Source organism: Lysobacter sp. Soil_C_59, from assembly GCF_057656415.1.
Window position 1 is genome coordinate 1 of sequence record NZ_JBDGKK010000004.1, and the last position, 57,671, is coordinate 57,671.

46 protein-coding genes and 1 pseudogene (1 of these 47 running past the window's edge) are annotated in these 57,671 nt (G+C 67.2%); 30 read left to right on the forward strand and 17 right to left on the reverse strand.

The annotated features are described in order from the left end of the window. Positions 1-220: 220 nt before the first annotated feature. From AC3A3Q_RS09280 to AC3A3Q_RS09295, 4 genes are all read right to left on the reverse strand, one after another. The gene (locus AC3A3Q_RS09280; protein ID WP_487585983.1) at positions 221-955 is read right to left on the reverse strand and encodes a 2OG-Fe dioxygenase family protein; all 735 of its coding nucleotides are present in this window, start codon (positions 953-955) and stop codon (positions 221-223) included. A gap of 54 nt (positions 956-1,009) precedes the next feature. Next, positions 1,010-1,408 carry an MAPEG family protein gene (locus tag AC3A3Q_RS09285; RefSeq protein WP_487585984.1) on the reverse strand — a complete coding sequence of 133 codons (399 nt, stop codon included), beginning with the start codon at positions 1,406-1,408 and terminating at the stop codon, positions 1,010-1,012. A gap of 96 nt (positions 1,409-1,504) precedes the next feature. Beyond that, positions 1,505-3,241: a M28 family metallopeptidase gene (locus AC3A3Q_RS09290; RefSeq protein WP_487585985.1), complete on the reverse strand. Its 1,737-nt coding sequence runs from the start codon at positions 3,239-3,241 to the stop codon at positions 1,505-1,507. A gap of 214 nt (positions 3,242-3,455) precedes the next feature. Further along, positions 3,456-4,118: a DUF4097 family beta strand repeat-containing protein gene (locus tag AC3A3Q_RS09295; RefSeq protein WP_487585986.1), complete on the reverse strand. Its 663-nt coding sequence runs from the start codon at positions 4,116-4,118 to the stop codon at positions 3,456-3,458. A gap of 164 nt (positions 4,119-4,282) precedes the next feature. Here AC3A3Q_RS09295 and gpmI point away from each other — a divergent pair, with 164 nt between their 5' ends. From gpmI to AC3A3Q_RS09310, 3 genes and pseudogenes are all read left to right on the forward strand, one after another. Continuing rightward, on the forward strand, positions 4,283-5,821 hold the full coding sequence (gene gpmI / locus AC3A3Q_RS09300) for a 2,3-bisphosphoglycerate-independent phosphoglycerate mutase (protein WP_487585987.1): 1,539 nt from the start codon (positions 4,283-4,285) through the stop codon (positions 5,819-5,821). Positions 5,822-5,829: 8 nt separating this feature from the next. Continuing rightward, positions 5,830-7,071, forward strand: coding sequence for a murein hydrolase activator EnvC family protein (locus AC3A3Q_RS09305; RefSeq protein ID WP_487585988.1), 1,242 nt, complete (start codon positions 5,830-5,832; stop codon positions 7,069-7,071). 171 nt (positions 7,072-7,242) lie between these two features. Beyond that, positions 7,243-8,583, forward strand: a pseudogene (locus tag AC3A3Q_RS09310) (S41 family peptidase); the annotation flags it as partial. A 98-nt stretch (positions 8,584-8,681) separates the two neighbouring features. Here the strand turns inward: AC3A3Q_RS09310 and AC3A3Q_RS09315 are convergent. Both AC3A3Q_RS09315 and AC3A3Q_RS09320 read right to left on the reverse strand, forming a co-directional pair. Next, positions 8,682-9,002: a DUF1820 family protein gene (locus AC3A3Q_RS09315; RefSeq protein ID WP_158732537.1), complete on the reverse strand. Its 321-nt coding sequence runs from the start codon at positions 9,000-9,002 to the stop codon at positions 8,682-8,684. Between the two features lie 118 nt (positions 9,003-9,120). Beyond that, positions 9,121-9,813 (reverse strand): rhomboid family intramembrane serine protease, encoded by a 693-nt coding sequence (locus AC3A3Q_RS09320; RefSeq protein WP_487585989.1) that lies wholly within the window; start codon positions 9,811-9,813, stop codon positions 9,121-9,123. 230 nt (positions 9,814-10,043) lie between these two features. Between AC3A3Q_RS09320 and AC3A3Q_RS09325 the strand changes: the two genes are divergently transcribed. The 8 genes from AC3A3Q_RS09325 (at position 10,044) to AC3A3Q_RS09360 (ending at position 22,484) form a co-directional block, all read left to right on the forward strand. After that, the gene (locus AC3A3Q_RS09325) at positions 10,044-11,390 is read left to right on the forward strand and encodes an OmpP1/FadL family transporter (RefSeq protein ID WP_487585990.1); all 1,347 of its coding nucleotides are present in this window, start codon (positions 10,044-10,046) and stop codon (positions 11,388-11,390) included. Positions 11,391-11,702: 312 nt separating this feature from the next. Further along, complete coding sequence (locus AC3A3Q_RS09330; protein WP_487585991.1) at positions 11,703-14,696, forward strand: YadA-like family protein; 2,994 nt, start codon at positions 11,703-11,705, stop codon at positions 14,694-14,696. Between the two features lie 69 nt (positions 14,697-14,765). Beyond that, entirely contained in the window at positions 14,766-16,559 is a 1,794-nt protein-coding gene (locus AC3A3Q_RS09335; protein ID WP_487585992.1) for a S8 family peptidase, read from the forward strand. 105 nt (positions 16,560-16,664) lie between these two features. Beyond that, complete coding sequence (locus tag AC3A3Q_RS09340) at positions 16,665-17,072, forward strand: protease inhibitor I42 family protein (RefSeq protein ID WP_487585993.1); 408 nt, start codon at positions 16,665-16,667, stop codon at positions 17,070-17,072. Positions 17,073-17,163: 91 nt separating this feature from the next. Beyond that, positions 17,164-19,497, forward strand: a complete 2,334-nt coding sequence (locus AC3A3Q_RS09345; RefSeq protein ID WP_487585994.1) for a winged helix-turn-helix domain-containing protein — start codon at positions 17,164-17,166, stop codon at positions 19,495-19,497. A 177-nt stretch (positions 19,498-19,674) separates the two neighbouring features. Beyond that, entirely contained in the window at positions 19,675-21,276 is a 1,602-nt protein-coding gene (locus tag AC3A3Q_RS09350; protein ID WP_487585995.1) for an arylsulfatase, read from the forward strand. Positions 21,277-21,359: 83 nt separating this feature from the next. Further along, positions 21,360-21,845, forward strand: a complete 486-nt coding sequence (locus AC3A3Q_RS09355; protein WP_386701661.1) for a DUF202 domain-containing protein — start codon at positions 21,360-21,362, stop codon at positions 21,843-21,845. A 9-nt stretch (positions 21,846-21,854) separates the two neighbouring features. After that, a complete protein-coding gene (locus AC3A3Q_RS09360; protein WP_487585996.1) occupies positions 21,855-22,484 on the forward strand; it encodes a MarC family protein in 630 nt (209 codons plus the stop codon). 144 nt (positions 22,485-22,628) lie between these two features. On the opposite strand, the gene putA is transcribed toward AC3A3Q_RS09360, so the two are convergent. Then, positions 22,629-25,850 carry a bifunctional proline dehydrogenase/L-glutamate gamma-semialdehyde dehydrogenase PutA gene (gene putA / locus AC3A3Q_RS09365; RefSeq protein WP_487585997.1) on the reverse strand — a complete coding sequence of 1,074 codons (3,222 nt, stop codon included), beginning with the start codon at positions 25,848-25,850 and terminating at the stop codon, positions 22,629-22,631. Positions 25,851-26,473: 623 nt separating this feature from the next. Between putA and coxB the strand changes: the two genes are divergently transcribed. The 5 genes from coxB to AC3A3Q_RS09390 are packed head-to-tail and all read left to right on the forward strand — an operon-like array spanning position 26,474 to position 30,697. After that, positions 26,474-27,379: a cytochrome c oxidase subunit II gene (gene coxB, locus AC3A3Q_RS09370; protein WP_487586333.1), complete on the forward strand. Its 906-nt coding sequence runs from the start codon at positions 26,474-26,476 to the stop codon at positions 27,377-27,379. A 41-nt stretch (positions 27,380-27,420) separates the two neighbouring features. Further along, positions 27,421-29,034: a cytochrome c oxidase subunit I gene (gene ctaD / locus AC3A3Q_RS09375; RefSeq protein WP_487585998.1), complete on the forward strand. Its 1,614-nt coding sequence runs from the start codon at positions 27,421-27,423 to the stop codon at positions 29,032-29,034. Positions 29,035-29,047: 13 nt separating this feature from the next. Beyond that, on the forward strand, positions 29,048-29,179 hold the full coding sequence (locus AC3A3Q_RS09380; RefSeq protein WP_280633569.1) for a hypothetical protein: 132 nt from the start codon (positions 29,048-29,050) through the stop codon (positions 29,177-29,179). Then, a complete protein-coding gene (locus AC3A3Q_RS09385) occupies positions 29,176-29,769 on the forward strand; it encodes a cytochrome c oxidase assembly protein (RefSeq protein ID WP_487585999.1) in 594 nt (197 codons plus the stop codon). The genes AC3A3Q_RS09380 and AC3A3Q_RS09385 overlap by 4 nt, the downstream gene beginning before the upstream one ends. 46 nt (positions 29,770-29,815) lie before the next feature. Next, positions 29,816-30,697, forward strand: a complete 882-nt coding sequence (locus tag AC3A3Q_RS09390; protein WP_487586000.1) for a cytochrome c oxidase subunit 3 — start codon at positions 29,816-29,818, stop codon at positions 30,695-30,697. Positions 30,698-30,856: 159 nt separating this feature from the next. Here the strand turns inward: AC3A3Q_RS09390 and AC3A3Q_RS09395 are convergent, their stop codons facing one another. Beyond that, a complete protein-coding gene (locus AC3A3Q_RS09395; RefSeq protein ID WP_158732522.1) occupies positions 30,857-31,072 on the reverse strand; it encodes a twin transmembrane helix small protein in 216 nt (71 codons plus the stop codon). 66 nt (positions 31,073-31,138) lie between these two features. Between AC3A3Q_RS09395 and AC3A3Q_RS09400 the strand changes: the two genes are divergently transcribed. From AC3A3Q_RS09400 to AC3A3Q_RS09420, 5 genes are read left to right on the forward strand one after another with little or no spacing between them, the layout of a single operon-like run. Continuing rightward, a complete protein-coding gene (locus AC3A3Q_RS09400; protein ID WP_487586001.1) occupies positions 31,139-31,861 on the forward strand; it encodes an SURF1 family protein in 723 nt (240 codons plus the stop codon). A gap of 10 nt (positions 31,862-31,871) precedes the next feature. Beyond that, positions 31,872-32,489 (forward strand): hypothetical protein, encoded by a 618-nt coding sequence (locus AC3A3Q_RS09405; RefSeq protein ID WP_487586002.1) that lies wholly within the window; start codon positions 31,872-31,874, stop codon positions 32,487-32,489. Between the two features lie 19 nt (positions 32,490-32,508). Next, a complete protein-coding gene (locus tag AC3A3Q_RS09410) occupies positions 32,509-33,702 on the forward strand; it encodes a COX15/CtaA family protein (protein ID WP_487586003.1) in 1,194 nt (397 codons plus the stop codon). Between the two features lie 26 nt (positions 33,703-33,728). Then, entirely contained in the window at positions 33,729-34,652 is a 924-nt protein-coding gene (gene cyoE, locus AC3A3Q_RS09415) for a heme o synthase (protein WP_487586004.1), read from the forward strand. Between the two features lie 43 nt (positions 34,653-34,695). Next, positions 34,696-36,030, forward strand: coding sequence for a Xaa-Pro dipeptidase (locus tag AC3A3Q_RS09420; RefSeq protein WP_487586005.1), 1,335 nt, complete (start codon positions 34,696-34,698; stop codon positions 36,028-36,030). A gap of 97 nt (positions 36,031-36,127) precedes the next feature. Here AC3A3Q_RS09420 and AC3A3Q_RS09425 read toward each other — a convergent pair whose 3' ends face one another. From AC3A3Q_RS09425 to rpsU, 5 genes are all read right to left on the reverse strand, one after another. Further along, the gene (locus AC3A3Q_RS09425; protein WP_487586006.1) at positions 36,128-36,607 is read right to left on the reverse strand and encodes a hypothetical protein; all 480 of its coding nucleotides are present in this window, start codon (positions 36,605-36,607) and stop codon (positions 36,128-36,130) included. Positions 36,608-36,777: 170 nt separating this feature from the next. Beyond that, positions 36,778-38,763, reverse strand: coding sequence for a S9 family peptidase (locus AC3A3Q_RS09430; protein ID WP_487586007.1), 1,986 nt, complete (start codon positions 38,761-38,763; stop codon positions 36,778-36,780). A gap of 46 nt (positions 38,764-38,809) precedes the next feature. Next, on the reverse strand, positions 38,810-40,591 hold the full coding sequence (dnaG, locus tag AC3A3Q_RS09435; protein WP_487586008.1) for a DNA primase: 1,782 nt from the start codon (positions 40,589-40,591) through the stop codon (positions 38,810-38,812). 25 nt (positions 40,592-40,616) lie between these two features. Then, the gene (locus AC3A3Q_RS09440; RefSeq protein WP_487586009.1) at positions 40,617-41,063 is read right to left on the reverse strand and encodes a GatB/YqeY domain-containing protein; all 447 of its coding nucleotides are present in this window, start codon (positions 41,061-41,063) and stop codon (positions 40,617-40,619) included. A gap of 144 nt (positions 41,064-41,207) precedes the next feature. Then, entirely contained in the window at positions 41,208-41,423 is a 216-nt protein-coding gene (gene rpsU, locus AC3A3Q_RS09445; RefSeq protein ID WP_031371286.1) for a 30S ribosomal protein S21, read from the reverse strand. A gap of 190 nt (positions 41,424-41,613) precedes the next feature. Here rpsU and tsaD point away from each other — a divergent pair, with 190 nt between their 5' ends. The 4 genes from tsaD to AC3A3Q_RS09465 all read left to right on the forward strand — a co-directional run bounded on the left by tsaD (position 41,614) and on the right by AC3A3Q_RS09465 (position 44,677). Continuing rightward, a complete protein-coding gene (tsaD, locus tag AC3A3Q_RS09450) occupies positions 41,614-42,648 on the forward strand; it encodes a tRNA (adenosine(37)-N6)-threonylcarbamoyltransferase complex transferase subunit TsaD (RefSeq protein ID WP_487586010.1) in 1,035 nt (344 codons plus the stop codon). Positions 42,649-42,688: 40 nt separating this feature from the next. Next, a complete protein-coding gene (folB, locus tag AC3A3Q_RS09455; protein ID WP_487586011.1) occupies positions 42,689-43,042 on the forward strand; it encodes a dihydroneopterin aldolase in 354 nt (117 codons plus the stop codon). Between the two features lie 9 nt (positions 43,043-43,051). Further along, complete coding sequence (folK, locus tag AC3A3Q_RS09460) at positions 43,052-43,534, forward strand: 2-amino-4-hydroxy-6-hydroxymethyldihydropteridine diphosphokinase (RefSeq protein ID WP_487586012.1); 483 nt, start codon at positions 43,052-43,054, stop codon at positions 43,532-43,534. 288 nt (positions 43,535-43,822) lie between these two features. Beyond that, complete coding sequence (locus AC3A3Q_RS09465; protein ID WP_487586013.1) at positions 43,823-44,677, forward strand: DUF6159 family protein; 855 nt, start codon at positions 43,823-43,825, stop codon at positions 44,675-44,677. Positions 44,678-44,812: 135 nt separating this feature from the next. On the opposite strand, the gene AC3A3Q_RS09470 is transcribed toward AC3A3Q_RS09465, so the two are convergent. After that, complete coding sequence (locus AC3A3Q_RS09470) at positions 44,813-45,553, reverse strand: pteridine reductase (RefSeq protein ID WP_487586014.1); 741 nt, start codon at positions 45,551-45,553, stop codon at positions 44,813-44,815. A gap of 59 nt (positions 45,554-45,612) precedes the next feature. Here AC3A3Q_RS09470 and AC3A3Q_RS09475 point away from each other — a divergent pair, with 59 nt between their 5' ends. The 3 genes from AC3A3Q_RS09475 (at position 45,613) to AC3A3Q_RS09485 (ending at position 49,863) form a co-directional block, all read left to right on the forward strand. Then, complete coding sequence (locus AC3A3Q_RS09475; protein ID WP_487586015.1) at positions 45,613-46,791, forward strand: class I SAM-dependent methyltransferase; 1,179 nt, start codon at positions 45,613-45,615, stop codon at positions 46,789-46,791. Between the two features lie 11 nt (positions 46,792-46,802). Next, positions 46,803-47,192 carry a VanZ family protein gene (locus AC3A3Q_RS09480; RefSeq protein ID WP_487586016.1) on the forward strand — a complete coding sequence of 130 codons (390 nt, stop codon included), beginning with the start codon at positions 46,803-46,805 and terminating at the stop codon, positions 47,190-47,192. 148 nt (positions 47,193-47,340) lie between these two features. After that, a complete protein-coding gene (locus tag AC3A3Q_RS09485; protein ID WP_487586017.1) occupies positions 47,341-49,863 on the forward strand; it encodes a TonB-dependent receptor plug domain-containing protein in 2,523 nt (840 codons plus the stop codon). 115 nt (positions 49,864-49,978) lie between these two features. On the opposite strand, the gene AC3A3Q_RS09490 is transcribed toward AC3A3Q_RS09485, so the two are convergent. From AC3A3Q_RS09490 to AC3A3Q_RS09500, 3 genes are all read right to left on the reverse strand, one after another. Next, positions 49,979-51,202 (reverse strand): multifunctional CCA addition/repair protein, encoded by a 1,224-nt coding sequence (locus AC3A3Q_RS09490; RefSeq protein WP_487586018.1) that lies wholly within the window; start codon positions 51,200-51,202, stop codon positions 49,979-49,981. 158 nt (positions 51,203-51,360) lie between these two features. Beyond that, positions 51,361-52,260 (reverse strand): complex I NDUFA9 subunit family protein, encoded by a 900-nt coding sequence (locus tag AC3A3Q_RS09495; protein ID WP_487586019.1) that lies wholly within the window; start codon positions 52,258-52,260, stop codon positions 51,361-51,363. 26 nt (positions 52,261-52,286) lie between these two features. After that, on the reverse strand, positions 52,287-54,329 hold the full coding sequence (locus AC3A3Q_RS09500) for a lytic transglycosylase domain-containing protein (RefSeq protein WP_487586334.1): 2,043 nt from the start codon (positions 54,327-54,329) through the stop codon (positions 52,287-52,289). Positions 54,330-54,449: 120 nt separating this feature from the next. Between AC3A3Q_RS09500 and AC3A3Q_RS09505 the strand changes: the two genes are divergently transcribed. Both AC3A3Q_RS09505 and AC3A3Q_RS09510 read left to right on the forward strand, forming a co-directional pair. After that, positions 54,450-55,250 carry a sulfite exporter TauE/SafE family protein gene (locus tag AC3A3Q_RS09505; protein WP_487586020.1) on the forward strand — a complete coding sequence of 267 codons (801 nt, stop codon included), beginning with the start codon at positions 54,450-54,452 and terminating at the stop codon, positions 55,248-55,250. A 295-nt stretch (positions 55,251-55,545) separates the two neighbouring features. Next, positions 55,546-57,671 carry the 5' portion of a TonB-dependent receptor gene (locus AC3A3Q_RS09510; protein WP_487586021.1) on the forward strand. 778 nt of this gene lie beyond the right edge of the window, so the window shows 2,126 of its 2,904 coding nt (coding positions 1-2,126); the start codon lies at positions 55,546-55,548; the stop codon falls past the right edge of the window.

A 57,671-nucleotide genomic window follows, 5' to 3' on the forward strand; every position in this document is an offset into this window, starting at 1 on the left:
CCATGCAAGAGTAGGTCATCGCCAGGGGCTTTACCCCGAAACCCCCAGCCAACAGGCTGGGGGTTTCTTTTTGCGCGATGGAAACCGGTGCGCAGGTGCGCGCTTGCCCGCGATCGGGCGGTTCCGGGATCACAGACGCAAGGTCGCGAGCAAGCTCGCTCCTACAAGGCTCGTTCCGGAAAGTTAATGCTGGCGTTGCCGCGGATTATCTCCGGGGTAATCAGGCCACAGCGCGCAGCGTCACCACCAGCACGTCGCGATGCGACGGTTGCGTGGGATCGTGGGCTTCCACGGCGGTCACGCCATGGAATACCCGCGAATCATCGACCAGTGCCGCGTCCATCGCGTGGGTCAGCGTGAAGCTGCCCAGCTCGCGGCCGTCGGCCGCGTGGATGGTGGTGGTTCCGCTGACGATGTTGTGCCGGTCGATCAGCAACACCAGGACGTAATTGACGCCATCGCGGTGCACCCCTTCCGGGGTCGGCTGGCCGGGCTCGCCGGGGCGGGCCTCGATGCGGAACTGATGGACTTCGATGTGCCAGGCCGCAACGTCCGGCGACAGCTCGCCATAGAAGTCACGGCAGAACTCCAGGACCGTGCGGAGGCTGTAGCTTCCAGCGACCTCCGGCAGCACCGGTTCGAACCACCGCTCGATGCCGCCCTGAAGGTTGTTGTAGTCGCGACTCTGGTAATGCGGCTGATGCGGCTGGCGGACGATCGCGCCGCTGGTGTCCGCAGCAAATACGGCGTAACGACGACTGCGGTGGTGACCGACGCTGGCCAGGTAGGCATCGGGTGCCAGGTGGTCCCAGCTGGCGGCGAAACGCGCCCAGTCGTCGAGCGCGTGGCGCCGCTCGAACAACTGCTGCATCACCTTGCCGGCGACAAAGCTGAAGCCGTCACGCCTGAGCGTTTCGTGCAAGGCGGACAAAGTGGTTTCGGCGCGGGTTTGCATGTGGGGGACGACAGGCAGGGCGCGGCGGAACCGCCGCGCGCGGTTACAGGGATGTCAGGGAGTGATGTGCAGCGCCGCCTGCACCAGCAGCCAGAGCACGCAGATGTAGCCGGCGAACCAGGCGGCGCTTCGCAGCAGGTGGTGGCCGCTGATATAGAGCAGGCCATGCAGCACGCGCAAGACGACGAACGCGATGGCGAGTGTGCCGATCTGCGCATGCGGCACGCCCGCCAGCTGGGCCATGATCACGCCCGCTGCGAATGGCGCGAACGCTTCGTAACTGTTGAGCTGCGCGGCACTGGCCCGGAGCGAGCGCTGGCTCTGCTGGCGCTCCTGCCAGCGGCGCGGGTCGCGGTTGTCGTAGCGCTCGCCGCTCGCTTTGGCGATGGCAACCCACAGGTACGGCAGCACGGCGGCGATCAGGACACAGACGTAGGCAGTGGCAAGCGTCATGGCATTCCCCGGCTGAATGAGGCGCCAGCGTATCCGAAATGACAACGGCGCCCCACTGCCGGGGCGCCGTTGTAGTTGTTGCAGCCGCGCCGGCGTTTACTTCGCCGCGGGCTTCATCAGCTTGTCGTGGGCGGCGCGGAAGGCATTGCCCTCGTACCAGTTGGGCCACTGTTCGCTGCCCGCCAGGGTCTTGCCGACGCCATAAAGCGCATCCAGGTCCTGGATCACGCCCTCGAGCTTCCACGACGGATCGTACTGATCACCCGGCTTGTGGTAGCGGTTGTCGCGATAGTCGACCTGGGCCTTCTGCCCTGCCTCCATGCCACCGTCTATCAGGTCATCGCCGCCCTTGGCATACAGCGCCGGCACGCCGGCCTTGGCGAAGTTGAAGTGATCGGAACGGAAGTAGAAGCCATCCTCCGGCGTCGCTTCGGCATGCAGCACGCGCTGCTGGCCATCGGCGACGGTCTTGAGGATGTCCTCGAGCTCGGAGCTGCCGTAACCGACCACGGTCATGTCACGCGCCTTGCCGATCACCGGCATCGCATCGAGATTGATCACGGCTACCGTCTTGTCGAGCGGGACGGTCGGATGGGCGACGTAGTACTTGGAGCCCAGCAGGCCCGACTCTTCGAGGGTCACAGCCAGGAACAGCAGAGAGCGATCCGGTGGCGGCTGCTGCTTGCTGAAGGCCTCAGCGATCTCGAGGATGCCGGCCACGCCGGTCGCGTTGTCGACGGCGCCGTTGTAGATGGTGTCGCTGCCGGACGGAGCCGCTTCGCCGTGACCTTCGTGGCCGTGGTTACCGAGATGATCCCAGTGCGCCATGTAGACGACGGTCTCGTCCGGGCGCTTGGCACCGGGCAGGCGGGCGACCACGTTGCGCGAGGACTTCTCGCTGATCGTGCTCTTCAGGTCGACCGACAGCTTCGCCTGCAGCGGGATGGCCTTGAATCCGGGCTTGCCGGCCGCCTTGTAGAGCTCGTCGAGGTTCTGCCCGAGCGACGACAACAAGGTGCGGGCGACATCGCCGGTGATCCAGCCCTGCACCGGCAGGCGCGGTTCCGGATCGTCCTTGGCCGGCAGGTCGAACTGCGCGCCCGACCAGGAATTCTTGACCACGTCCCAGCCGTAGGAGGCACCGTCGCTGTCGTGGATGATCAGCGCCGCGGCCGCGCCCTGGCGCGCGGCCTCTTCAAACTTGTAGGTCCAGCGGCCGTAGTAGGTCATCCGCTTGCCTTCGAACAGCTTCGGATCCTGGCCGTGGAAACCGGGGTCGTTGACGAACATCACCACGGTCTTGCCCTTGACGTCGACGCCGGCGTAATCGTTCCACTTCTGCTCGGGCGCGTTGACGCCGTAGCCGACGAACACCAGTTCGCTGCCGTCGACCTTGACCTCGTTCTTGCCGGTGCGCGTGCCGATCACCATGTCGCTGCCGAACTTCAGCTCGCGCGGCTGGCCCTTCACGTCGAGCTTGACCACGGTGCCTTCGTTGGCGACGGTCTCCACCATCGGCACGGTCTGCACGTAGCTGTCGCCGTTGCCGGGCTGCAGGCCGATGCGCTTGAACTGCGCTTCCAGGTAGGCGACGGTCTTGTCCTCGCCGGCGCTGCCGGGGGCGCGGCCTTCGAACTCGTCCGACGCCAGCGTCTTCACGTGCTCGGCGAAATCGGCGGCGTTGATCGTGTCGCCGAAGGGATGACTACTGCCGGGGTCGGCAGGCGCAGGGGCGGGCGTGGCGGCCGTCGGCGCATCGGCCTCGGGTTTGGAGCAGGCGGCCAGCGCCAGCGTGCCGACGATGGCGGCGGTGAGCAGGGACGTGCGGGACATGAGACCTCCGGAATGGACCAACCGCACCAGGCCGTGAGACGGCAGCTGCGGATTTCCATTCTAGGCCCCAATTCCGGGGCGGCGACGTGCCGGGTCCGACAGTTTGTCGCGCCATTCCAGCCCGGCCGCCGTCCCGAACGAAACGAGGGACCCGCTTCAGCGCGGCTTGCGCAGAAGACAGGTCCCTCGCCGTGACCGGACAACCGCAGCCGGTTTATTCCGGCGGCAGGGCGCCGTCGTAGCGGATCGCGGTGGCACCGGTGATCGCGCCGGTCTTGGCGGTGTTGTGCACGTACAGCGTGACCTTGCGCTCGAACACCAGCGGGCCATCGACGACGGCGTTGGGTCCGATGATGACCTTCGGATCGCGCTTGTTCATCGAGAACCAGCTCTGACTCGGCTTGGTGTAGTGGATGCGACCCTTCACGTGCGAGTCGACGCCGACGGTGAGGTCGCCGTTGACGGTGGTGATGTCGCCGCCGACATCGGTGTCGACCAGGCCGATCGCGCCGTTGACGGTCTCGATGCTGCCGCGGACTTCGCCGCTGCGATCGACGAAGACGCCACCGTTGACGGTTTCCAGCTTGCCGTCCAGGCGAGACTTCTCGCCGACGCGGATGCTGCCGTTGACCGTTTCCAGGCCGCCGGCCTGGATGTTGTCGCCGGCGCGGATGCTGCCGTTGACGGTTTCGGCGTCACCGGTGCGGGCACCGGTGCCGATGTTGATACTGCCGTTGACGGTCTCGAGGTTGCCGGCCTGTTGGCCGTCATCAACGGTGATGCTGCCGTTCACTTTCTCGATGTCCTGGGCGGCAAAGGCCGCAGGGACCGACAGGGCGAGGGCGAGGGGGAGTACAAGAACCGGGCGGATGCGCATCGTTCGGGATTCCGTATTGGGACAGTCTTCAATTCAGGAGATGCGGTGAGGGCGGATTCGGTTTACGCCGCTTCGTTACAATCGCAGCCAGCGCCGGGCCAGGCCCGTGCCCGAAGTCACCTTTCGTAGAGTCCCACCCTTTTACAGACCAGGGAATTCCCGACGTGTCAGCCTCCCCCGTGCGCCCCAAACCCGTTGTCCTGCTCATCCTCGACGGCTGGGGCCACCGTGAAGACCCGACCGACAACGCCCTGGCCCAGGCCACCCTGCCCAACTGGCACGCCCTGCTGGCCAGTGCCCCGCACACCCTGATCCACACCGAGGGCCGCCATGTCGGCCTGCCGGACGGGCAGATGGGCAATTCCGAGGTCGGCCACATGAACCTCGGAGCCGGCCGGATCGTCTACCAGGACCTGACCCGGGTCGACGCCGCCATCGAGGACGGCAGCTTCTTCGGCAACCAGGAGCTGCGCGCGGCCTGCGCGGCGGCCCAGAACAATGGCGGCACGCTGCACGTGATGGGCCTGCTCTCGCCCGGCGGCGTCCACAGCCACGAGAACCACATCTTCGCCATGCTCGAGCTGGCCCGCCAGGCCGGCGTCGCCAAGGTCGCCGTGCACGCCTTCCTCGACGGTCGCGACATGCCGCCGCGGTCGGCCGAGCCCAGCCTCAAGCGCCTGCTCGATGTCTGCCAGAAGCTGGGCAACGCCCGCGTCGCCAGCGTCAGCGGTCGCTATTACGCAATGGACCGCGACCAGCGCTGGGACCGCGTGCGCCGCGCCTGGGATGCGATGGTCGAAGCGCGCAGCGAGCACGTCACCACCGGTGCCGTGGAAGCATTGCTGCAGGCCTACGAGCGTGGCGAGAACGACGAGTTCGTGGCGCCGACCGTGATCGAGGGCAGCGTCCCGATGGCCGACGGCGACGCGATCGTGTTCATGAATTTCCGCGCCGATCGCGCGCGCCAGCTGACCGCGGCGTTCGTCTCGCCGACGTTCGACGGCTTCGCTGCGCGTCGTCCGGCGCTGTCGCGCTTCGTCTGCCTGACCGAGTACGACGCGCGCCTGCCGGCGCCGGTCGCGTTCGGCCCGGACGATCTGCGCAACACCCTGGGCGAAGTGCTGGCCGCCAACGGCCTCAAGCAGCTGCGCATCGCCGAGACCGAGAAGTACGCGCACGTCACTTTCTTCTTCAGTGGCGGTCGCGAGGATCCCTACGAGGGCGAGACCCGCATCCTGGTGCCGAGTCCCAAGGTCGCCACCTATGACCTGCAGCCGGAAATGAGTTGCCCGGAAGTCACCGCCAGGTTGACCGCGGCGATCCGTTCCGGTGAGATCGATGTCGCCATCTGCAACATCGCCAACCCCGACATGGTCGGCCATACCGGCGACATTGCGGCGGCGATCAAGGCCGCCGAGGCGGTCGACATCGCCATCGGCGCGATCGCCCAGGCCGTGCGCGACACCGGCGGCGCGCTGCTGGTCACCGCCGACCATGGCAACCTGGAAATGATGCGCGACGCCAGCACCGGACAGCCGCACACGGCGCACACGGTCGGTCCGGTGCCCTTCGTGTACCTGGGCCCGCGCAAGTCCACGCTGCGCGACGGCGGTGCCCTGCGCGACGTCGCCCCGACCATCCTCGACCTGCTCGGACTGCCGAAACCGGCGGAGATGAGCGGCACGAGCCTGCTGGCGGGCTGACCGCGCCGATGCCGACTTTCTCGACGATGCGACTGCTGCGTGCATTCGCCATCGTTGCCTTTTGCCTCGCCGCGGCGCTGGCGACGCCGGTCGTCGCACAGAGCAGCCGCGAGGCCGAGCGCAAGCTGGAGAAGATCCAGCGCGAGTTGAAGGCGGTGGCCGACGAGCGACGCGAGATCGAGGGCCAGCGCGGTGATGCCTCGCGCAAGCTGCGCGATGCCGACGAAAAAGTCGGGCAATCCAATCGTCGCCTGCGCGAGATTGAGGCGCGGCTGGCACGCGAGCAGTCCTCGTTGCAGCAACTGCAGCAGGAGCGCGAATCGCTGCAGGCGCGCATGGCGGCCCAGCGCCAGGAACTGGCGCAGTTGCTGCGCGGCGCCTACCTGCAGGGACAGGACGCACCCTTGAAGTTGCTGCTGGCGCAGGACAGCGTCGCCGAAGGCAGCCGCACGCTGGCCTATTACGGCTACCTGCAGCGCGACCGCACCCGTCGTATCGCTGAACTGAACTCGCAGCTCAAGGAACTCGACACGCTGCAGGCGCAGATCGCGCAGCGCAGCAGCGAACTCGACAGCACGCGCCAGCAGCAGCGCAGCCAGTTGGGCGAGTTGCAGTCAGATCGCAAGCAGCGCGCCGCGCTGGTCGCCTCGCTCGACCAGCGATACAAGGATCGCAGCACGCGCGAGCGCGCACTCGGCCGCGATGCCAAGGGCCTGGAGCAACTGCTGAAGAAGTTGCGCGTGGCCGCCGCCCGCGCCGAAGCGCAGCGCCGCGCCGCCGCCGAACGCGCCGCCCGCGAGGAAGCGCGCCGGGCCAATGGCGAGACGCCGCCGCGCAAGCCGGTGGTGGTGGCCAGCGCGCCGGCGCCGCAGGTGGGCGGACTGGGTTGGCCGGTGTCGGGCTCGCTGCTGGCAGGGTTTGGCGCGACCATGCCCGACGGCCGCGGCAGCGACGGTCTGCTTATTGCGGCCAGTGCCGGCACGCCGGTCAAGGCGGTGGCCGATGGCAGCGTGGTCTACGCCGAATGGATGACCGGCTACGGCCTGCTGTTGATCGTCGACCACGGCAACGGCTACATGAGCCTGTACGCGCACAACGACGCGCTGCTCAAGGACGTCGGCGCCAGTGTAAAGCGCGGCGATACCCTGGCCACCGTCGGCAATTCCGGCGGCCAGGGCCGGCCTGCGCTGTACTTCGAACTGCGCCGGAACGGCGCGCCGGTGAACCCGGGTGCGTGGCTGCGGCGCTGACGCTGAATGCATGACGCTGAATGCATGTAGCCGCCGGTCCGACGGATTAACGAAAGGCTTCCATTGCCCGCCGCCAACGTGCCCATAATCGACGTCAGCGCGACCGGCCCGGATGGTCGACGCCGCCGAACAAAGAAGTCCTGTCAGACGTACGACCGTGGAGTTTCGTGCATGTCCCTGCGCCAACTGGTTCTGGTTCCGCTCGCCCTGGCCATTGCGGTCGCGTTGCCGGCTGCGGCACAGGAAACTCCGCCCGAAGCCGGTCCGCCCACATCGACGGACGCGCCGATCGAATCGCCCGATGCCGAAACCACCGAGTCCAAGGTCCCGCTCGAGGAGATCCGCCGCTACGTCTCGGTCTACAACGCGGTCAAGCAGGCCTATGTCGAACCGGTAGGCGACGACAAGCTGATGCATTCGGCAATCCGTGGCCTGCTGTTCGACCTGGACCCGCACAGCGTCTACCTCGACAAGGACGACGCGGCGAGTTTCGAAGAGCAATCACGCGGTGCCTACGACGGCGTCGGGGTCGAGCTGATGCGCCAGCCCGACGGCAGCCTGCGCGTGATTGCCCCCATCGACGACACGCCCGCTGCGCGTGCCGGGATCAAGGCCGGCGACGTGATCACCGCGATCGACGGCAAGCCCTTCAAGCCCGACGAAGGCGACAACTCCGGCCCGCTGCGAGGCAGCGCCGGCAGCAAGGTCACCTTGACCATCGTTCGCGAAGGCAAGGACAAGCCGTTCGACGTGACCATCCAGCGCGAGACCATCCGCATCGCCAGCGTGCGCAGCAAGATGCTCGAACCTGGCTATGGCTACATCCGCATCAGCGCATTCCAGGCCGACACCGCGGCCGATTTCGAAACCAGGATCGAAGCCCTCAAGGCGCAGGGCGGCGGCAAGTTGCGCGGCCTGGTCATCGACCTGCGCAGCAACCCGGGTGGCCTGCTGACCTCGGCGGTGCAGATCGCCGACGACCTGCTCGACAGCGGCAAGATCGTCAGCACCCGTGGGCGCATCGCCATCAGCGACGCCGAATTCTCCGCCACGCCGGGCGACCGCCTGGATGGCGCACCGCTGGTGGTGCTGGTCGACGCCGGTTCGGCCAGCGCGGCCGAGGTGCTGGCCGGCGCGCTGCGCGACAACGGTCGCGCGCGCATCGTCGGCAGTCGCACCTTCGGCAAGGGCTCGGTGCAGACCGTGCTGCCGCTGGACAATGGCGACTCGGTCAAGCTGACCACCGCGCGTTATTACACGCCCAGTGGCAAGTCGATCCAGGCGCTGGGCATCACCCCCGACGTGGTGCTGCATCCGCCCAAGGAAGACGACAAGAGCGTGCGCAACCTCAGCGAGGCGAGCCTGCCGGGCCACCTGCGTGGCGATGAGGAAGGCGACGGCCAGCCAGGCGACAACGCTGGTGACGTGCTCGACGGCGATGCGCCGATCACTGCGGCGCTGGTCGAGCTGAAGAAGCCGGTGGCGAGCAACGCCAGGCCGGCGGCCAAGCAATAACCCATTGCCGTAGGAGCGAGCTTGCTCGCGATCAGGCTTGCCGAACGTGGAACGGCCTGATCGCGAGCAAGCTCGCTCCCACAGGATCGGTGGCCTCAGCGCGGCTTTGCCGGCAGCGGGAATGGCGTGACCACTTTTTCGCCAGTGGTCGCGTCACGGATCGCCGACTGGCCTTTGCGCTCGACTTCCTCGACGCGGACGATGCTGTGCATCGGCAGGTGCAGCACGCGGGTATTGCCGAACTCGTCGCGCAGGCGCTCCTCGGTCGGATCGATCACCACGCCTTCGTGCACATCGAACACCAGCTCACCGACCTCGGTGAAACCCCACAGCGCACCGGAACCGACGTGGCGGGCATACAGCTCGTACACCTTGCCGGCGTTGAGGAAGGTCACTTTGTAGAGCGGCTTGGCCATGGTGCAGTGGGTTCCAACGTGGGGATCCGCCTGCGCTGAGCGCGGCGGTTGCCCAGACAATGGGGCGGGAGCTGCGTCTTCTCAAATTCGTGCAGCTCGCCGGATGTGGCGGTGTTTCCTACAGGCCGCGTTTTCGACGAAGCCGGCGGGCAATGCCCGCACGCGCAATCAGCGCAAACGCCCCGCCGAAGGCGAAACCCGCCAGGTGCGCCGACCAGGCCACTGCACCAAAGGCCGGTCCAATGAAGGTGAATAGCAACTGCAGCAGTGCCCACACCCCGATCAGCAGCGGCGCCGGCATCTTCACGAACTGCAGGAACAGGCCCAGCGGCACCACCACGCCGAGTTTGGCGTTCGGGAACAGCGCCAGGTAGGCGCCGATCAGCGCCGATACCGCGCCGCTGGCGCCGATGATCAGCCGGTCGGGCGTTCCGATCGCGATCACCGCGGCGAGGTTGGCGACCGCGCCACCCAGCAGGAACAGCATCAACAGTCGCCACGGTCCCATGGCCCGCTCGGCCGGCAGGCCGAAGATCAGCAGGAACACCAGGTTGCCGAGCAGGTGCGCCCAGTCGGCGTGCAGAAACAACGCCGTGAACAGGCGCAGCAGCACGCCGCTGCGCAGTGACGACCACCACTCATCGGGCGAAGTCAGTCCGCCCGACAGGGCGCCCCATTCCAGCAACAGGCGCCGCTGATCGGAGTCCGGCAGCAGCTCGACGCCGATAAAACAGATCCACAGGACGCTGAACAGGGCTGGCGTGGCCCAGCGCAGCGGACTGCGCTCGCGCGTCGGGATCGAGACAAACATTGCTCAGGTCCCTCGGCCCGGGAGGCGAAGGACAGACGGCGTTTCGGGCTGCGTGCAAGTGCGGACGGGCATGCCGGCTATTGTTAGCTTCGGGTTAACTGCCGCGCTATAGTGCATACGGCGTCGTACGTCGGGAGGGGTTTCCGGCGCGCATCTGGCGCCCGAATCGGCCGGGTGCCAAGGCAATGACGGCCGCGGAAGACATAAATACTCCAATGGAGACTACACGCATGCAACACGTTCACCGCTTCACCCGCCTGTCGGCGCTGGCTCTGGGCATCACCGGCGCACTGGCAATCGGTCAGGTCCACGCTTCTGCGTTCCAGATCAAGGAAAACAGCGTCAAGGCACAGGGCCGCTCGTTCGCCGGTTCGGCCATCGCCCCGGGCGATGTCTCGGTTGTCGCCAACAACCCCGCCGCCATGGCGCAGTTCGAAGGCACCTCTTTCCAGGCTGACGTCACCGTGATCGACCTCGGGTTCGAGTTCACCGGTAACGGTCAGGACGCGCTGGGCCGTCCGATCACCGGCGGTGACGGCGGCGACGCCGGCGACGTGATCCCGGTCCCGTCGATGGCCTTCATCCACAAGTTCGACAACGGCCTCGCCGTTGGCGCCCAGGTCGATGCACCGTTCGGCCTGAAGACCGAATACGAAGCAGGTTGGGTCGGCCGCTACTACGCCGACAAGTCCGACCTCAAGACCGTCGACCTGACCCTGTCGGCCGCGCTGGACATCATCCCGGACAAGTTCTCGGTCGGCCTCGGCCTGATCTATGAGCGCGCCGACGTGACGCTGTCGAAGTCCGTCGATTTCGGCAGCCTGCTGTTCGCCAACCCGGCGACGCGTCCGCTGCCGTTCGCACGCCCGCAGGCCGCTGACGGCCACGCCGAGATCGAAGGCGACTCCAACAGCATGGGCTGGCTGGTTGGCGCCACGCTGCGCCCGACCGAGAAGCTCGGCATCGGCGTGTCGTACCGCTCGGAAATCGACCACGAGATCGAAGGCACCGCTGACTGGACCGTTCCGGGCAACGTGCAGGCCGTGCTCGGCGCCAGCCCGACCACCCGCCCGCTGTTCCAGGACGGTGGCGCGCGCGCTGACCTGACCACCCCGTCGGTCCTGACCGTCTCGGTGTCGTACCAGTTCACCGACCGCTTCACACTGCTGGCCGATTACTCGGAGACCGGCTGGAAGTCGCTGCAGCAGATCAACATCGACTTCACCAATCCGGACCCGAACTCGGTCGAGCACTTCAACTGGGATGACACCCGCTTCTATTCGCTGGGTGGCGAGTACAAGTTCAACGACGCATGGACCTTCCGTGCTGGTTGGGCCTACGACGAGACCCCGACCACGTTCGCCACGCGCACCCCGCGCCTGCCGGACGAGGACCGCACCTGGTACTCGGTCGGCGCCAGCTGGCAGGCGACCCAGAACCTCGAGGTCAACTTCGCCTACACCTACCTCGACGTGAGCAACCCGCAGATCGGCCTGATCGAGGGTGGTCACACGCTGTTCGGCGAGTACGACGCAACGATCAACCTGTACGGCGTTTCGGCCAAGTACAACTTCTGATCGAGCGTTGGCGTCACACGCGGGAGTCGAGACGGCTCCCACGTGTCGCCACTGCATTGAAGGACGGCCCGTCATTCGACGGGCCGTTTCTTTTTGGGCGACCGACACCGTCGCCGTGCGGGTTTTCGAAAAAAACCAGCAAAGTCATTTGCTTGTCATCGCGCTGTTATCGATCTGTGATGCGGCGTCGCCGCATTTTGATGGCCGGTTGAAGTCATCCGGGCCAGGGCGGAGCAGGTTTGGATCAGGGAGTTTCGGCAGGGGAGAGGTCTGCGCCGGGGCCGTCCCAGTCCATTCCTTTCGAGAACCGTCATGACCGCGAAACTGCCGCACCTGCATCGCCTGCAACGCCATGCCCTGACTGCCGCCCTCCTTTCGGCCCTTTCGTTGCCGGCTTTGGCCGGCAGCAACTGCCAGCTGGTCGATGACGCCGGCGCACCCATCGCAGTCGACAGCGCCGCCCCGGGTGCCGAGGCCGTCGCCTGCGGTCCGGACGCAAAGGCCATCGGCGCCGGCGCGACCGCGGTCGGTGACGAGAGCACCGCCACTGGCCAGAACACGACCGCAGTCGGGTCCTGGATCGACCTCGACGGTGACGGCCTGGTCGATGCGAACGAGATCACCTGGGCCAGCGGCGACAACGCCACCGCCGTCGGTGCGGCCGCCCAGGCGCTGGGCAAGGCGACCGTCGCGCTGGGTGTGCGATCGGTGGCCAACCTCGACAACAGCGTAGCGATCGGCAACCAGGCTCAGACCCAAGCGGTGGGCACGAGCACGGTGACCACCCGTGAAGGCGCCGCGCGCATCGGTGCCGGCACCGTGGTGACGACCAATCCGCCCACCGCACTCACCGCCTCGGGTAGCAACAGCATCGCGATGGGCTCGCAGGCCCGAGTCAACGGCAACAACAGCATCGTGATCGGCCCCAACGCCAGCGCCGAAAAGATCAGCAACTCCTTCTCGGTGGCAGCGGCGCCGACGGGCAGCAAGGAAACCCAGACCACCACGGTCGGCCCGGTGAACAATACGGTGGTCATCGGCAACGCCTCGCGCGCCAATGGCGACGGCATTACGGTCATTGGCGCCGGCGCCCAGGCCGAGGCCTCTACCCGGGTGGCCCTGAATGGATTCGGTGGTTCGTATGTGGTCACCAACGTCGTGGCGCCGGCCACAAACTCCACGGTCGTCGGCAGTGGTGCCGTCTCCAGGGGCATCAACAGCGTGGTGATCGGTAACGGTGCCTCGACCCAGGGCGACGGCCTTGATGCCACCGGCACGATCCTGCTCAAGGACCAGAACAACACGGTCGTTGGCACCGGGGCGGGAACGGTGCGTGGCTGGGGTACTGCGATGGGCTATCGCGCGTACGCATACGGCTACGGGACTACCGCAATCGGTACCGGCACCTACGCTGTCGGTTCCGGCTCGACCGCGGTCGGCGGGTGGTTCGACGTCAATGCGGCCTTCGGCGCTACGCCCCTCAATACAGTTCCCGGCGGCTTCTCTTTCGGTACCAATACGCCGGGCCTGGCATCGCAGGCGTTCGGCGCCAACGCGCGCACCTGGGGCAATTACGACACGGCACTGGGCCCGGCAGCCAGGACCAGCGATTTCAACAGCGCTTCGGACAACCTGACGCGCTACCAGTCCAATGACCAGAAGGTCATCAACGGCTCGATCGCGGTCGGCTTCGTGGCTTATGCGCAGGGCCAGACCAGCATCGCGATCGGCCAGCAGAGCATGGCCCATGACTCCTACGCCACGGCCATCGGCAGCGGCAGCGTGGCCTGGGGCATCAACAGTCTTGCACTGGGCAATGCCGCCATCGCCACCTGGCACGATGACATCGCCATCGGCAACGGCGCTGAAGTGTGGGGCGGCTTCGGCACAGGCAACACCGCGCTGGGCAACGGCGCGCATGTCGGCGAAAGCGGTGGTCCGGACATCAACAACGCGATGGCTTTCGGTGGAAACGCCGAAGCAATGGCCGATGGCGCGTCGTCGTTCGGCGACTCCAGCCAGGCGCTGGCGCTGAACTCGTCGGCCCTTGGCGCGTACTCGCACGCCGGCGGTGACAACGCCACCGCGATTGGCGCCAGCACCATCGCACTCGGAATCAACAGCTCCGCGTTCGGCTACAGCAGCGCCGCATGGGAGGACGACAGTGTAGCCATCGGTGCATTCTCGCTGGCCGACCGCGCCAACACCGTCTCCGTCGGCTCGATGGGTTACGAACGCCAGGTCACCAACGTCGCTGCCGGCACGGAAGACACCGACGCGGTCAACGTGAGCCAGCTTCACAACGCGCTGGTCGCGGTCGGTGCAAGCAATGTCGCGCAGCTCGACACGGTCGCCGCCGCCCTCGGCGGTGGTGCGACGATCGGCGTGGATGGCACGTTGACGATGCCCGGTTACTCGTTCGACGGAACCACCTACGGCAACGTCGGCGCCGCGTTCGATGCCATCGGCAGCGCATTCGGCACGCTGACCACCCGACTCGGACAGCTCGAGCAGACGCCGGGCGTGGGCATGCCGGCCGGCAGCGGCGCCGGCCTGGCCATCGGTGATGGCAGCCATGCGCAGGACGCCAGCGACAGCGCGTACGGCAATGGCGCCACCGTCGCCGCCGACGGCAGCACGGCAGTGGGCAGCAACGCGACGATCAGCGTCGAGGCAACCAATGCCGTCGCTGTCGGTGCCGACAGCAGCGTGACCGCTGCGTCCGGTACGGCCCTGGGCCAGGGCGCGTCGGTCAGTGCCGACAACGCGGTTGCGCTCGGCCGCGGTTCGGTAGCCAGCCAGGCCAATACCGTGTCGATGGGCAGCGCGGGCAGCGAACGTCGCGTGACCAACGTCGCCGCCGGCGCCGCCGCGACGGACGCCGTGAACGTGCAGCAGATGCAGGACGGTGACGCGGCAGCGGTGGCTTCGGCCAACGCCTACACCGACACCACCGCGACGCAGACGTTGACCCGCGCCAACAGCTACACCGACAGCAGGCTGCAGGCGCTGGACGACAACTTCAGCAATCTCAGCAACGAGATCGGCCTGCGCCTTGGCAAGCAGGACGAGCGCATCGACCGCCAGGGTGCGATGAGCTCGGCCATGATGAACATGGCGATCAATGCCGCCAACGCGCGCACCCCGCGCGGTCGCGTGGCAGTCGGTGCCGGCTGGCAGAACGGCGAAAGCGCACTGTCGGTGGGCTACTCCAAGGCAGTCGGCGAGCGCGCCTCGTTCTCGATCGGCGGTGCCTTCAGCAGCGACGACAGCTCCGCCGGCGTCGGCTTCGGCATCGACCTTTAATCATCACGCATCGATCGCGGTGCCCCTTGCGGGCACCGCGACACCTCTGACTACCCCGGGAATCCGATCATGATCCTTCGCCGTACCGTCCTGAGCCTTCTCCTCGCCAGTGCCTGCGTGCCGGCGTTCGCCGCCGATGCACAGATCGATTTCGCGTCCATCAACGACGCAACCATCTCGCCGCGCTTCATCGTCAAGTACCGCAACGGCAGCGCCGAGCGCGTCCAGCCCGCGGCGCGCCAGCGCGCGCTCGACAATGCGACCGACCGTGCGCGTCCGCAGATGGGCGCGAAGTTCGCCGCGCAACGCGGCAGCGCGATGCTGCGCATGCAGGCGCTGCGCGCGACCACGGGCGGCAAGCATGTCGTCAAGGCATCGCAGCGCCTGACGCGCAGCGAAGCCGAAGCATTGATGCGCTCGATCGCCGCCGACCCGAACGTCGAGTACGTCGGCGTCGACAGGATCATGCGTCCGACCGCCACGCCCAACGATCCGCTCTTCCTGACGCACCAGATGTGGCACTACGGCACCGGTGCCGGTGGTGCACGCGTGACCGCAGCCTGGGACGCCGGCGCGACGGGCGCGGGCGTGGTGGTGGCGGTGCTCGACACTGGCGTCACCCACCACGAGGATCTCGAGCCGAACCTGTTGCCGGGCTACGACTTCATCACCGACGGCGCGATGTCGCGCCGCGGCACCGACGAGCGCGCGCCGGGCGGCTGGGACCTGGGCGACTACACCGAGGCCGGCGATTGCGGCCAAGGCAGCCCTGCAAGCAACAGTTCCTGGCATGGCTCGCACGTCTCCGGCACCATCGCCGAAGTGACCAACAATGCCATCGGCGGCGCCGGCGTGGCACCCAATGCCAAGGTCCTGCCGGTGCGCGTACTGGGACGTTGCGGCGGCTACACGTCCGACATCAATGACGCCATCGTCTGGGCCGCGGGCGGTCATGTCGACGGCGTGCCGGACAACGCCAATCCGGCGGAAGTGATCAACATGAGCCTGGGTGGCGACCATGCCTGCGACGTCGACACGCAGGCCGCGATCAACCTGGCGGTGTCGCTGGGCACCACCGTGGTGGTCGCCGCCGGCAACGACGACTCCGACGTGGCGACCCACGCACCTGCCAGCTGCGCGAACGTCATCACCGTTGGTGCGACCGGTGCCAGCGGCCAGCGTGCGAGCTACTCCAACTACGGTGCGGGCGTCGACGTGTCGGCCCCGGGCGGTGCCGGCGTCGAGGGCGTTCCGCAGGGCTACATCTGGTCGACCGTGAACTTCAGCAAGCAGGCACCGGATGACACGGCGACGGGTGACCGCTACGGCGGCATGACCGGCACGTCGATGGCCTCGCCGCACGTGGCCGGCATCGTCGCCCTGATGCAGAGCGTTGCACCGTCGCCGTTGGTGCCGTCGGCCATCGAGGGACTGCTGAAGGCATCGGCGCGGCCGTTCGGCGTCTCGCCAGGAAGCAAGCCGATCGGTGCCGGCATCGTCGACGCCGCCGCGGCCGCCGATCGCGCGCGCTCCTTCGGGCAACCGCTGGCCGGCACGCCGCTCGCGCTCAACGTCGCCCAGGCCGTGCCCACGCTGGCCCTGGGTCAGTCGGTGCAGTACGTCGTGCAAGTGCCCGAAGGTGCGGGCCGCCTGGAGATCACGACCGCTGGTGGTCGCGGCGCGGTCGTCGTCTACGCCGCCTACGAGGCCGAGCCCAACGCCGTCAACAATGCAGGCGCCTCCACGCGGCCGGGCACCAGCCAGATCATCAACATCAACTCGCCCGCGGTCGGTCGCTACTTCATCAAGGTTTCGGCGACTGCGGCCAGCAATGGCGTGATGCTGCGCGTCCGGGCGCTCTGATCCAAGCGGCAGAAGTCGACCGGAGCGGACGCGTGTCCGCTCCGGTCAGCACCACAATGGAGACGTGTCATCGCAATCTGGTCGTTTCGCGGGGCGGGTGTGGGGATGCTGTTGATGCTCTCCGCATGCCAGCCCTCCCAGGAACATGCGCCGGATCCTTCGCCCATGCAGGCACGGCAGGCAGCGCCGACGCTCGACATCGGCATGGCCAACGCAGGCGATCCGATCCGGCTGGAGGTCGGCCAGGTCCTGCGGATCCACCTTCCGGCCAGTCCGGCCACCGGCTATGGCTGGGAGCTGCAGCAAGGACCGCCCTCTTTCCTGAGCATCGAGGCCGATCCTGGCGGCGACCCGTTGACCTTCGCTCCCCCCAGGGCGAGCGAAGGGATCATGTCCTGGCGTTTTCGCGCACGGGCAGCCGGCACGGACCTGCTCCAGTTCCGCTACACCCGGCCCTGGGAAACGGCAGCGCCCGACGCGAGGATCGAGACCTTCCGCGTCGAGATTCGCTGACCGCGCACGCGGCATCGCCGCGACACATCGCTTAGCATCGGGAGGTGCTGCCTGACCCTCTGTCGGGTAACGACAGGAACAGACCGGCCTCATGCGCCTCCCCAAGTACCGATTCGGCATGTTCGAGCTCGACGCGGCATCGCGTGAGCTCTTCCGCAACGGCGAACTCGTCGCCTTGCCGCCGAAATCCTTCGAATGCCTGGCCTATCTGATCGCCAATCGCGATCGCGCGGTCGGGCGTGACGAACTGATTGCCGCGGTGTGGGGGCGGGTCGAAGTCAGCGATGCGGTGGTGGCACAGACGCTGCTGCGCGCCCGCAAGGCGCTCGACGATACGGGAGGCAAGCAATCGTCGATCCGCACGGTGCCCAGATTCGGCTATCAGTGGGTCGCGCCGGTGCAGGAAGGCAGGGAGACGGTGGATGTCGCACCTGCAAGTGAAGCGGGGCCCGTCGCAGTTGAAGTGCCTTTCGACAGTGCTGATGCGCCACAGCTCGTTGCGTCGCGCGAATCGGAACCACGCCGAGTGCTCTGGCCCTGGCTGCTGGGAATGTCGCTGCTGGTTGCTGCGGCAGTCGTGGCCATTCGCTTCTGGCCTTCGCCGACTCCCGTCGCGCCGCAAACAGCGAGTCGCAATGTCGTCCTGGTGCTTCCGGTCGCGATAGCCCCGGTCGAAGGCGACGATGCCTGGGTCCGCCTGGGTGCCATGGACTACATCGCCAGTCGCCTGCGCAGCAGTGGCCTGACGGTACTGCCCAGCGACCAGGCCATGCATCTGTCGAAGCGGATCGGTGATCGCGATCCCTCGCTCGACAGCGCGAGCCTGCGCGAGGTCGCACAGGTCAGCGGCGCGGGCGTGATCGTATGGCCGCAGGCAACGCGTGACGGCAGTGGCTGGCGCGTGCGCTTGAACCTGCACGACGCCAATGGCGCGCGAGCCATCGACGCGCATGGCAATACCCCGCTTGCCGCAGCTGCGGCGGCATCCGATTCCTGGTTGCGCCGGCTCGGCCGCGTGCAGAAGGACGGCAACACCGGCCCCAGTGCGCTGACCGAGCGCGTGCAGCAGATCGATGCCGAGCTCATCACCGGCCAGCTCGACACGCTGCGGCGGTTGATCGATTCGGCACCGGCGAGCGAGCGCGACGATCCTGCACTGCGAGTTCGCGAAGGCCAGCTGGAGTACCGCGCCGGGCGCATGGACAAGGCTGCCGGGATCTTCCAGCAGTTGCTCGATCGCAAGCCGGAAGTGCCGGGCGACATTCGTGCGCGGGCACTGATGGGCAAGGGCGCCATTGCCATCCGCCGGGGCGATCCGGTCGCGGCGGAAAACGACTATGCGCAAGCGCTCGCGGTGCTCGAGAACGGTGCCGGGCAGGAGCGTGATCCGGCCTTGATCGGCAATGCCTACAACGGGCGCGGTGTGGCCCGCATCCAGCAGAAGAAAGTCGAAGGCGCCGTCAGCGACCTGGGCATGGCACGCATCGCCATGCAACGGGCGGGGAGCACCGTCGAGGCCGCCGCGGTCGGCACCAACCTGGCGCTGCTGGAATTCCAGCGCGGCCACCATGCGCAGGCGTTGCAGGAATTTGATCGCGCCATCGCCGTGTTCGAGCGATTCGAAGTCCGCGACTACCTGGCGGCGGCGTTGATGAGCAAGGCCAATGCACAGCTCAGGCTGGCGCAGGCGGCCAATGCCGCCACCACGATCGAACGCGCCTATACCTTGAGCCAGTCGCTGGAGGACAAGGAGCTGGCGACCCGCTGCGCGCTGGTTCGAATCGAGGCCATGCTGGCGCTGGGACGGCTCGTCGAGGTCCAGCGCGGAATCGACGCGTTGCGCGCACAGGACGCGACCGGGAACGAGCAGGCGTTGCAGAGCGCGACGATCCGACTCCGGCTGGCGCAAGGCGATGGTGCGCGGGCGCGCGCGCTGTCGCTGCAGCTGCCGAAGGCCGCGACCGGCGTCCCGGATTCCCTGGTGCTGGCGGCCGTGCAGGGCGCCTTGAGTGGCCGGGACCTGGCGACGGCAAAGCGTTGGCTCGCACAACCCGGCGTAGCGACCGATGACTCGGCCACGCTGCAGTTGGCCCGGGCCATGGTCGCACGTGCCGGGAACCAGTCCGACACGGCGATCAACCTGGCCCGCGAGGCCAACCGCAAGTCGGTCAATGGCGGTATTCCCGACAGCAGGATCCAGGCCGGCGTAGTGCTGGCGCGACTGCTGCTGGAACAGGGCCAGACCGACCAGGCCTCGGCGGTGCTGGGCGACCTGGATGCATTCGCCGCTACCGACTATCGCGTGGCGTGGACGACGTTGGCCCTGTATCGCGCGCTGGGCGACAGCGCCATGGAGGCGACCGCGCAGGGCCAGATGCAGGCGTTGCGCGGTGAGCGTGATGCGGCGACCGAGCCGGTGCTGTAGCGGCGCCCGATCCGTCTCGCTACTCGTCGCGCAAGCGCCGCACGAGCACAGTCACGCACCACGATGCCCTGATTAAGGTTTGTGATCCGCATGTTTGCGCGCTCTGCCGCGACACCGGCTTAACCGGCGAAGGACAACAATCCGCCGCCGCCGCCCGCGGCGATCCTGGAGACTGCAATGGCCGCGAAGCCCGCCGCAAGCAAGTCGGATAAAGCAGCGGAGGCAGGCTCCGCGCGTCCCAATATCCTGGTGATCTGGGGCGACGACATCGGCACATGGAACGTCGGCGCCTACACCCACGGCATGATGGGGCGCACGCCGAACATCGACAGCATCGCCCGCGACGGGATGCTGTTCACCGACCACTATGGACAGCCGAGCTGCACCGCGGGACGTGCGGCTTTCATCATGGGTCAGCTGCCGATTCGCACCGGCATGACCACCATCGGCATCCCGGGATCGACCCGCGGCATCCAGAAGAGCGATCCGACCCTTGCCGAGGTGCTCAAGTCGGCCGGATACGCCACTGCCCAGTTCGGCAAGAACCACCTGGGAGATCGCAACGAGTTCCTGCCGACGGTGCACGGGTTCGACGAGTGGTTCGGAAATCTGTACCACCTCAACGCCGAGGAAGAGCCCGAAGAGCTCGACTATCCGGGCCAGAAGAATCCCGAGTACAAGAAGAAGTTCGGGCCGCGCGGCGTGCTGCACGCCTGGGCCAGCGACAAGGACGATGCCAGCACCGACGAGAAGTTTGGTCGCGTAGGCAAGCAGAAGATCGAGGACACAGGCCCGCTGACGCGCAAGCGTATGGAAACCTTCGACAAGGAAGTGCTCGACAAGACACTGGAATGGCTCGACCGCGCGGGCAAGGGCGACAAGCCGTTCTTCTGCTGGTTCAACACCACGGCCATCCACATTCACTCGCATTGCACGAAGAAATACATCCAGATGGCCGTGGATGAAGGTCGCGCGGAAGAGGACGTGGTGCGCGCCAAGATGCTCGAGCATGACGAACACGTCGGTGCGCTGCTGGACAAGCTGCGCGAGCTGGGCATCGAGGACAACACGATCGTCGTCTACAGCACCGACAACGGCAACGAGTTGATGCTGTGGCCGGACGGAGGCTATGCACCGTTCCGCGGCGAGAAGGGCACGACCTGGGAAGGCGGCGTGCGCGTTCCGCACCTGGTCAAGTGGCCGGCGAAGATCAAGGCCGGCAGTGTTTCGAATCAGATCCAGAACCACGAGGACGTTTACGTCACGCTGGCCGCCGCCGCCGGCCTGACGGACATCAAGGAAAAGCTGCTCAAGGGCCACGAGATGAACGGCACCAAGTACAAGGTGCACCTGGACGGCTACAACCAGTTGGACTACTGGACCGGCAAGAGCGAAAAGAGCGCGCGCCGGGAGATCTTCTACTACGACGAAACCGACCTCATGGCGATCCGCGTCGACGCATGGAAGATGCACATCGGCGTCAAGCGGGAAGGCAGCTGGTGGGACGCGAAGTACTATCCGAGCGTCCCGTACATCATCAACCTGCTGATGGATCCGATGGAGAAGATGGACCCGCAGTCGCACGAATGGGGCTATATCGGCCGCAAGTTCTTTGCTTCCAAGCTGTGGGCGCCGACGGCGGCAGGCCCGATCATCGCCGCGCACTTGAAGAGCCTCATGGACTTCCCGCCGTCGCAGGGAGCCGACACGCTGAGCATGAAGAAGGCACTGGAAGAAGCGCAGCGGAAGATGGAAACCCCGCACGGCAGCAGCAACTGAACTTGGCGCGCGCAGATGGTGAGGGTGGCCACGGCCGCCCCTCCTGACGCGGCGGGTATTCCGCAGCAAAAACAGGAGCTGTCATGGACGTTCCCGCCCCGCCACAGCTACCGGCCGAGATCGCCTCGGAGATCGATGGCAAGCCGGATGTTGCAAGTTCTTCGACGCGGCTGTCGATCTACCGCACGCGCCTGTCGGTGTACCGCACGCAGGTGTCGAACCTGCGCTCGCACCTGGCCAATGAACGCACCCATCTGAGCTACCTGCGCACGACCGTGTCGCTGGTTGGGTTCGGCATCACCCTCAACCGCTTCAGCATGTACCTGGTGCAGCAGAAGGAACTGGCCGAGCAGCATTCCCGGCATTTCCTGCGCGATGCCGGCAACGCCGGCCTGGGGATGGTCGTGCTCGGATTGCTGCTGCTCCTCTGGTCGATCTACCGCTACTGGGCGGTCGGCCGGGATATCGAGCGCGGCCAGTACGTCTCCCACCAGAAGGGCACGATCGCCGCCAGTATCGGCCTGCTGTTACTGGGCGGACTGACGGCCGTATGGCTCTTCGTGAGATGAGGTGACGTGATGCTCCAGCAGGCGCCGCAGGACACCGTCTACATCCTGACAACCGCCAACGCGATGTTGTTGTTCTTCATCATGCTGGGACCGGTGAAGATCCTGGCGCCTTTCTATCGCGCGACCGCGGCGCTGGAGCCAAGGGCAGTGCGAAGGATGGCAATCAAGGTCGCGCTGATCAGTGCGGCCACGCTGCTGATCGCCGGCCTGCTGGGCAGCGCGATGATGCAGAAGTGGCGCATCAGCGTGCCGGTGATGGAGCTGACTGGTGGCATCGTCTTCCTGCTGGTCGCGTTGAAGCAGGTGCTGGAGCAATACGGCGATCCCGCGCCGCCGGCGGGCGCTTCCGAGCCGCGGCTGATGCACCTGGTCTTTCCGATCGTCGTGACGCCCTACGGCATCGCCGCTTTGATTGCGTTGATGGCGCTGAGCAGCGATACGGCGCGCTCGACGACGCTGCTGGCCGGCGTGATGGCGGTGATGGCGATCAACCTGCTGGCGATGATGTTCGTTCGCCAGGTGATGCGCGGCGTCGGGCCGCTGCTGCTGCAGATATTCGGCGCGGTGCTGGCGGTGCAGCAGGTGGCGCTGGCGTTGCAGTTGGTGGTGGTGGCGTTGAAGGGGATGGGGGTCGGATAGGCGCTCCCCCTCTCCCTGGTCGCCTTTGGCGACCTGTCCCTCTCCCACAAGGGGAGAGGGAGGTTTGCAGCAGCCCTGGCAGCATCCGCGTTGCCCTCTCCCCTCGTGGGAGAGGGACAGGCGCGCAGCGCCAGGGAGAGGGAGTCAGTCGCCCAGCGTCAGCAGCGACGCATTGCCACCCGCCGCCGTCGTGTTGACGGTGATCGTCTTCTCGGTGGTGAAGCGCGGCAGGTAGTGCGGGCCGCCGGCCTTGGGGCCGGTGCCGGACAGGTTCTGGCCGCCGAAGGGCTGCACGCCGACGACCGCGCCGATCTGGTTGCGGTTGACGTAGCAGTTGCCCACCTTCACCCGCGCGCTGATCTTCTCGATGGTCTCGTCGATGCGCGAGTGGATGCCCAAGGTCAGGCCGTAACCGGTCGCGTTGATCGCGTCGATCACGGCGTCGAGCTGATCGGCCTTCCAGCGGATCACGTGCAGCACCGGGCCGAAGACTTCCTTGTGCAGCTGGTCCAGCGACTTCAGCGCGTACGCGCGAGGCGCGAAGAAGCTGCCGTGCGCGGCGTCGGCGTCGACCGCCACTTCGCCGATCTTCGTCGCTTCCACGTCCATGCGCGCGGCATGGTCGACCAGCATCTTCAGCGCGTCCTCGTCGATCACCGGGCCGACGTCGGTCGACAGCAGGCCCGGGTCGCCAACCTTGAGCTCGGCCATGGCGCCGGCCAGCATCGAGGTGACCTTGTCGGCGATGTCGTCCTGCACGAACAGCACGCGCGCTGCCGAGCAACGCTGTCCGGCCGACGTGAAGGCCGAACCGATCGCATCCTTGACCACCTGTTCCGGCAGCGAGGACGAGTCGGCGATCAGCGCGTTCTGGCCGCCGGTCTCGGCGATCAGCACGCCGATAGCGGCGTCGCGTGCGGCGAGGGCGCGGTTGATCGCGCGCGCGGTGTCGGTCGAACCGGTGAAGGCGACGCCGGCGATGCGCGGGTCGCGGGTGAGTGCGGCGCCGACGGTGGCGCCGTCGCCCGGCAGGAACTGCAGCACGGCCTCGGGGATGCCGGCTTCGTGCAGCAGCTTCACGGCGTAGTAGCCGATCAGGTTGGTCTGTTCGGCCGGCTTGGCGATGACGCTGTTGCCGGCGGCGAGCGCGGCGGCAATCTGGCCGGCGAAGATCGCCAGCGGGAAGTTCCACGGGCTGATGCAGACGAACACGCCGCGGCCGGACAGCTGCAGCGTGTTGGACTCGCCGGTCGGGCCCGGCAGTGCTTCGACCGCGAACAGCTTGCGCGCCTGGCCACCGTAATAGCGCAGGAAGTCGACCGCCTCGCGCACTTCGGCGACGCCGTCGGGCAGGGTCTTGCCGGCTTCCTTGGTGCACAGCGCCAGGTACTGCGGCATGCGCTGCTCGAGCAGGTCGGCGGCGTATTCGAGGATGGTGGCGCGGCTGGCGGCCGGCAGGGTGTTCCAGCTGTCCTGCGCGGCGACGGCATTCTTCAGCGCCAGCTCGACCGTGGCAGCGTCGGCGGCCTGCCACTGGCCGACGGTCTCGCGACGGTCGGCCGGGTTGGTCACGGCGATGCTCGGGCCGCTGACAGTCGCGCCCGGCACGAGCGGCGTCGCGCGCCAGTCGCTGCGGGTGGCCTGGTTGACCTGCTCGGCGAGTGCGCGCAGTTGATCGTCGTTGGCGAAGTTGATGCCCATGGAATTGGTCCTGTCGATGCCGTAGCTGCGGTACAGATCGACCGGCTGCGGGATGCGCGGGTGCGCGATGGATTCGAATGCGGAAACGGTGGCAACCGGGTCGTGGATGAGGTCATCGATGGCGATGTCCTCGTCGGTGATGCGGTTGACGAAGCTGGAGTTGGCGCCGTTCTCGAGCAGGCGGCGCACCAGGTACGGCAGCAGGTCTTCGTGGCTGCCGACCGGCGCGTACACGCGGCACGGCACGTCCAGGCGCTCGGCCGGGATCACTTCGGCGTACAGGTCGTCGCCCATGCCGTGCAGCTTCTGGAACTCGAAGTGCTTCGCTCGCCCCATTGTTTTCGCGCGCTGGTGGATCGTGGCGATCGTCTGCGCGTTGTGGGTGGCGAACATCGGGTAGATGGCGTCGCTGGCCTCGAGCATGCGGCGCGCGTTGGCCAGGTAGCTGACGTCGGTGTTGGGCTTGCGCGTGAACACCGGGTAGCCGGCCTGGCCGTCGACCTGGGCGCGCTTGACCTCGCTGTCCCAGTACGCCCCCTTGACCAGGCGCACCGGGATGCGGCGGCCGTGGCGGCGGGCGAGGTCGGCGATGAAGGCGATCACTTCCGGTGCGCGCTTCTGGTAGGCCTGGATCGCCAGGCCGTAGCCTTCCCAGCCGTTGAGCGAAGCGTCGGCGTAGGCGCCGGCGATCACGTCCAAAGAGAGTTCGAGGCGGTCGGCTTCTTCGGCATCGATGGTGAAGCCGATGCCGTACGACTTGGCCAGCTGCGCCAGTTCGAGCACGCGCGGGGTGAGTTCGGCGAATACGCGCTCGCGCTTGGCATGCTCGTAGCGCGGGTGCAACGCCGAGAGCTTGACCGAGATCGACGGCGCGGCGAACACATCCGTGCCGACGAAATTGCCGCTCTTGCCGATCGCATGGATCGCATCGCGGTAGGCCTGCAGGTAGCGCAATGCGTCCTTGGTGGTCAGCGCACCTTCGCCGAGCATGTCGAACGAGTAGCGGTAGCTGGCGTTGGCACCCTTGACCGAACGCGCCAGCGCTTCACCAATCGTCCGGCCCATCACGAACTGGTGACCCATGATCTTCATCGCCTGGCGCACGGCCAGGCGGATCACCGGCTCGCCGACGCGGCCGAGCAGGCGCTTGAAGGCGCCGTGCACGTCGCGCTTGGTCTCGTCGTTGAGGTCGACCAGGTGGCCGGTCAGCATCAGGCCCCAGGTGGAGGCGTTGACCAGCACCGAGTCGGACTGGCCCATGTGCCGCTTCCAGTCGGCATCGCCGAGCTTGTCGCGGATCAGCTTGTCGGCGGTGTCCTGGTCCGGGATGCGCAGCAGCGCCTCGGCCACGCACATCAGCAGCACGCCTTCCTCGCTGCCCAGGTCGTACTGGCGCATGAAGGCTTCGATTGCGCCCTGGTCCTTGGCGCGGGCACGCACGCGCTGGACGATGCCGGCGGCGGTGGCCTGGGCGGCCTCGCGCTCGGCGTCGGGCAGGCGTGCAAGGTCGAGCAGGTCGCGCACATGCCCGGCCTCGTCGCGGACCCAGCCGGCGGTGATCGCGGCACGGGGCGCGGCCGGCGCGGGCGGGAGTTCGGGGCTGAGCAGCGTGCGTGTCGGCGGCGGGCCGTCGTTGCCGACGGCGGGGGAAGCGTTGATGGTCATCGGGCCCGGGGAGACTGCCGTGGGGAGCCCGATAGTTTAGAGGCTATGGATGTCTCTGGCCTGTGCGCTGGGGGCCGGAACGGGGTCGCGGGGAGGGCCGGGGCGACGTCCATGGATCCCCGCCTTCGCGGGGATGACGGTGAGGGGGCGCGGGGATGACGGTGGGGGGCGCGGGGATTGAAGGTGTGGGGGCGCGGGGATGACGATGAGGGGTGGCGAGGGTGAGGGTCCGGGGAGGCGGCGCGGTACGCCCCTGCGAGTCCAAAAGGCCCTCAAGCGTGGCAAAGAGCCGTTTTTGCAAGGTCTGTGAGCACCATCATGCGTCGCGCGGGTTGCCGCAACAGTGGTCGGCGGCTACCATTTCTCGGTTATCCGTAGCGCTATGGGGCTGTCCGCCCCGGCGTGATGGGCCCCGAATCACGTGTCAGGGGCTCGCCAGCCACCTTCGTCCGGACGGTCCCCGCGTGTTGCGCGGCCGGTGCCGGGAAAGGCAGCCCGCGGAGCACGCCAATCAACCTGGCTCGGTTGCTTGGTCGGTTACTTACTTACCTAGTTGATATTTTCTGGGGCTCGAACAGATGAAAGTCGGTCGTTTCAAGCAGTGGGCAGCGGGCATCGCCGCAATGGCGCTGCCGGTCCTTGCGTTTGCGCAGGCGGCCGACCCTAAGCCGTGGCAGCTGAACATGGGCAAGGGCGTCACCGCCCAGTCCGTCAATGCCTACGAGGCCCACATGCTCGCGCTGTGGATCTGCGTGGTCATCGGCATCCTGGTGTTCGGCGCGATGGCCGTGGCCATGTTCAAGTTCCGCCACTCCAAGGGTGCGGTGCCGGACAAGGATTTCACCCACTCGACCAAGCTCGAGATCATCTGGACCGTGGTCCCGGTGGTGCTGCTGGTGGCCATGGCGTTCCCGGCGACCAGCAAGCTGATCAAGATGTACGACACCCGCAACGCCGAGATGACCGTCAAGGTCACCGGCTACCAGTGGATGTGGAAGTACGAGTACCTGGGCGAGAACGTGGCCTTCACCAGCCGCCTGGACCGCAAGAGCGACGAGATCCGCCAGAGCAAGGCCGTCCCGACCGCCGCCCAGAACCCGCACTACCTGCTCGACGTCGACAACGTCCTGGTGCTGCCGACCGAAACCAAGATCCGCTTCGTGATCACCGCCGACGACGTGATCCACGCCTGGTGGGTGCCGGCCCTGGGCTGGAAGCAGGACGCGATCCCGGGCATCGTCAACGAGGCCTGGACCGACATCAAGGAGCCGGGCATCTACCGCGGCCAGTGCGCCGAACTGTGCGGCAAGGACCATGGCTTCATGCCGATCGTGGTCAAGGCCGTGCCGAAGGCGGAGTACCAGCAGTGGCTGGCGTCCGAGAAGGCGAAGAACGCCCCGGCCCCGGCTGCGGCGCCCGCTGCACCGGCCGCTCCCGCCGAGCCTGCCGCTGCCCCGGCCGAACAGCCGCAGCCGGAAGGCACCACCCCGAACACCGAAGCCGTCGCCGCTGTCGCGGTTGCGGGCTGATCGGCCCGCGGCATTTAGTCAAGAATTCTCTGAGGTAGGCCATGGCCGTCACGCACGCTGACACCCATCACGATGATCACGCCCACAAGCAGGGCTTCATCGAGCGTTGGTTCTTTTCGACCAACCACAAGGACATCGGCACGCTGTACCTGATCTTCAGCTTCATCATGTTCATCATCGGCGCAGGCATGTCGGTGGTGATCCGGACCGAGCTGGCGCATCCGGGCCTGCAGCACGTCAGTCCCGAGTTCTTCAACCAGATGACGTCGATGCACGCGCTGGTGATGATCTTCGGCGGCGTCATGCCGGCCTTCGTCGGCCTGGCCAACTGGATGATCCCGCTGCAGATCGGCGCGCCGGACATGGCGCTGCCGCGCATGAACAACTGGTCCTTCTGGATCCTGCCGTTCGCCTTCAGCCTGCTGCTGCTGACGCTGTTCCTGCCCGGTGGCGGCCCCGCCGGCGGCTGGACGCTGTACCCGCCGCTGTCGCTGCAGGGTGGCAGCAACGTCGCCTTCACCATCTTCGCCATCCACATGATGGGCATCAGCTCGATCATGGGCGCGATCAACGTGATCGCGACCGTGCTCAACATGCGCGCCCCGGGCATCGACCTGCTGAAGATGCCGATCTTCTGCTGGACCTGGCTGATCACCGCGTTCCTGCTGATCGCCGTGATGCCGGTGCTGGCTGGCGCGGTGACGATGCTGCTGACCGACAAGTTCTTCGCCACCTCGTTCTTCAACGCGGCTGGCGGCGGCGACCCGGTGATGTTCCAGCACATCTTCTGGTTCTTCGGGCATCCCGAGGTCTACATCATGATCCTGCCGGCCTTCGGCGTGGTCTCGGAGATCATCCCGACCTTCAGCCGCAAGCCGCTGTTCGGCTACCAGGCGATGGTGTACGCGACCGCCTCGATCGCCTTCCTCTCGTTCATCGTGTGGGCGCACCACATGTTCACCGTCGGCATGCCGCTCGGTGGCGAGATCTACTTCATGTTCGCCACGATGCTGATCGCCGTGCCGACGGGCGTGAAGGTGTTCAACTGGGTCACCACGATGTGGCGCGGCTCGATCTCGTTCGAGGCGCCGATGCTGTGGGCGATCTCGTTCGTGATCCTGTTCACCATCGGCGGTTTCTCGGGCCTGATGCTGGCCATCGTGCCGGCTGACTTCCAGTACCACGACACCTACTTCGTGGTGGCGCACTTCCACTACGTGCTGGTGACCGGTGCGCTGTTCTCCATCATCGCCGCCGTGTACTACTGGTGGCCGAAGTGGACCGGCCGCATGTACAACGAAGGCATGGCGAAGTTCCACTTCTGGTGGACGATGATCTTCGTCAACCTGCTGTTCTTCCCGCAGCACTTCCTGGGCCTGGCCGGCATGCCGCGCCGCATCCCGGACTACAACGTGGTGTTCGCGGACTGGAACCTGGTCAGCTCGATCGGCGCGTTCGGCATGTTCGCCACGCCGTTCATGATGGCCTTCATCCTGTGGCGCTCGAAGGCGGTTGGCGTCAAGGCCGAAGCCCGCGCCTGGCCGACCGCGCGTGGCCTGGAGTGGACCGTGCCGAGCCCGGCACCGCACCACACCTTCACCACGCCGCCGGTCATCCGTGACGGCGACCTCGCCCACGGCGACATCACGCACTAAGAAATTGATCGACATGACCCCGATCACCGACCCCGCAGACGTTGCAGCGCGCCGCAAGGCGGCGCGTCGCACCGCCATTTGGGTGGCGGTGGTCGCGGTCACGATCTATGCGCTGTTCCTGCTCAGCGGAGTGCTCGGCAAATGAGCGACGACGTGCAGCAGAAGAAGAACAGCGCCGGCCTGGCCAAGATGGTGGTCGTGGCGATCTTCGCCTTCGGCCTGACCTTCGCGCTGGTGCCGCTGTACCGCATCGCCTGCGAGAAGGTCTTCGGCATCCGCCTGGAGCGCACCGCCGCCGAAGGCGTTGCCGACGCCAAGGTGCCGGCGGCCAAGCGCGTGATCACCGTGCAGTTCGACGGTGGCGTCAACTCCAAGCTGCCGTGGGACTTCACCCCCAACCAGGTCACGATGCAGGTCGTGCCCGGCGAGCAGTACGAGACGACCTACCACGCCCGCAACACCGCGCAGCGCACCATCGTGGGCAGCGCGGTGCCGTCGGTCGCGCCGGCGCGCGCCTCGGGCTACTTCAGCAAGACCGAATGCTTCTGCTTCACCGCCCAGACCCTGCAGGCCGGTGAAGTGCGCGAGATGCCGGTACGCTTCATCGTCGATCCGAACCTGCCGGCCGACGTGAAGACGATCACCCTCTCGTACACCTTCTTCAAGAACGACACGCTCACCGCACAGGCGCAAGGCACGGCGAAGGCCGCGACCACGCCGGTGTCGGCACCGTGACGCTGACCCTTTCCTCGTAATCGCACCACTCAGACGGAACGCCGCCATGGCCCAAGCCCATACGCCAGACGCCAGCCACTACTACGTGCCGCACCACAGCCGCTGGCCGTTCCTCGGTTCGATCGCGCTGTTCATCACCATGATCGGCATCGCCGCCTGGTTCTCGGAACTGGGCACGTGGGGCAAGCCGGCGTTCTTCTTCGGCCTGGCGCTGATCGTCGGCGTGCTGTTCGGCTGGTTCAGCGACGTCGTTCGCGAGTCGGTGCAAGGCAACTACAACAAGCAGGTCGACACCTCGTTCCGCATGGGGATGATCTGGTTCATCTTCTCGGAAGTGATGTTCTTCGGCGCCTTCTTCGGCGCGCTGTTCTACGCCCGCCAGCTGGCGATGCCGTGGCTGGGTGGCGTCGGTGACGGCGTGATGACCAATGCGCTGCTGTGGCCGGAATTCAGCGCCGCATGGCCGAGCAACGGCCCGGGCGCGATCGGTGGCGTCTACCAGACCATCCCGGCCTGGGGCCTGCCGCTGCTCAATACGCTGATCCTGCTGACCTCGGGCATGACCGTCACCATCGCGCACCATGCGCTGAAGGCCGGCCACCGCAAGCAGCTGCTGGTTTTCCTGGGCCTGACCGTCCTGCTCGGCGCACTGTTCCTGTTCTTCCAGGCCGAGGAGTACATCCACGCCTACAAGGAACTGAACCTGACGCTGGGCTCGGGCATCTACGGTTCGACCTTCTTCATGCTCACCGGCTTCCACGGCGCGCACGTCACGCTCGGCACGATCATGCTGGCGGTGATCTGGTTCCGTTGCCTGAAGGGCCACTTCAGCAAGGACCAGCACTTCGCCTTCGAAGCGGTGGCCTGGTACTGGCACTTCGTCGACGTGGTCTGGCTCGGCCTGTTCCTGTTCGTCTACGTTCTGTAAGGCAGAAGCGGGAATAGGGAACAGGGAATAGGGAACCGGAACGGCCAACGCCGCTGCCGCTGGGTTCTCCGCCCCACGCAAAAAAGCGACGGCATGCCGTCGCTCTTTTGCTTTTGCAGCTCCCTATTCCCTATTCCCCGTTCCCGCCGTCGCTCTGCCTCAGGGACCGCCGTGGAACTTGATCCAGCCCATGTAGTTGGCCAGCACCACCAGCAGTATCAGCGCGATGGACAGCGCTATGCGGCGGGTCAGCGCATTGACGGTGCGCTTGCTCTCGCCTTTGTCCACGAGCATGTAGTAGAGACCGGCGCCCAGGTTCCAGAGAATGACGATCAGGAAGGCGATGATCACCAGGGTCTTGAGTGAATCGTTCATGGCGGCCTCCAGTCGGCTCCATGGCAGGGCGAGGCGTTCATTATTGCAGCCGCGCGGAGCGATCGCGTGAGCAGGCGCCGCAACCTCGTCGTCGGCTGGGTCCTGGCCGTGCTCGTCATTGCCGGCTTCGTGCGCCTGGGCCTGTGGCAGACGCACCGCGCTGTCGAAAAGGAAGCGATGCTCGCCGCCGCCGCACAGGTACTGGAGCGGCGCGTTCCGCAGTCGCTGGCCGTCGCCGACGATGTCGCGCGCGCCCATGCCTACGACTGGGCGCTGGGCCGCGGCGAGTTCGACAAGCGCGACGTGCTGCTGCTCGACAACCAGCAGCGCCACGGCCAGGCCGGCGTGCGCGCCTATCGGATCTTCCTGCCCGAACACGGCGGCCCATTGCTGGTCGACCTTGGCTGGCTGCCGTTGCCCGGCGATCGCAAGCTGCCGCCGGTGCCGCGACCGCAAGGCACGCTCGAGCTGCGCGGCCTGCTGGCGCCGCCGCCGTCGACCGGGCTGGCGCTGGGGCCGGCACTGGGCCGCGACCACGAAGCCTGGCTGATGACGCGCGTCGACCTGGGCGCAATGGAAAAGGCCACTGGCCTGTCGGTGCCGCTGGCGCCGCGCGTGCTGCGCCTGGATCCGGCGATGAAGATGGGTTACGAGCGCGACCTGGAGTTGCTCCCCAACACCCTGCCGCCGGAGAAACACCGTGGCTACGCCGTGCAGTGGTTCGCACTGGCCCTGGCGGTGCTCGCCACCGCGCTGATCCTGACTTTCCGAAAGCGCCGCCAGGCCTGAAGGACGAAACATGCCAGACCAACAACACGCCGCCCACGACACCCACGACCACAACCGCAAGCGCAATCGCATTGCGCTGCTGCTGATCTTCGCCCTGTTCTTCGGCACCATGCTGGTCGCCGGGCTGCTGCGCTTCTCAGGCTGGCGCCCGCAGGGCAGCAAGAACTTCGGTGAGCTGCTCAAGCCGCCGGGCGACCTGCGCGGGATTTCACCGCGCCTGCTGGATGGCGGCGAGTACGTGTGGAAGAGCGGCGAGCGCACGTGGCGGATAGTGATCGCGCCGCCGGCAGACTGCGGCGCCAGCTGCAGCAAGCTCGCCCACGACATCGATACGGTGTGGCAGCTGTTCGGCAAGGATGCTGACGACGTGCATGTGTTGTGGTCGTGCGCCACGGCCGATTGCAAATGGCCGGTGGGCACGCCGGCACCGGCCACGCTCAAGCTGTTGCAGCCCGACTCGCGCCTGCGCGCGGGCCTGCCGCGCCTGGACGAGCGCGTGCCGGGCAAGGACGGCGATCTGCCCGTCTACGTCGTCGACCCGTACGGCTTCGTCATTCTGCGCTACCCTCCCGGCTTCGATCCGGCCGGGCTGCGCGCCGATGTCGCCAAGCTGCTCAAGCTGAAGTGATCTCATCAAGACGCCAACCATGAACCAAGCCGTGGACTCCAAGCCAGCCGACAACCGCGCCCCGCGCGCGGTGCAGTATCGACCGGCCACGTACCGTCACTTCCATCGAATCGCCTGGCTGGCCGTCGCGCTGGCGCTGGGCGTGATCGTGTTCGGCGCGTTCGTGCGCCTGTCCAACGCCGGCTTGAGCTGCCCGGACTGGCCGACCTGCTACGGCCGTGCCGCCTGGCCGACCGTCGCCCACGAGATCGTCGACCACGCCGCCACCGCCATCCGCCCGGTCGAGGTGCACAAGGCCTGGCGCGAGCAGTTCCACCGCATGATCGCCGGCGCTCTCGGCGTGCTGACGCTGACGCTGGCACTGCTGGCCGCGCGCAAGCGCCGCTTCGGCATCGCCCAGGTGCTGGCTGCGGCCGCGCTGGTCGCCATCGGCATCCCGATGTACATGCACGGCGAACACGTCGCCGCCTCGGCGCTGGCAATCGCCGGCGAGGCGATCCTGCTGTTTGCCGCGTTGCGCTGGAGCAACCTCGACCTGGCCCGCGTCGCAGTGATCACGCTGGCGGTGATCATCTTCCAGGCGCTGCTCGGCATGTGGACCGTGACCTGGCTGCTCAAGCCGATCGTGGTGATGGGCCACCTGCTCGGTGGCCTGCTGACGTTCTCGCTGCTGCTGTGGATGGCGTGGCGCGCCACCGACCTGCCGATCCGCCTGGCCGAAGCGGTGACGGTGCGCCGGCTGGTGATCGCCGGCATCGTGCTGCTCGGCGTGCAGATCGCGCTCGGTGGCTGGACCAGCGCCAACTACGCCGCGCTCGCCTGCGGCAACGACTTCCCGCGTTGCGTCGGCCAGTGGATGCCGGCGCATGACTTCCGCGAAGCCTTCGTGCTGTGGCGCGGTATCGGCGTCGATTACGAAGGCGGCATCCTCGACGGCGAGGCGCGCATCGCCATCCAGCTCGCGCATCGTGGCATGGCGCTGGTGGTGTTCGTCTATCTGATGTGGCTGGCGTTCAAGCTGGTGCGCACGCCGGGCATGCGCGGCTGGGGCTCGCTGCTGGGCCTGCTGGCGCTGGCGCAGGTGGGCCTGGGCATCGCCAACGTCAAGCTCGGCCTGCCGCTGACCGTGGCCGTGCTGCACAACGCCGGCGCGGTGCTGTTGCTGTTCGTGCTGGTCTCGCTGCTCGCGCGCCTGCGCACTCCGGAGCCGTGATGAGCGCATCCCCGTCCAAAGCCCCAATGCCGCATGGCACCGTCAAGCAGTACTGGGACCTGACCAAGCCGCGCGTGGTCGCGCTGATCGTGTTCACCGCGCTGGTCGGCATGTTCCTGGCGGTGCCGGGTCTGCCGCCGCTGAAGGAATCGGTGCTGGGCTTCCTCGGCATCTGGCTGGCCGCATCGAGCGCTGCCGCCATCAACCAGCTGCTGGACTCGCGCATCGACGCCAAGATGGCGCGCACCTCGTGGCGCCCGATCGTCGCCGGACAGATCACGCCGGCGCAGGCACTGGTGTTCGCGCTGATCCTGGCCGCGCTGTCGATGGCGATCCTGGTGATCTGGGTCAACACCATCACCGCGCTGCTGACCTTTGCTTCGCTGATCGGCTACGCGGTGGTCTACACCGTGTTCCTCAAGCGCGCCACGCCGCAGAACATCGTCATCGGCGGCATCGCCGGCGCGGCGCCGCCCCTGCTGGGCTGGGCGGCGATCACCGGCATGCGCGGCGAGTGGGACTGGCCGCACGCGCTGCTGCTGGTGCTGATCATCTTCGTCTGGACGCCGCCGCACTTCTGGGCGTTGGCGATCTTCCGCCGTGCCGACTACGCGCGCGCCATGGTGCCGATGTTGCCGGTCACGCACGGCGTGCAGTACACGCGCTGGCAGATCCTGTTCTACACCGTGCTGCTGGTCGCCGTGACCGTGCTGCCGTGGGTGGCGGGCATGAGCGGACTGTTCTACCTCGGTGGCGCGCTGGTGCTGGGCGCGGTCTTCCTGGGCTATGCCTGGAAGCTGATGGACCCGCCGGACGAGATGTACGCGATGAAGGTCTTCAACTACTCCATCGTCTACCTGATGGCACTGTTCGCATTCCTGCTGCTCGATCACTGGCTGCTGCCGTTCCTGCAGCCGGCGGCCGTGATGGAACTGCAACCGGTACGCTGAGACAACTTTTTCAACCCAACCAACGGAAGCCCAAATGCCGGCCATGCCTAATGTTCAGCGAGATCGCCTGACCCTGTCGTTGTCCTCGCTGTTTGTTGCATTGGCCTTCGCCGGCGCCGCGCCGGCCCAACCCGTCACCCCCGGCCAGCCCGCCGAAGGCAAGGGCGAGGTGGTGGTGACCGCGCAGCGCCTGTTCGATGCGCGCAGCGGCCGCTATGTCGACAACCCGCAGGTGCTGATCCGCGACGGCCGCGTCGTCTCGGTCGGCCATGCCGGCGATGCCGCGCCGGCCGGCGCGCGCCGCGTCGACCTGCCCGGCATGACGCTGCTGCCGGGCCTGATCGACATGCACGTGCACCTCGACAGCGACCCGAGCTACGGCGGTTACACCGGCCTGCAGTTCAACGACCGCTTCTGGTCGATGCTGATGGTGCCGCACGCGCAACGCACGCTGATGGCCGGCTTCACGACCGTGCGCAATGTCGGTGCCGATGCCTGGAACGACGTCGGCCTGCGCCAGGCCATCGAAGAGGGCAAGATCGTCGGTCCGCGCGTGGTCACCGCCGCCTATTCGTTCGGCGCCACCGGCGGCCACTGCGACTCGACCTTCTTCCCGCCGTCGATGCACCAGCAGAGCGAGTTCAACGCCGACAGCCCGGAAGAAGCGCGCAAGCGCGTGCGCGAGCTGCGCAAGTACGGCGCCCAGGTGATCAAGATCTGCGCCACCGGCGGCGTGTTCTCGCGCAACACCGAGCCGGGCCAGCAGCAGATGAGCTTCGACGACATGAAGGCCGTGGCCGACGAGGCGCACCTGTGGGGCCTCAAGGTCGCCGCGCACGCGCATGGCGCGGGCGGCATCAAGGATGCGATCCGCGCCGGCGTCGACACCATCGAGCACGCCAGCCTGATCGACGACGAAGGCATCCGCCTCGCCCGCGAGCGCGGCGCGTGGCTGTCGATGGATATCTACAACACCGACTACACCCAGGCCGAAGGCAAGAAGAACGGCGTGCTGGAAGACAACCTGCGCAAGGATCGCGAGGTCGCCGACATCCAGCGCGAGAACTTCCGCAAGGCCAACAAGGCCGGGGTGAAGATGATCTTCGGCACCGACGCGGGCATCTATCCGCACGGCAACAACGGCAAGCAGTTCGCGGTGATGGTCCGTTACGGCATGACGCCGGCACAGGCGATCCAGGCGGCCACGGTCAACGCCGCGCAGGCGCTGGGTCGCGACGACGTCGGCGCGGTGGAGGCCAATCGCTGGGCCGACATGATCGCCGTGAGCGGTGATCCGGCCCAGGACGTGACGGTGCTGGAGTCGGTGCCGTTCGTGATGAAGGGCGGCGTGGTGGTGAAGGGCGCCACCGCCGAATAAACGGCCCGGCCGACCCGTAGGAGCGAGCTTGCTCGCGAACAGCCTTTAAGTCGCCGGGCGCTGTTCGCGAGCAAGCTCGCTCCTACATTCAGGGGGGCTATTGGGCCGCGACGGTGGCGGCAGGCAAGCCGACGATGACCGGCTTGGCCGAGACCAGGCGCGCGGGATCGAGCAGCGCGCCCATGGTCGGATCGTTCGGATAGCGCGTGCCGTCGAACTCGAGCGCGACCTGGCCCGACTCGCCATCGCTGCCGACGGTCACCAGCAGGTCGCGCCAGCCGCGGTTGCGGCGGTCGGCAACCGCGATCGGTGCACGCGTCGATACCGAATCACTGACAAGCTTGTAGCCGGCCGCGTCGCCACGGAACACCAGCAGCGTGCAGCCGCCGGCATCGCACCAGTTCTGGTCGTCCAGCAGCATCAGCAGGTCGTCGATGCCGTCGCCGTCGAGATCGACGGTGCCGTCGCGGTGCGCCGGTACCTCGCGGATGCTGCGTGCGGCGAGGAAGGCCGTCAGCGCTGCCTGCGCCCGCTCCTTCTCATTCAAGGGCGCCGGTGCCTGAATGGCGAGAGGCACGGTGGTGGTGGAATGCTTCGCGCACCCACCGACCAGGAGAATAAACAGGGGAATGACCAACCACAGGTTTCGCATGGCCACACTCCAGTGAATGTGGCCAGAGTAGGCGCCTGCGTGTCGTGGCCGGGTCAACGTCGGCGACGTCGACCCGGCCACTGATCATGAACCGGTCACTCCGCGCCGATCAGGTTCTGCTGCCAGAACAGGATCGAGGCGGCGCCGAAGTAGTCGACGTTGGACTTCTTCCTGAAGCCATGGCCCTCGTCGTCGAACAGCAGGTACCAGACCGGCTGGCCGTTGCCGCGCACTGCCTTAACGATCTGCTCGGCCTCGCTGTAGGGCACGCGCGGATCGTTCTTGCCCTGGGCGACGAACAGCTTGGAGGCGATCCGGTCGGCGTGGTTGAGCGGCGAGATCTGCTCGAACACCTGCGCCATCTGCGGGTCGCGCTCGTCGCCATACTCGGCCCGGCGCAGGTCGCGGCGGTAGCTCTCGGTGTTCTTCAGGAAGGTGCCGAAATGCGAGATGCCGACCACGTCGATGCCCGCCTTGATGCGGTCGCTGTAGTGCATCAGCGACGACAGCACCATGTAGCCGCCGTAGCTGCCGCCATATACACCGACGCGTTTGGCATCGAGCTCGGGCTGCTGGCCGACCCAGTCGAGCAGGGCGCCGATGTCCTTGACCGAATCCTCGCGCTTGGCCGCGTTGTCGAGGTCGAGGAACGTCTTGCCGTAGCCTTCCGAGCCGCGCACGTTCGGCAGCAGCATCGCCACGCCCAGTTCATTTGCGAGGAACTGCGCGGTCGGGTTGAACGTCGGCAGCGACTGGCCCTCCGGGCCGCCGTGGATGTTGATCACCACCGGGATGCGCTTGCCTGCCGGGACGTTGGCCGGACGGTAGTAGAACGCCGGAATCATGCGCGGCTTGCCGTCGACGCTGTCGAAGGTCTTGTAATGGACCAGCGCAGGGGCGACGAACTTCGCAGGGTCGAGCCCGCCGACTTCGCTTTGCGTCCAGCGCGTGAGCGACGCCTTGCCCAGGTCGACCACGTGGATATCGCTGGGCGAGGTCGCCGAGTTCATCGTCACCGCCAGGCGCTTGCCGTCGGGCGAGAAGCCCAGGTTAACCACCAGGCCGATCGGCAGTTCGGGCAGCTTCACCGGCTTGTGCGAGGGCAGGGCCAGCACGTGCAGCTTGTAGATGCCGTCCTCGTTGGTGGTGTAGGCCAGGTGGCGGCCGTCGTCGGCGATCTCCAGGTCCTCGACGTCCCACGGTGTGCCGGCGGTCAGCACTTCGAACTTGCCGGTGGCCGGGTTGTGGAAGCGCAGGCTATGGAACTCCTGCGCCTTGCCATCGATCTGCTCGTTGGAAATGAAGTACACCGACTTGCCGTCCGGCGCGAACTTGAACGCCTTGAACGACGCCTTGCCGCCGTCGACCGGGAACATCGTCAGCTTGCCGCTGTCGACATCGACCATGCCCGGATACGCCTCGGCTGCCGACACGTACTTCAGCACCAGCAGCTGCTTGCCGTCCGGCGAGAAGTCCATCGCGTTCCACAGGCCGCCTTCGGTGATCAGCGCGCGTGACTTCTTCGTCGCGAAGTCCATCACCCACAGATCGGTGTCCTTGCCGTTGCGCGCGGTGCTGCTCCAGGCGAAGCGGCTGCCGTCATTGGCGAACAGCGGGCCCTGGTTGCGCGCCTTGCCATCGCTGAGCAGCGTGGTCGCGCGCGTCTTCAGGTCGAACCAGTGCAGCTGCCAGAACTCGTTGCCGCCGACGTCCTTGCCGAAGACGAAGCCGTCGAGCTTCGACTCGGCCGGTGCGGCCTCGATCGCGGCCAGCGGCTCGGCGAAGAACGTGAGCTGCTCGCGCATGCCCAGCGGCTGGCAGACGCGGTGCGCCTGCGCGGTCTCGGCGAAGCGCGTGCTGATCAGCATGCAGTCGCCGCTCCAGCCGGCGAAGGTCGCGCCGCGGGTGTTCTGGTAGCGGTTGAGATGCTCCGTCAACGCCGGCGGAATCGCCGGGATGTTCTCGCTGGTGCGGTTGCCAACCTGTTCGCGCTTGACTTGAGGCGACGTGGACTGCGCCGCGGCGGGCAGGGCGCAGGACAGCAGCAGTGCGGGCAGGAGGGTGGAAAAGCGTGGCGTCATCGCGTCGGTCCCCTGGGATGAAGGGCCGAGCTTACCGTGACGAATCCTAGCCGCGGGGGATCGCCCGCGCCCGGCTCGCGCGCAGGCTCAGCAGCTCGCGCATTTCATGCTTCTCGGCCTCGTCCAGCTCCGAGGTGCGGCGCGATTGCAACGCCTCGATGCGCTGCTGGATCGCCTGCTCCTCCAGTCGCGAGACCGCATCGAGGAACGCCTGCTGGCGCTTGTCGGCATCGTCGAGAACGCGCGCATCCAGCGGTGTCGCCGCCGTGGTTTCCACCGCGCGCGCTGTCGCCAGCTTGGTCAGCGCCGGCGCTTCGGCGCGATCGGCGAAGTGCTCGAGGATCAGGCCGGTCGAGATGTCGGGCCGCTCGTGCACCAGCTCGACCAGTTCCACCAGCAGGCCGACGCCGGGCTGGTCGAGCGAGGCGAAATGCAGCGACGACGGTACCGCCAGCGCGATGGCCGGCTGCTGCAGCAGCATCGTGATGGCACTGCGCACCAGCGACGGTTTGTTGGCCGTCGGCGTGCTCGGGCGCTGCGGACGCTGCGCGGTCGATTCCGGGCTGTTGGCGCGCGCGCCCACGCCGGTCAGCTCGGTCAGGCGCTGCTTCATCAGGTCGCCGAAGGCGCCGTCGGGGATCTGCGCCAGCAGCGGCTTGGCGCGCTCGGCCAGGCGGCCGCGGCCTTCCAGCGTCCCCAGGTTGACGTCGCTGGAGAGCGAGTCGAAGAAGAACTGCGACAGCGGCGTGGCCTCGCGCAGGCGCACTTCGAAGCCGTCGCGGCCTTCCTTGCGCACCAGCGAATCGGGATCCTCGCCTTCGGGCAGGAACAGGAAGAACGCCTGGCGGCCGTCCTTCATGCGCGGCAGCACCGACTCCACCGCCTTCCATGCCGCACCGCGGCCGGCGCGGTCGCCGTCGAAGCAGAAGTACACATCGGGCGCGTTGCGGAACAGCAGCTCGGCGTGGTCGGGCGTGGTCGCCGTGCCCAGCGTCGCCACGGCGCAGTCGACGCCGTGCTCGAACAGGGCGACGACGTCCATGTAGCCTTCGACGACGATGAGCTTGTCGATCTTGTTGTGCGCCTGGCGTACCTGCCACAGGCCGTACAGCTCGCGGCCCTTGTGGAAGAGCGCGGTCTCGGGCGAGTTGAGGTACTTGGGGCCGTCATCCTTGTCCAGCACGCGACCGCCGAAAGCGATCGTGCGCCCGCGCCGGTCGTGGATCGGGAACATCACCCGGTCGCGGAACTTGTCGTAGACGCGGCCGCTGTCGTTCTTGGAGAACAGGCCGGCGCGTTCGAGCAGCGACATGCGTCGTGCGTCGGTGCCGAGCGCATCGCGCAGCGCGTTGAAGCCGTCGGGCGCGTAGCCGATGCCGAACTGGGTGCGGACCGCGGCGCTGACGTCGCGGCCGTCCAGGTAGGCCTGCGCCTTGGGGCTGCCGGCGAGCTGCTTCTGGAAGAACTTCGATGCGGCCTCGACGGCGGCATAGAGGTCGACGCTGTCGGGATTGACGTTGCGCTGCTGGGTATCGCGCGGCACTTCCATGCCGGTGCGCTTGGCCAGCTCTTCGACCGCGTCGAGGAACTCGAGGCGGTCGTAGTTCATCAGGAAGCTGATCGCGGTGCCGTGGGCTCCGCAGCCGAAGCAGTGGTAGAACTGCTTGGTCGGCGAGACCGTGAAGCTGGGCGAGCGCTCGTCGTGGAACGGGCAGCGCGCCGAGTACTCCTTGCCCTGGCGCTTCAACGGCACCCGCGACCCGATCAGCTCGACGATGTCGGCGCGGGCGAGCAGGTCGTCGATGAATGCGTCGGGGATGCGGGCCATCGGAGCTTTGTACCGCGGGAGCGCCTCAGCCTGCCAGACGCTTCTTCACCAGTACCGACACCAGCCCCATGTCGGCCTGGCCGGCCAGCTTGGCCTTCAGCGGACCCATCAGCTTGCCCATGTCGGCCGGGCCGGTGGCGCCGGTCTCGGCGACGGCGGCGTCGATGGCGGCCAGGATCTCGGCCTCGCCCATCTTGGCCGGGACGTAGCGCTCGATCACCACGATCTCCTCGCGCTCGACCTGGGCCAGGTCCTCGCGGTTGGCTGCCTCGTACTGGCTGACCGAGTCGCGGCGCTGCTTGACCATCTTGTCGAGCACGGCGATCACGGCGGTGTCGTCGAGCTCGATGCGCTCGTCGACTTCACGCTGCTTGATGGCGGCGTTGATCAGGCGGATCACGCCCAGGCTGTGCTTGTCGCCGCTCTTCATCGCGGCCTTCATGTCATCGGTGAGTCGCGTCTTGAGGCTCATCGGGCTGCTCCCTGGCTAAATCGGCACACAAATCTCGGAACATAAATTTCAGGAACACAAAAAGCCGGCGGCGCATCGGCGCGGCCGGCTTGTGTGATGCGCTCGTTGACGGGTCCGCGCGTTGCGCGGGGCCCGCTGGGGCGATCAGTACAGGCGCTGACGCTTGGTCACGTCGCGCGAGGCGCGACGCGCCTGGCGCTTCACCGCTGCGGCGGCCTTGCGCTTGCGTTCCTGGGTCGGCTTCTCGTAGAACTCGCGCTTGCGGGTCTCGGCCAGGACGCCGGCCTTCTCGCAGGTGCGCTTGAAGCGACGCAGAGCAAACTCAAAAGGCTCGTTTTCGCGGACTTTGACGCTGGGCATACGTAATCTCGTTTCGGGAACCGGCCCGGGCAGGCCGGGGAAGAGCCGCGCATTATAGCGATGGCCGCCTTGAAGGTGCAACATGGTTCCCCCATCAAGTGCGCAGGCCCCGGCTCTGACGCCTGATTCCAGTCCGCAACCGCCTCCATGGCGCGCTGCGGCAGATTTTAATCCCCCCGGAACCCGACCTTTGAAAGTCCTAGGCATCGAAACCAGCTGCGACGAGACCGGTGTGGCCGTCTACGACACCGATACCGGGCTGCGCGCGCACGCGTTATATAGCCAGATCGCCCTGCACGCCGAGTACGGCGGCGTGGTGCCGGAGCTGGCCAGCCGCGACCATGTCCGCAAGCTGCTGCCGCTGGTCCGCCAGACCCTGTCCGAGGCCGGCCTGGCCACCACCGACATCGACGGCGTCGCCTATACCGCCGGCCCCGGCCTGGTCGGGGCGCTGCTGGTCGGCGCCGGCGTGGCCCGTTCGATGGCCTGGGCGCTGGACGTCCCGGCGATCGGGGTCCACCACATGGAAGGCCACCTGCTGGCTCCACTGCTCGAGGACGACCCCGAGCGCGGCCGCCCGGAGCCGCCGTTCGTGGCGTTGCTGGTCTCCGGTGGCCATACCCAGCTGGTCCACGTCGAGGCGATCGGCCAATACCGCTTGCTGGGAGAGACCCTGGACGATGCCGCCGGCGAGGCCTTCGACAAGACCGCCAAGCTGATGGGCCTGCCGTACCCGGGCGGGCCGCAATTGGCGGCGCTGGCCGAGCAGGGCACACCCGGGACGTTCAGGTTCTCCCGGCCGATGACCGACCGGCCCGGCCTGGACTTCAGTTTCAGCGGCCTCAAGACCCAGGTGCTGCTGGCCTGGCGCGACAGCGACCAGGCCGCGCAGACCCGCGCCGACATCGCCCGCGGCTTCGAGGATGCGGTGGTCGAGACGTTGGCCATCAAGTGCGAGCGGGCGCTGGACGCGGCCGGCTGCGAGACCCTGGTGGTGGCCGGCGGCGTCGGCGCCAACAAGCGGCTGCGCGCACGGCTGGAGGAGATGGCACGCAAGCGCGGCGGCCGCGTCAGCTTCCCGCGCCCGGCGTTCTGCACCGACAACGGCGCGATGATCGCCTTCGCCGGTGCGCTGCGTCTGCAGGCCGGCCAGCACGGCGACCTGGCGGTGCGGGTGACGCCGCGCTGGGACATGGCGACGCTGGAAGTCGTGGGTTCGCCGTAACATTCCCCACCCCTGACACACCGCTGCGGCCATCGCCCCCATGGACCACGTCTTCATCGAAGGCCTCGAGATCGAGGCGCTGATCGGCATCTACGACTGGGAGCGGCGCATCCGCCAGCCACTCGTGTTCGACATCGAGATGGCCTTCGACAACCGCATCCCGGCGGCCAGCGACGCCATCGAGGACACGCTGAACTACAAGGCGGTCAGCAAGCGCATCGTCGACTACGTGTCGCAGTCCGACTTCGGCCTGGTGGAAACGCTGGCCGAACGCGTGGCGGCGATCATCATCGAAGAGTTCGGCGTGAAGCAGGTCCGCCTCAAGCTCAGCAAGCCCGGCGCGGTGCGCGGTGCGCGCGCGGTCGGCGTGTCCATCGTCCGTACGGCGGGCTGACTGTCACGCATGAGCCTTGCCTACCTGAGCCTCGGCAGCAACGTCGACGCCATTACGCATCTGGTTGCCGCGCTCGCGGAACTGCGCGGGCGCTTCGGCGACGTCGTGATGTCGGCGGTGTATCGCACGCGCGCCGTCGGCTTCGACGGGCCCGACTTCTTCAACGCCGCGGCGATCATCGCCACCGAGCTGGAGCCGCAGGCGCTCAACACCTGGCTGCACGAACTGGAAGACCGGCACGGTCGCGACCGCAGCGGTCCGCGCTACGGCGACCGCACGCTCGACATCGACATCGTGCTGTTCGATGACCGTGTGCTGGAAGGCACCGGCAACCTGCGCATTCCGCGGCCGGAACTGAAGCATGCCTTCGTGCTGCGGCCGCTGGCGGAGATCGCGCCGGATGTAGTGGTGCCCGGCAGCGGCCAGACGCTGGCGCAGCTGTGGGCCGCGCATCCGGACCATGGCGCGGTGTGGGAGGCGGTTGCTCTCTGAGCCCCGGCCCCGTCATTCCCGCGAAGGCGGGAATCCAGGGACGTCGCCCTCGTGCCGTCATTCCCGCGAAGGCGGGAACCTAGCGTCGTTGGCTCTGCTTCGAACTGCGGTCGGTTCTCGGACCAGGAGCAGACGTCGCTGGGTTCCCGCCTTCGCGGGAATGACGGTGTTGGGGAGGCATGAACGACGGGCCCAAATGGGTCGGCGGTCCGGTTTCCACCCGCGCCCCACTTGCCCTCGCCGCCGCGGGGCCCGAGGATGCGCTCTCGATCCATGGGGGTCAGCTCCATGGGCATCCGCAAGGGGATTGCGATGTTCGAGAAGTTCTCGCGCAGTTGGGAGCTGGTGAAGGCGAGCGCGGCAGTGTTGCGCTCGGACAAGGAACTGATGATCTTCCCGATCGTCTCCGCCCTGGCCACGCTGGTGGTGCTGGCGACGTTCATGGTGCCGATGCTGGGCTGGCGCATTTTCCAGCACGGGTTCGGCGTGACCGGCATGGTCTGGATGTTCATCTTCTACTTCTGCCAGTACACGGTGATCATTTTCTTCAACTGCGCCCTGGTCGGCGCGGCGATGATCCGCCTGGAAGGCGGCGATCCGACGCTGGCTGACGGCATCAATGCCGCCAAGGCGCGACTGCCGGCGATCCTGGGCTACGCCGCGATCGCGGCAACGGTGGGCATGCTGTTGCAGGCGCTGCGCAACAAGGAGAACAACTTCCTCGTGCGCATGCTCGGCAGTGGCCTGGGTGCGGCGTGGACGCTGGCGACCTTCCTGGTTGCACCGGTGCTGGTCAGCGAGGAGATCGGTCCGGTCGAAGCGCTGAAGAAGAGCGCCGGCCTGCTGCGCCACACCTGGGGCGAGAACGCCATCGGCAACGTCGGCATCGGCCTGGCCTTCAGTCTGATCATGATCGGCGTGGGTCTGGTGGGCGCGTTGATCGCATTCGTCGCCGCGCAGCTGTCGATCGGCCTGGCGGTGGCGATCGTGATCGTGTTCGTGATCGCGCTGCTGCTGCTGGGTGTGTATCAGGCGGCGCTGTCCGGCATCTACTCGGCCGCGCTGTACCGTTACGCGACGCAGGGCGAGACGCCGCCGGAGTTCCAGGACCTGCGGCTGGAGCAGGCGTTCGCGGCGAAGTAAGCAAAAGCGCCCCTCTCCCTGGCCACGTTCGTGGCCGGTCCCTCTCCCACAAGGGGAGAGGGAGTACGGGGTGCCGGGCGTTGCCCTCTCCCCCTGTGGGAGAGGGACCGGCGCGAAGCGCCAGGGAGAGGGGTGTCAGGCGTTCAGCAGCCTGCCGCCATCCAGATGCAGCACCTGTCCGGTGCTGTAACGCGCATCCACCAGCAGCCAGCGCACCGCTTCGGCGACTTCCGCCGGCGTGCCGGTCCGCCCCATCGGCGTGCGTCCGAGCATCGCCTCCTGCGCGGCGACATTCGCCGACTCTTCCGGCCACAGGATCGCACCCGGCGACACCGCATTGACGCGAACCTCCGGTGCCAGTTCCAGCGCCAGCGACCGCGTCATCATCAGCAGCGATGCCTTGGCCATGCAGTACAGCGAGTGCTCGCGCAAAGGCCGCTCGCCGTAGATGTCGGTGAGGTTGACGATGCCGCCGTGCGCGGCGCGCAGGTGCGGCGCGGCCGCCTGCGCCAGGAAGAACGGCGCGCGAGCATTGCTGGCGAAGAGCTGGTCCCACTGCGCCGGCGTCGCCGTGCCGATCGGGGTCGGGGTGAAGCTCGACGCGTTGTTGACCAGCGCATCGAGCCGGCCGAAGCGGCCCACGGCATGTGCGACCAGTTCCGGCAGGCGGTCGAACTCGCCCAGGTCGGCCTGCAACAGCTGCGTGCTGCCGGCGCGGACGCTTTCCAGTTCCGCCGATAACGCATCCACGTCGGCGCGCGAGCTGCGGTAGTGCAAGGCGAGGTCGTAGCCGGCGCCATGCAGGGTGCGGGCGATCTGCGCGCCGATGCGCTTGGCGCTGCCGGTGATCAGGGCGACGGGGCGGGGTGCTGGCATGGCACCGATTCTAGGGTGCCTGCATCTTTCCTGCGCCCGGGTCGGGGATAATCGCGTCCATGTCGTCACTACCTCCCCCCGACGCCGACGCCCTGGCGCACAGCGCCCGCCTCGACACCCTCATCCGCACCCAGATCGCCGGCAACGGCGGGGCCATCCCGTTCTCGCGCTTCATGGAGCTGGCCCTGTACGCGCCGGGCCTGGGTTACTACAGCGCCGGCGCCAGCAAGTTCGGCGAAATTGGCGACTTCGTCACCGCGCCCGAGATAGGTCCGATCTTCGCCGCCTGCGTCGCCGAAAGCGTCGCCCCGGTCTTCCACCAGATCGGTGCGGGCGGCCGCTTCCTCGAGCTGGGCGGCGGCACCGGCGCCTTCGCCGAGGTCGCGCTCAAGCGACTGATGGAACTCGATGCGCTGCCCGACCGCTACGCCATCCTCGAACCCAGCGCGGAGTTGCGCGAGCGCCAGCGCGAGCGACTGCAACAGCGACTGACGCCGCCGCTGTTCGAGCTGGTCGAATGGCTCGATGCGCCTTTCAACGACGACTGGGACGGCGTGCTGTTCGCCAACGAAGTCATCGATGCCCTGCCGACGCCGCGCTTCGCCATGGAAGCGGGCGAGGTGTATGAGGAGCACGTGGCGATCGAGGACGGCGCGCTGATCCGCGTGCTGCGCCCGGCCGACGCGTTCCTGGGCAATGCCGTGCGTCATCTTGAGCGCAACCTCGGGCGCGAGTTCGACCAGGGCTTCCGCTCCGAGACGCTGCCGCAGTTGCCCTACTGGGTGCAGGCGGTGTCCGGCGGCATGCGCACCGGCGCGATGCTGTTCGTCGATTACGGCTACGTGCGCAGCGAGTACTACCTGCCCGAGCGCAACGACGGCACGCTGCGCGCGTTCTACCGCCACCGCATGCACAACGAGCCGCTGCTGTGGCCGGGCCTGCAGGACCTGACCGCCTCGGTCGACTTCACCGCGCTGGCCGAAGCCGGCGTGGCGGCCGGCTTCGATTTCGCCGGCTACTGCTCCCAGGCCAGCTTCCTGCTCGGCAATGGCCTGGCCGGCGTGCTCGAACGCATCGAGCGCATCGCCGACGAGGGCGAACGACTGCGCCGGACCCAGGAGGTCAAACGCCTGACCCTGCCGTCCGAGATGGGCGAGCGCTTCCAGGTCATGGGCTTCGAGAAGGGTGTCGAATTCGGCGCCGCCTTCCTCGCCGGCGACCTGAGCTTCCGCCTGTGACGTCGGCGCGCATGTTCCGCGATCTGCGCTGGCGCGGGCTGTGGTCGGGCCTGTGGCTGCTGATGGTCGCGGCGGTGATCGTGACCTCGCTGCTGTCGGCCTCCGACCTGCCGCCCCCGCCGTTCGACGGCGTCGACAAGCTCGAGCACTTCCTCGCCTACTTCGTGCTCAGCGGTTATGCGGTGATGCTGCTGGAGCGGCGCCGGCCGCAGGCGCTGGTCGCCGTGGCGCTGATCGCCCTGGGCGTGGGCCTGGAGGTCGCCCAGGGTGCCCTCACCGTCTCCCGCCGCGCAGATTCGGCCGATGCCCTGGCCAATTCGCTGGGCGTGCTGGCCGGGCTGGTGCTCGCGGCGACACCGGTTTCCCGCACGCTGCAATGGCTGGAAGCCCGGCTCCGCTAGTGTGACGGGCGTCATTTGGCGGGAAAACCGCCATCACACCAGATAAGGCACAGCGAGGCTAGGTATTGCGCAAAGGTTAAAAGGTGGTTAAAGCTCTGGGTCGGGCTCAACAGGGGGAGTCCGCCCACCCTGAGTGAAGGAAGCACCGATGCCTGCGATCACCCGTTCTATCGCCCGCAACCGATTGGCCCTGGCCGTCACGGCCAGCCTGGCCGCTAGTTTGTTCAGCCCCGCCGTCCTGGCACAGGAGCCCACTGCGGCCGAAATCCGCTCCGAGGCCACCACCCTCGACCGCATCCAGGTCACCGGTTCGCGCGTGCGCGGTCGTACTGCCGAGGACACGGCCGCACCGGTCGACGTCATCGGCAAGGAAGAGCTCAACGCCACCGGCGCGATGGAGCTCGGCCAGATCCTGCAGATGCTGGAACCGTCGTTCAATTTCTCCCGCACCTTCGTCAGCGACGGTACCGACATCCTGCGACCGGCGACGCTGCGCGCGCTGGGTCCGGACCAGGTGCTGGTGCTGGTCAACGGCAAGCGCCGTCACCAGCAGGCGCTGGTCAACGTGCAGCAGACCATCGGCCGCGGTTCGGCCGGTACCGACATCAACTCGATCCCGGTGTCGGCGATCGAGCGCGTCGAAGTGCTGCGTGACGGCGCCGCCGCGCAGTATGGTTCCGACGCCATCTCCGGCGTGATCAACATCATCCTCAAGGAACAGACCGACCACACCGACATCTCGGTGGAAGGTTCGCAGTACTACGCCGGGGACGGCGAGATGCTGCACGGCTCGGTCAACACCGGCTTCAAGCTCGGCGGCGACGGCTTCATCAACCTGTCGGCCGAAGCGCGCAACCGCAACGAGACCAACCGCGCCGGCCCAGACAGCCTGCGCGTGGATCCGCCGCGCGTTACCCAGCGCCTGGGCGATGCCGATGCCAAGGACTACTACCTGTGGTTCAACAGCGGCCTGCCGCTGGCCGGTGGCGAGCTGTACCTGTTCGGCGGCGCATCCAAGCGCGAAGGCGACTCGTCGGGCTTCTTCCGCAGTGCCGGCGACAACCGCACCGTGCCGGACCTGTACCCCAATGGCTTCCTGCCCAACATCCTGACCACGGTCGAGGATGCATCGATCGCGGTCGGCTTCAAGCAGCCGATCAACGAGCGCTGGGACTGGGACATTTCGGTCGTCACCGCGCGCAACAAGTTCGGGTTCGAAGAAGGCAACTCGGTCAACGTCAGCTGGTGGTACGAGCCGATCAATCCGGCCAACCCCGCCGGCCCGATCTTCGGCGCCTCGCCGACCCGCGCCGACACCGGCGAGCTGCAGAGCGACCAGACCACCTTCAACCTCGACTTCAGCGGTTACGTCGACGGCATCGGCGGCACGCCGCTGTACCTGGCCACCGGCCTGGAATGGCGCCAGGATGACTACAAGATCCGTCCGGGCGATCCGGTGTCGTACACCTATGGCCGCACCAACAACCGCGATATCGTCATCGTCGGCCAGACCGGCGACATCGCGCAGCCGGGCATGCAGGGCTTCCCGGGCTTCTCGCCGACCGAAGCGGTGGATGACGGTCGCGACAGCTGGGCGGTCTACCTGGATGCCGAAACCAACCTGAGCGAGAAGTTCCTGCTCGGCGCGGCGGTGCGCTTCGAGGATTACTCGGACTTCGGCAACACCACTACCGGCAAGCTGTCGGCGCGCTTCGACGCGACCGAGGCCTTCGCCGTTCGCGGCACGCTGTCGACCGGCTTCCGCGCCCCGGGCGTGCAGCAGCTGTTCTACAGCCAGCGTTCGACCAACCTCAACTCCGACGGCATCCTGACCGACACGCTGACCGCACGCCAGGACAGCGATGTCACCCGCGCGTTCGGCATCGAGCCGCTGCAGGAAGAAACCTCGACCAGCGGCACGCTGGGCTTCGTCTACACGCCCAATGACCGCCTCTCGGTGACGCTGGACGTGTTCCAGATCGACATCGACGACCGCATCATCTTCTCCAGCAACATCGCACCCGAGTCGGTCGGCACCGACGGCAATCCCTGCACGCCGACCAACAGCAACTGCCCGATCCAGGCCATCCTCGCCCCGATTGGCGTCGGCCAGGTGCTGTTCTTCACCAACGCCATCGACACCCGCACCACCGGCGTCGACCTGACCGTCAACCACAACACCACCTTCCAGGGCGGCAGCACGCTGAACCTGACGGCACTGGTCCACTTCAACGAGACCGAAGTGCGCTCGCGCCGTTCGCAGTCGCCGATCCTGTCGCCGACGCAATTGTTCGACGACACCCAGGTGACCCTGCTCGAAGAGGGCCAGCCGGGTGCGCACCATGTGTTCCAGGCCATCTGGGACAACGGTCCGTGGCAGTGGACCGGCCGCGCCAACTACTACGGTTCTGTTTCGGGCGAAGGCTTCACGCCCGGCATCAAGCAGACCTGGGACGGCAAGTGGCTGTTCGATGCGCAGGTGCGCTATTCCATCAACGACTCGATGGCGGTGACCGTCGGCGGCAACAACATCTTCGACCAGTACCCCGACAAGTGGGATCCTGTGACCGGTGCCCCGTTCCCGCAGTTGGGCTTCAAATACGGTTGGGAGACAATGCCGTTCGGCATGAATGGCGGCAGCTATTACGTCCGTTTCGATTACCGGTTCTAGGAATCGGTAGCGGCGGGTCGGCCCTTCGGGGCCGACTCAGCTCGCGGACCTGAGGGATCCGAAAGGGGAGAGAAGCGCCGGGCGACGGGGAGGTTGCCCGGCGTTGCTTTTTGCCTCAGCGCTTGCCGGTCGCCGCAGCGATCGCTTCGATCCGCGCCTTCTGCATCGCCTCGCCCACGGCAGGGCCACTCAGCCCTGATGCCACCTGATCTGACCGCACCGCCATCGCCGCGGCATGCGCCTCGCGCAGCGCGCGACCCTGCGGGTAGTCGTCATCTTCGTGCCCGGTGCGGCCGCGCTTGTCGGCCTCGCAGGCGATCGCCATCTGGGCGATGCGCGCCGGTTTGCGGAAGCCATCGCAACGGCTGATCAGCTCGTACACCGTCTTCGCCTTCAACTCGTCGAAACGGTGCACGTTGAGGTGCTCGCGGCATACGGCTTCGGCCAGCTGGCGGTGTTCGGTCGGCACCTTGAGGCGCTCGCACAGCGCTTTCAATGGCTTCACGCCCGCATGTTCATGGCCGACATGGCGCGGCAGTTCATCGGCAGGTGTCAGCGCCTTTCCGAGATCGTGGGTGAGTGCGGCGAAGCCGATCAGCTCGTCGCCCGGTGCCAGCTGCGCGGCCATGTCGCAGACCAGCTCGACGTGGACGCCGGTGTCGACTTCGGGGTGGAACTCCGCGCGCTGCGGAACGCCGTACAGTGATTCGACTTCCGGCAGCACGACGGCGAGGGCGCCGGCATCGTGCAGCGTGCGCAGGAACGCTGATGGCGCGGGGCTGGTAATGGCGCGCCGCAGTTCCTTCCAGACGCGCTCGGGCACAAGCGCGGACAGCTCGCCGGACTCGACCATCGCGCGCATCAGCGCCATCGTTTCCGGTGCGACGGTGAAGCCGAGCGGGGCGAAGCGGGCCATGAAGCGACCGGCACGCAGCACGCGCAGCGGGTCCTCGGCGAACGCCGGCCCGACATGGCGCAGCACGCGCGCCTGGATGTCACGCGCGCCGCCGTAGGGGTCGACCAGCTGGCCGTCCTCGTCCTGGGCAATGGCGTTGATGGTGAAGTCGCGGCGTTGCAGGTCCTGTTCGAGCGTCACCGAGGGATCGGCATCAACGACGAAGCCGCGATAACCGCGACCGCTCTTGCGCTCGGTCCGCGCCAGCGCGTACTCCTCGCCGGTTTGCGGGTGCAGGAACACCGGGAAGTCGAGGCCGACCGCGCGGAAACCGGCCGCCTCCATCGAGGCTTGTGTCTCGCCGACGATGACCCAGTCGCGGTCGCCGGGTGGCAGGCCGAGCAGGCGGTCGCGGACGGCGCCGCCAACGAGATAGGTCTTCATGGGGGAATGGTAGGGCAAAGGGGGCCGTCATCCCCGCGAAGGCGGGGACCCAGCGACGTTGCACTTGAGCATGCGGGACTTGCGAGCCTGGATCCCGGCGTTCGCCGGGATGACGGTCAACGCCACTGGGTCCCCGCCTTCGCGGGGATGACGGCATCTCAGCAGCCCGCCAGGATCTCGGGCAGCTTCGGTTCGATCGCCGTCGGTGTGATGCCCAGGCGACGCAGCCCATCCTCGAAACTCACCGAGTCGAGCTGCAGCGAGCGCCAGTTGTCGCGGCTGATCGGCTTGCCGGGCAGGAACTCGCCGATGTTGGCCTGCAATTGGCCGAGCTTCTGCGGCAGGCCGAGGACGGCGCGGTAGCGGCCGCGTCCACGCGCCGCCAGGCGCACGATGCGGCGCAGCGACATCACATCCGGCCCGACCAGATCGAAGCTGTCGCCGATGCTGCGGCGATCATCGAGCGCACGCGCGAACGCTTCGACCACGTCGCCGACCCATACCGGCTGGAAGCGCGCGTCGGCGCGGCCGATCGGCAGCACCGGGGCGAATCGCAGCAGCCCGTCGAAGCGGCAGAACAGGCCATCGCCCGGGCCGGCGATGACCGAGGGACGGAACACGGTCCAGTCGAGTCCGGAGGCGCGCACGCGTTGTTCGGCGCGGCCGCGCGATTGCAGGTAGTGGCTGTCGCCGTGGCCGGCGTTGAGCGCGCTCATCTGCAACAGGCGGCGCACGCCCATGTCCTTCATCGCCGCGATCAGCGACTCGGTGATGCCGACGAAAACGCGTTCGAAGCCGTCGCCACGATCGCCCTTCTCGTTGAGGATGCCGATCAGGTTGATCACGGCATCGGCGTCGTCGAGGACGGCCGACAGGAAGCCGCGGTCACCGACGTCACCTTCGATCAGGCTGGCGCCCGGCGGTCGCAGCGCGCGCTTGCCGGGATCGACGCCGCGGCTGAGCACGGTGATGCGATCGCCGGCCTGCAACAGGCGCGCGACCAGATGCCGGCCGACAAAACCGGATCCACCCAGGATGACGACGTGACGTTGTGCCATGCCGCGAGTTTAAGGTCGCACGGCCTTCACCGCTGTGATGGGCGCCGTGGTTGGGCCGCCGGCGGGGGCGGGGGCGGTGCGGCCGGCGATGCCGGCTGCGGGCAGACGAACTGCGTACGCTTGCCGTCGACGCGGCCGCGCATGCGATCGCTGACCCGCAACGCGTCGCCATTGAGACGCCAGTCGTAGAGCACGCTGAAGGCGAGCACGCGTGCCACGTATTCGCGCGTTTCCTTGTAGCTGATCGTCTCGATCCAGAAGTCCGGGTCCATGCCCGGCCTCTGCGATTGCCAGCGCGACAGCGGCGACGGCCCGGCGTTGTAGCCGGCGATCACCTGGTAGGGCTGGCCGCCGTACTTGTCCATCAACTCACGCAGGTAGGCGGTGCCGAGGATGATGTTGGTATCCGGGTCGTAGAGGCTCTCCGCGCCGCCCCAGGGTTGGCCGGTGCGGCCGGCTACGCTGGCACCGGTGGCCGGCAGGATCTGCATCAGCCCCATCGCATTGGCGCTGGAACGCGCGCGCGGATAGAACACGCTCTCGGCGCGGATCTCGGCCGCGACCCAGGCCGGATCGATTCGGTTGCTGCTTGCCTCGCGCCGGATCGTGGCCTCGTGGTGCAGCGGGAAGCGAAGGCCGTACAGGCGCAATTCGTCGGGATTGCCCTTGCCCAGTGCGAACACCGCGCGGTCGAACCAGCCATTGCCCTGTGCGACTTCCACGGCGATGCGGCGCTGCTCGTCGTTGAAGCGCGACAGCGCGTCGTCCCATTCGCGCACGGCCCAGCCGACGCGATCGATCTTGAACAGTCCCATCGCCCGCACGATCGCCGGATCGCGTGCGATCGCCGCCTGCGCCGAGGCGCTGTCATTGGGCAGCCACGGGCACAGCACGTAGGGCAGGCCGAGCTTGTCGGCGGCCAGGAAGCCGTGGAAGTCGGGCTTCTTCGCCGCCTCGCGGTACAGGCGGTCGGCCGTGGATTTGCTGCCGGCGCGCTCGTTCAAGCGCGCCTCGAAATACATCCAGCGCGAGTCGGCGCGCTGCTTGGCGCCCATCTTGTTGATCGCGGCCAATGCGGCCGGCCAGTCCGAGCGCGACATCGCCTCGCGCAGGCGCCACTCATGCAGGCGATCGTCGTAGGCGACGTCGGGCACGGCGTTGAGGCGCCGCGCCGAATCGGGTTCGTATGAAGCCACCGACCACAGCGCAATCTGGTACAGCGCACGGCCGCGCTCTTCGTTGCTCAGGCCCAACGCATCGGCATAGCGCGGCAGGATGGCTTCTGCCGATGCCGGCGACGCCTTGCCGAACTTCGCCAGTCCCTGCGAGGCGATGGCGCGACTGCGCGCGGTCTTCGGCCAGGTCAGCGCGCGTTCGTGCGGCGCATCGAGGAAGGCGGCGTAGTCATTGGCCAGCGCCAGCTGGTCTGCAGGCAGGCCGCGTGCGGCGGCGCGCATCACACCGGGCTGCCATTCGGCGGCGGCCAGGTCGATGCGTTCCCAGCGCAGCTCCGGTGTCAGGCCGCCCTGTGTCGACAGTGCCGCCATCGGCGAATCGCATTCGTCCGGCAGGGATTTTCCGGTGCTGCGCCAGATCGCCTGCGCGTCACTGGTCCATTGGGCATCGGCGCGGCCCTGCGCGAGGCGCGCGCTCAGTTCGCCGCAGCGCAGTGCCGCGCTCTTGATCTGTGGGCTCCACGCGGCAAGAAACGACGCCCAGTCCTGGCGGCGGGCGGTCGCGGCGAGCCAGCTCTCGCGGAACGATTCGGCGACGGCCTGGCCGCGGTAACGCGACAGGAACGTCTGCGCCTGGCCGGCGCTGAGGTTGTCGATGTCACGCCGCAAGCTGGCGTACTCGACCCAGCCGTAGAGCGGGTGACGTGCGATGTCGGCGTACTGCCCGGCATCGAAGCGGCCCAGTTCGGCCGCCTCCAGCGCGGCGCGCACGCGCGGCAGTTGCGGATCGACGGTGGCCTTGGGCAATGCGGGCAATTGCACCGGCGGTGCCGCCGCCGTGCTCTGTGCACAGGCAGTTGCGGCAACCGCTGCAATGGACGCAGCGAGTACGATTGTGAACGGGCGGGGGAGCATGCGTGGGACTATAGCCCAGCGTTGTGAAGTGGCTGTCGCCACCGCGTGCGATGCAGTCAGTTGCCGTTGTCGTCCGCAAGAAAATTCTCAGGGAGTCCCATGATCACCGCACTGCTCATCTTCCTCGCGCTGGGCTGCATCGCCGGCATTCTTGCCGGACTTCTCGGCGTGGGCGGTGGCCTGGTGCTCGTGGCGGCGCTCGCATGGCTGCTGCCGGGGATGGGCATTCCGAAGGAGGCAGCGATGCATGCCGCACTGGCCAGCTCGCTTGCCAGCATCGTCCTCACCGCAGCCGCATCGGCGCGCGCACATGCATCGCGCGGCAGCGTGCTGTGGCCGACGGTGGCGTGGATGGTGCCGGGACTGCTGATCGGCGGCTGGCTCGGCAGTGGCGTGGCGGTGCGCGTGGACGACAGCGTGTTGCGCTGGATCGTCGCCGGATACTGCTTCCTCGCCGCCGCGCAGCTCACCTTCGGTCGCAGCCGCGGCACGGGCGATGCCAAGCTGCCGGCGCCGACCGGCGTGGCGATGTCGGCGGCCGGGCTCGGCATCGGCGCCGTATCGGCCGTGGTCGGCATCGGCGGCGGCAGCATGACCGTGCCGTTGCTGGTCTGGCGCGGCATCGCCCCGGTGCGCGCGGTCGGCACCTCTTCGGCCTGCGGCGTCGCCATTGGCCTGGCCAGTGCGGTCGGCTATGCGCTGCACGCACCCGCCGGCGCCCTGCCCGAGCATGCAATCGGCTACGTCTACCTGCCGGCGGCGATCGGCGTGGCGGCCGCCTCGGTGTTGTCGGCGCCGTATGGCATGCGCCTGGCGCACCGTCTGTCCGGCGACACACTCAAGCGGGTATTTGCCGGCTTCCTGGCCCTGGTCGGCACCAGCCTGGTGCTTGGCGGCTGAGACATCCCGGGTTTCCGACGTACGGTCGGCACGCTCATCTCATTGCAGTGAGCGACAGATCCCGGTTTCGCATCGAATTTCCATACCGAAGTCGCTAAGACGGTTTGGAATTCCCGTCCTTATCGCTCAAAAAGTCAGAAATTCCAGCTCACTCGGCCAACTGTGCCGAAAGTGACGCCGACTTTTTGCCGCTTGTGGCGGCTTTACGAATTGTTTACAACTCAGGAACGCCGCCTGTAGGGGGGGAGGCGCGTACAGCTGTTCAGCCTGATTTTTTCTTTTTTGGAGAGAGTCGATGAAAGCACTACGCCGGCAGTCCCTCACCAGAGCCATACAACTTTCACTGCTGCTCAGCCTGCCTGGCATCGCAGCAGCCCAGGACGCACCCGCACCCGCGCAGCCCGGGTCAGCCACGACGCTGGACACGGTTACCGTCACAGGCAGCCGCATCAAGCAGACCAACGTCGTCACCGCGCAGCCGGTGTACGTGCTCGACCGCAGCAAGATCGAGGCCACCGGCCTGCAGAGCGTGGGCGACCTGCTGCAGCAGCTCAGCTCGAGCGGCAAGGCGCTCAACGCCAAGTTCAATTCCTCCGGCAACTTCGGCTATCCGCCTGACGGCGGCGGCATCGGCGCCGGTTCGGCGCAGGTCGACCTGCGCAACCTGGGTTCGCAGCGCACCCTGGTGCTGGTCGACGGCGTGCGGTGGGTCAACGAATCCTCCGCGTCGGGTGTGAGCGGCAGTGCCGACCTCAACACCATCCCGCTGGCGATCGTCGAACGCATCGAAGTGCTGGAAGACGGCGCCTCGGCGATCTACGGTTCCGACGCCATCGCCGGCGTGGTCAACATCATCACCCGCCGCAAGTTCGACGGCGCCGAAGTGCATGCCTACTACGGCGAGTACGAAGACGGCGGCGAGACCACCGAGGCCAGCCTGACCATCGGTGGCAGCGGCGAGCGCTGGTCGGGCATCTTCACTGCCAGCTATTTCGAGCAGCAGGAGATCAGCTCGGGGAGCTGGGAGCAGTCGCGTTTCCCGACGCCGGGCACCGGCGTCACCGGCGGCAGCTCGGGCATCCCGCAGGGTCGCTTCTTCTTCTGCGACCCGACCCGTCCGACCACCGGCGTGGGCGGTTGCGATGCCGATACCGAGAACTGGTACGACATGACCTTGAACAACGGCACGACCACGCCGGTGTTCGATCCCAACAACCCCAATGGCGGCACCTACAACCAGTTCGACCTGTCGGATCGGTTCAACTTCGCGCCGTACAACTTCCTGCTCACACCGAGCAAGCGCAAGTCGATCTTCGCCAGCGCCACCTATGACCTGAGCGATGAAGTCCGCCTGCACGTGAAGGGCCTGTACAACAACCGCACCTCGACCAACCAGGCCGCACCCGAGCCGATCTTCGTCGGCCCCGGCGCCGGCACCGGCGGCATCGCCGACACGATCAGCATCCACCAGGACAACCCGTTCAACCCGTTCGGCTACACGCTCGATGCGAACTCGAACCTCCTGGTGGTGACGCGTCGCCCGGTCGAAGTCGGCCCGCGCATCTTCCACCAGGACGTAGACACGACGTACTTCAACGTCGGCCTCGACGGCACCTTCGGCGTGGGCGACCGCACGCTCGGCTGGGACGTCAACTACGCCCATTCCGAGAACAAGGCCACGCAGGAGTTCCTCAACGGCTACAACGTGGCCAAGATGAAGCTCGCGCTGGGTGATCCGGCCATCTGCGCACTGGTCGCAGGCTGCACGCCGCTCGACCTGTTCGGCGGCCAGGGCCGGCCGATGACGCAGGACCAGATCGACTACATCCGCACGCGCCAGATCGACTCGAGCAAGCAGGTGCTGGATCTGTTCCAGGGCAACATCACCGGCGACATGTTCGACATCGGCGATCGCACGGCGGGCTTTGCCGCGGGCGTGGAGCACCGTCGGTATCGCGGCGACTTCAACCCCGATCCGCTGCGCCAGACCGGCGAATCGCAGGACTCGTTCGCAGCGCCGGTGTCGGCTTCGTACGAAGTGGACGAAATCTATACCGAGTTCAGTTTCCCGGTGCTGGCGACGCTGGATCTCAGTGCGGCGATCCGCTACTCCGACTACTCGACCTTCGGCAACGAAACCACCGGCAAGGTCGGTTTCCGCTGGCAGCCGATCGAGGACATCGTCGTTCGCGGCACGTACTCCACCGGTTTCCGCGCACCGAACCTGGGCGAGCTGTTCGGCCTGACCCAGTTCGGCGCGACGCTGGTCGATCCCTGCGGTTCCACCGGTCGTCCGGGCCCGGCATCGCCTGACCTGGCGGCAGGTTGCGCGGCGCAGGGTGCGCCGCCGAACTTCGTCCAGGCCAACACGCAGATCACCACCTTCACCGGTGGCAATCCGGATCTGCAGCCTGAGACGTC

What these genes read in the sequence shown, in the direction of transcription:
- AC3A3Q_RS09315 (WP_158732537.1), bottom strand. Translation starts at nt 9,002, where the DNA reads ATGGCCAAGCCGCTCTACAAAGTGACCTTCCTCAACGCCGGCAAGGTG.
- AC3A3Q_RS09325 (WP_487585990.1), top strand. Translation starts at nt 10,044, where the DNA reads ATGCAACACGTTCACCGCTTCACCCGCCTGTCGGCGCTGGCTCTGGGC.
- coxB (WP_487586333.1), top strand. Translation starts at nt 26,474, where the DNA reads ATGGCGCTGCCGGTCCTTGCGTTTGCGCAGGCGGCCGACCCTAAGCCG.
- AC3A3Q_RS09480 (WP_487586016.1), top strand. Translation starts at nt 46,803, where the DNA reads ATGTTCCGCGATCTGCGCTGGCGCGGGCTGTGGTCGGGCCTGTGGCTG.
- AC3A3Q_RS09485 (WP_487586017.1), top strand. Translation starts at nt 47,341, where the DNA reads ATGCCTGCGATCACCCGTTCTATCGCCCGCAACCGATTGGCCCTGGCC.
- AC3A3Q_RS09475 (WP_487586015.1), top strand. Translation starts at nt 45,613, where the DNA reads ATGTCGTCACTACCTCCCCCCGACGCCGACGCCCTGGCGCACAGCGCC.
- cyoE (WP_487586004.1), top strand. Translation starts at nt 33,729, where the DNA reads ATGCCGCATGGCACCGTCAAGCAGTACTGGGACCTGACCAAGCCGCGC.
- dnaG (WP_487586008.1), bottom strand. Translation starts at nt 40,591, where the DNA reads ATGGCCCGCATCCCCGACGCATTCATCGACGACCTGCTCGCCCGCGCC.
- ctaD (WP_487585998.1), top strand. Translation starts at nt 27,421, where the DNA reads ATGGCCGTCACGCACGCTGACACCCATCACGATGATCACGCCCACAAG.
- AC3A3Q_RS09340 (WP_487585993.1), top strand. Translation starts at nt 16,665, where the DNA reads ATGCTGTTGATGCTCTCCGCATGCCAGCCCTCCCAGGAACATGCGCCG.
- AC3A3Q_RS09380 (WP_280633569.1), top strand. Translation starts at nt 29,048, where the DNA reads ATGACCCCGATCACCGACCCCGCAGACGTTGCAGCGCGCCGCAAGGCG.
- AC3A3Q_RS09465 (WP_487586013.1), top strand. Translation starts at nt 43,823, where the DNA reads ATGGGCATCCGCAAGGGGATTGCGATGTTCGAGAAGTTCTCGCGCAGT.
- AC3A3Q_RS09355 (WP_386701661.1), top strand. Translation starts at nt 21,360, where the DNA reads ATGGACGTTCCCGCCCCGCCACAGCTACCGGCCGAGATCGCCTCGGAG.
- AC3A3Q_RS09440 (WP_487586009.1), bottom strand. Translation starts at nt 41,063, where the DNA reads ATGAGCCTCAAGACGCGACTCACCGATGACATGAAGGCCGCGATGAAG.
- AC3A3Q_RS09360 (WP_487585996.1), top strand. Translation starts at nt 21,855, where the DNA reads ATGCTCCAGCAGGCGCCGCAGGACACCGTCTACATCCTGACAACCGCC.
- AC3A3Q_RS09505 (WP_487586020.1), top strand. Translation starts at nt 54,450, where the DNA reads ATGATCACCGCACTGCTCATCTTCCTCGCGCTGGGCTGCATCGCCGGC.
- AC3A3Q_RS09280 (WP_487585983.1), bottom strand. Translation starts at nt 955, where the DNA reads ATGCAAACCCGCGCCGAAACCACTTTGTCCGCCTTGCACGAAACGCTC.
- AC3A3Q_RS09330 (WP_487585991.1), top strand. Translation starts at nt 11,703, where the DNA reads ATGACCGCGAAACTGCCGCACCTGCATCGCCTGCAACGCCATGCCCTG.
- AC3A3Q_RS09290 (WP_487585985.1), bottom strand. Translation starts at nt 3,241, where the DNA reads ATGTCCCGCACGTCCCTGCTCACCGCCGCCATCGTCGGCACGCTGGCG.
- AC3A3Q_RS09320 (WP_487585989.1), bottom strand. Translation starts at nt 9,813, where the DNA reads ATGTTTGTCTCGATCCCGACGCGCGAGCGCAGTCCGCTGCGCTGGGCC.
- AC3A3Q_RS09285 (WP_487585984.1), bottom strand. Translation starts at nt 1,408, where the DNA reads ATGACGCTTGCCACTGCCTACGTCTGTGTCCTGATCGCCGCCGTGCTG.
- AC3A3Q_RS09295 (WP_487585986.1), bottom strand. Translation starts at nt 4,118, where the DNA reads ATGCGCATCCGCCCGGTTCTTGTACTCCCCCTCGCCCTCGCCCTGTCG.
- folB (WP_487586011.1), top strand. Translation starts at nt 42,689, where the DNA reads ATGGACCACGTCTTCATCGAAGGCCTCGAGATCGAGGCGCTGATCGGC.
- AC3A3Q_RS09410 (WP_487586003.1), top strand. Translation starts at nt 32,509, where the DNA reads ATGAACCAAGCCGTGGACTCCAAGCCAGCCGACAACCGCGCCCCGCGC.
- AC3A3Q_RS09390 (WP_487586000.1), top strand. Translation starts at nt 29,816, where the DNA reads ATGGCCCAAGCCCATACGCCAGACGCCAGCCACTACTACGTGCCGCAC.
- AC3A3Q_RS09470 (WP_487586014.1), bottom strand. Translation starts at nt 45,553, where the DNA reads ATGCCAGCACCCCGCCCCGTCGCCCTGATCACCGGCAGCGCCAAGCGC.
- AC3A3Q_RS09305 (WP_487585988.1), top strand. Translation starts at nt 5,830, where the DNA reads ATGCCGACTTTCTCGACGATGCGACTGCTGCGTGCATTCGCCATCGTT.
- folK (WP_487586012.1), top strand. Translation starts at nt 43,052, where the DNA reads ATGAGCCTTGCCTACCTGAGCCTCGGCAGCAACGTCGACGCCATTACG.
- AC3A3Q_RS09345 (WP_487585994.1), top strand. Translation starts at nt 17,164, where the DNA reads ATGCGCCTCCCCAAGTACCGATTCGGCATGTTCGAGCTCGACGCGGCA.
- AC3A3Q_RS09335 (WP_487585992.1), top strand. Translation starts at nt 14,766, where the DNA reads ATGATCCTTCGCCGTACCGTCCTGAGCCTTCTCCTCGCCAGTGCCTGC.
- AC3A3Q_RS09350 (WP_487585995.1), top strand. Translation starts at nt 19,675, where the DNA reads ATGGCCGCGAAGCCCGCCGCAAGCAAGTCGGATAAAGCAGCGGAGGCA.
- AC3A3Q_RS09395 (WP_158732522.1), bottom strand. Translation starts at nt 31,072, where the DNA reads ATGAACGATTCACTCAAGACCCTGGTGATCATCGCCTTCCTGATCGTC.
- AC3A3Q_RS09385 (WP_487585999.1), top strand. Translation starts at nt 29,176, where the DNA reads ATGAGCGACGACGTGCAGCAGAAGAAGAACAGCGCCGGCCTGGCCAAG.
- rpsU (WP_031371286.1), bottom strand. Translation starts at nt 41,423, where the DNA reads ATGCCCAGCGTCAAAGTCCGCGAAAACGAGCCTTTTGAGTTTGCTCTG.
- AC3A3Q_RS09420 (WP_487586005.1), top strand. Translation starts at nt 34,696, where the DNA reads ATGCCTAATGTTCAGCGAGATCGCCTGACCCTGTCGTTGTCCTCGCTG.
- AC3A3Q_RS09490 (WP_487586018.1), bottom strand. Translation starts at nt 51,202, where the DNA reads ATGAAGACCTATCTCGTTGGCGGCGCCGTCCGCGACCGCCTGCTCGGC.
- AC3A3Q_RS09430 (WP_487586007.1), bottom strand. Translation starts at nt 38,763, where the DNA reads ATGACGCCACGCTTTTCCACCCTCCTGCCCGCACTGCTGCTGTCCTGC.
- AC3A3Q_RS09495 (WP_487586019.1), bottom strand. Translation starts at nt 52,260, where the DNA reads ATGGCACAACGTCACGTCGTCATCCTGGGTGGATCCGGTTTTGTCGGC.
- putA (WP_487585997.1), bottom strand. Translation starts at nt 25,850, where the DNA reads ATGACCATCAACGCTTCCCCCGCCGTCGGCAACGACGGCCCGCCGCCG.
- AC3A3Q_RS09405 (WP_487586002.1), top strand. Translation starts at nt 31,872, where the DNA reads ATGCCAGACCAACAACACGCCGCCCACGACACCCACGACCACAACCGC.